This window comes from Litoribacter ruber, assembly GCF_018500185.1.
Classification (GTDB): domain Bacteria; phylum Bacteroidota; class Bacteroidia; order Cytophagales; family Cyclobacteriaceae; genus Litoribacter; species Litoribacter ruber.
Genome location: NZ_JAHBGI010000013.1, coordinates 1 through 57,671, shown reverse-complemented (window position 1 = coordinate 57,671; position 57,671 = coordinate 1). Strand labels below are relative to the sequence as shown.

The window sequence follows — 57,671 nt, the reverse complement described above, 5'->3', positions numbered from 1 at the left end:
CCGTGAAGAGCGCGGAGGGGCCCAAAGATGGGGATAATTGGTAAGGGGTGATAAGTGAAAAGTCTCAAAAAAAAAACCGGAGTCAAAATGACTCCGGTTCGGGTTAATTAAAATACTATTAATTAGCGAAAGCTTGTCCTAGAGCATCCCCTCGATAGATTTTTCAAGTTCTCTGGCATGCTCCAAAAATTCCTTCACATTCATTTCCTTGAAGAAAATTAGGCCATGGCTAGATCTTACTTTGGCTGTTTCGTGTAGATAGAAGTAATTTTTTCCCAATAGCAATTGTATATCATTCAACTGGCTCACCCAGGTTCTTTTGGCTATGGTACTGAATTTACCGTTGTGGGCGTAGCTAGGGAAGGAGGCGTTTACTTGACTGAGATAGCAATTGGCAAAACTATCCTCCATCACGGCCATATCCCCAAGGGAAACCGGCACGATCACATTGCATTCTGCTGGTTCAAATTTGAACCATACGTTTCTATAACCTATGATTTTTAGGTCTTTAAGGTCTTTTTCCTCACTCCACACCCTTACAGCTTCGGCGGTAGCCTGCAGTACTTTATAGTGGGTGTCAGGGCCGCTACCCTCAGGGTCAAGAGTAAGGCTGATTTTGGTAGGCTGGATCTTGCGGAACATCTCCACGATAGGCTCCACATCCCTTTTCTTTTCAGGCTGCTCGGTGAAAATGTCTCCCGTATAGAACCCTAGCCTTAAATGATGGACATTTTTGACCTGCACACCAAAGTGGGCCCAAACCAATTCCTCCTCAAACTCACGGATCATTCCTTTCAGTTTTTGGATCTTGGCCGGATTTTTCTCCCCGTCATAGGAATTACGCAGAATGCTGATCACCTCATTAATGGTTTCGCGAAGCCCTGCCGTGTTTTCTACCTTATAAATTTCCACCAAAGCTCTAACTACCCGGTGACAAAGACCTCGAAGGCTTTCCTCAGGGTCTTCAGATGCCACATTTGTGAGGTATTGATAGACATCCTTGTCGGTTTTGATTTTAAAACCCGATGTGTAGAAGTCTTCATACTTCACCATTTGAATCCTTCCCTCATCCAGCAATTGCTTGGTCTGTGTTAGAGTGTTGATTACAAAGGTGTTGGTAACCGCTGTGAACCCTGATGTTAAAACTGAAAAGTGGGCTTCGTTAGTGTTTTCCTGAAGCTGTGTGGTGATATGAGGGAGAATTCCCAAAGAAATGTCATCATGGTGCGGTCCGGTGTGGAGCAATACTTCATTCTTTTCTTTGGTTGTGCCCCTGTTGATTTTGGCTAAAATGCTATCCATTACCTCTTTAACAGTTTCTTCCGAAACATTCGGGATCATGGAAGTATATTTATCTGCCTTCAAATCTTCCAAAGTCAGCCTGTGTCCATATTTGCCCAGCTTTTTACAGAGATCAATGATGGATTTTTCTGTTTTCTCCTGAGTCCAATCGCCTTGCTTATAATAATTATCGAGACTGTCAGTTAGTTTGCTGGCAGCTCCCTTGGTCATGTAGAACCTGCCGTTTTTCAGCTTTTGGAGTACGGTGGCAGGGTAGAGGTTGGTCATTGGAGTCTCCAATGAGTCTTTTACAATCTGGGCTTTTGCTTCACCTGCGGCGATGATGATTCCCACTGCTTCCGGATTATAAACAATGGTGTCTAGTCCGATGGTAATTACCAGACGGTTTGCAGAGACTTCAATCCCGCCAAGGTCCCCTGCAGCCACTGCCTGGGTTTCAAAATTGGTTTCGGTAAGGCGGGTCGTGCTGAAAAGGTGGGAGCCTCTTGTATTGAAAGCAATGTGGCCATCAGGGCCAATTCCCCCAAGAAAAAAGCCGATTCCGCCTTTATCCCTGATCTTTTGCTCATATTCCCCACACCACTTATCGATGAGGTAGATGGATTCCTGCTGGATTTTTTCAAGCTTGGTGGCCGGTTCCCTGAATCTTAGGGAGAGGTCCACTTTTAAGTCAGGGAAGACCTGATGAAAATTTCTACCTTCCGCCAGTGGAATCTCATCTGAATTGATTAGCAAAGCTTTTTTGGGGTCCAAACCAAAGCCGTCAATATAGAATTTGTTGACATAATGGAAGAAGCTGTTTTTTTGCCGGGAGGAAATAGGATAAAATTCATCAATCTGCACAAAGTGTAGCCCTTCCAGTTTTGGCTTCTTCACCGAAGTCAAACCGTATTTTGAACGTATTTCTTTTCCCTTTTCGGTGTCCCAGTTTTCAAGCAGAAATTGCGTCCACTTGATAAAAAATTCAGGGGTTTTGCCAGTTGGTAAACTGATTACCCCTTCAGGATTGGCTGCAGCCCATTCCAAAAACCTACAGGCTGTCATCAGGCCTAGCTTCGGGAAGTTGTCAACTGTCAAATAAGGGATTAAAGTAGAATTGTGGCCTTGGCCGGCTTCTTTCTGAAAGCTTTTTTCTACTTCTGATAATGGGTAACTACTTGGCATATTGTTTAATGTTTTGGTAAAATGCTTTGTTGGTTGTCAATTCATCAAATCCTCGAAAATCTTATCCACAACCACTGCCACCCCGCCGAGTAAGCCTACTTCCTTACCCAGTTTGTAAAGAACCAGTTCTGACTGTTCCCTTGACTTGGCCATGCTGTATAGATTTAAGGCCTGCTGTATGGGTGTTAAAAGATATTGGTGTGCCTCTGCCACTGACCCTCCTATGATGATCATGTCGGGGTTGAGCAGTTGGATGAGTATGGAAATGCCGCGGCCTAGATCAAGTCCCGCATTGGAAATGATGGTAATGGCCCGCTGGTCTCCGGCCAGGGCAGCTTCCACCACCCAGGAGGGTTCTAGCTGGTTTTTCCTTTCCTTTGCAAGCCTGCTTAGAATGGAGTCTTCGTCGGTCTTGATGGCCTCCTTGGCCATTCTTACAATGGCAGTTCCGGAAGCGACAGCTTCCAGGCAACCTTTTTTGCCGCAGGTGCAGGTGATTTCCCTGGATTCGAAGATGGGGGAGTGGCTAAATTCACCGGCAAACCCAGCTCCGCCCCGGTAAAGTTTTCCGTCAATAATAATCCCCAAACCAATACCCCAGCCTATAAAGATGCCTAGTACATTTTGCTTTTTATCTGAGTGCTGCCCAAACTTGAATTCAGCCAAGGTCATTGCTCTGGCGTCATTTTCAAGATAAACCTTCCTTTCAAATTTCTTTTCCAGCCTCTTCTTAAGGCTTTTCTTTCCAAAATTTAAGTAGCTGTGATTGATTCCTTTTTCTGAATCCACCAGCCCAGGCATGGATATTCCGATGGCAATTATCTTTCGGTCGGGTAAACCGGAATTTTTAATGGTATCTTCAAGAAACTGCTCCAGTGCCTCATATGTCTCCCTTTCATTGTTGAGGTTAAGATTTTGAGATTCTATCTGGGAACATTGTCTATGCGAGCTGTCATAAATAGCCGCCTGGACTTTGTACTTGCTCACATCCACAGAAAGCACGTAGAAGGAGTCGTCGGTCAAGGCATATAGGTCTGGCTTTCTTCCCCCTTGGGATTCACCTTGTCCCTGCTTAATGACCTCTCCGGATTGCTGGAGTGCGGTCAGAAGGGAGTTTACAGTGGGTAAACTTAACCCCAGTTCTCCTCCTATGGAGCTGGCGGTATTGTGCGTATGGGTATAGAGATGCTTGATTATCTTAATCTTGTTAAGGTAATTTTTAATCTCCACCACGCCTTCCTTCTGCTCGAGTACTTTGTCGGGGTTAATCAGGTCCATAGGTCTAATTTGATGCAATTTAATAAATAAACAAATAAGTAAACAATACTTTAATAAAAAAATTAATTAAGTTATTGTTAATGGGTTAAAATTTTACCTTTTGGTAATGGCTAGTCAAATAGGTAAAAAAGATACTAAGATTTACTTATGATAAAAATTATTGCATGCCCATAAATAAAAAAAGCCCCAAGTGGGGCTTTTTGTTTAAATGTTGCTGACTTTAATCAAAATTTTGGAACGGGAGGTCTACTTCCGGTACGTCTAAGTTTACCACCTCGTCATTTTCAAAAATAAGGACTTCATCAAGTCGGCCATTTCGATTGTAATACTTCCATTGCCCCTCTTTTTTGCCATCTTTCATTTCGCCTTCAGAGGCAAGTCTTCCGTTGTCATGATAATATTTCCACGTTCCTTCTGCCTTGCCTGACAGATAAGTACCTTCAGACTCTTTACGGCCATTTACATAGTAGGTCAGGCGGGTGCCGTTTCCATTTTGCAAGGTGCCAGGGTCCAAAGTGGATGTGCCATCATAATTGTTGTATTCACCTACGTTGAGCAACCTTCCGTTTGCCCAGGTTTCTTCCTGGGTCAATTGCTTGTTGTCATAAAACAATCCCCAAACGCCGTCTTCAAAGCCATAAAAATATGAGCCTACAGACTTCAACTGGCCTCCGTCGTAATAGTATACCCATTGGCCGTGTTCGCTACCGAGTTGATATTCCCCTTCAGCGATCAATATCCCAATTTTGTTGAAATACTTCCAAAGACCAGATTTCACATCATTTCTGTATTCACCTATGCTGTAAAGCTCTCCCTCAGGGAAGTAATTTTTCCATAGCCCCACTCTTGAACCGTTTTCAAATTGACCTTCCACGGAGATGTTATTGTTGCTATGGTATTCCACATACTCGCCATGGGGAAGACCCAGCTCGTTGTAGGTTTTTCTTTTGGCCAAATTCCTGTTTGGGTAAAACTCCTCCCAGGTGCCTGTAGGAAGGTCATTTCTATAATTTTCAGTTCGAGCTACCCTTCTGTTTTCGTAATAATAGGTCCATTCACCGGTCCGGTTGCCCTTATTGTCATATTCGGTTTCGGATTCTACCGTTCGTGAGAATGGGAAGTATTTTTTCCAGCTTCCAACTCTTCTTCCCAAGTTAAACTCACCCTCTTCCTGTACATTATTTTCATCATCGTATCTTTTGAAATCTCCGTGGGGCTTATTGTTTTGATAGTTGGCCTCTACCAATATATTGCCATATTGGCTATATTCGCGGTATCTGCCCTCCAGTTTGTCATTTTTAAATGTTTGCACAATAGCCAGTTGCCCGTTTGGGAAGTAAGAGTTCCAGGTCCCTGATTTCTTGCCATTTTCAAACTGCCCTTCCAGCTTTAGCTGTGGGGACCGGCCTTGAGTTTCGTTGATATTATAATATTGCTTATACGGGCCCACCAAGACACTATCTTGGAAAACCGACTCTAGCAATACATTTCCCTTCTGGTCAAATTCCTTGTATTGTCCATTCAACACATTGTTGCGGTAATCAGCCCTCATTTGGGGTTGGCCATTCGAGTGGAATGCCACCCATTCGCCATCCTTTTGACCTTCAACAAATTTTCCCTGCTGGATGACCCTATTGTTGGTGGGATTCATGAATTTCCATAAACCTTCCATTTTCCCCTCGGCCATCACACCGGTGCCCATTATGGTGGAGTCAGAGTTGTATAGGGTTACGGTTTGGGCCTCGGTGGAAATCGCGGGGATTAGGAAGGCAAGGAGGAATAAGACTTTTGCAAAAATATATTTCATGGACAATGAGGTAATTAATTCCTTAGGATGTTACGACAGTCAAAGCTACTAGGTTACTAAATTAACTTATAATCTTTAAAAAGTAGGCTAAATTCGGCAAAATCGCAAAATACGTTCCAATTCTTCTAAAACCTGAGACTTCAAATTTCCCATGGACCCGCTCATTTCTAATTTTTTAGCAAACTGGAGATACCTGAATTTCGAAATGTGTTCTTCACAACTTAGAATTGGGGTAGGAGTTCCAGAAAGCTGTTTGAAAAAGTTTGCATAATCATATGGATTCTTTCCTTTTGGAAGAATAAACCCGTTTTCCAGAAATTTCGCAGCCTTTTTCTTTTCGACTAATTCCTTTCCAAATTTTTCCCCAAAGAATACCAACACAAAAAGCCCATGGCCCCACCAGTTCAATACCCTGATGTTGTGTCCATGGGTTTTGTCAAAATCCCTGAATATGTCCAAAACCTGATAGGGACAATGGCCCAGCTCATTGCCCATACTGACCTTGCATCCCTTGCTTTCGGGATACATGTCTGAAAGTTGGCTTTGTGGAAAATGGTTGGCAATATCCGTGAAGAGATGCTTAAAGGCTGACTTCAGCTCAAAGATCTCTTCATGGATGTCCCTATTCTGTAATAACTGGATGTTCAATTTAGGTTCTCCCATCCTACCAATTGAGAAGTGCGGAGGCCCAAGCAAATCCGCTACCGAAGGCGGCAAGACAAACCAAGTCACCGGATTTCAATTTTCCCTGCTCAAAAGCCTCACTCAGGGCTATTGGAATGGTGGCCGCTGTGGTATTCCCATAATACATAATGTTATTAAAAACCTTGTCATCGGGAAGCTGCAATTTTTCTTGGATGAATTTGCTGATTCTCAAGTTGGCCTGATGGGGGACAAGCAGGTCAATTTCTGATTTGTCTTTTCCATTTGCTTCCAGGGCCTCTTCGATTACCTCCTGGAATTTGACTACGGCATGCTTGAAAACGGCGTTTCCGTTCATCTGCAGCTTGAAGCTTGGGCCCTCCACAATATCCGGTGATAGTCGATTTTCACGGCTGCTACCCGGATCTTTGACATAAAGTTCCTCGCAATAGTCCCCATCGGCGTGGAGATGGGTGGACAAAATCCCATGATCGGAGGTTTCAGTGGCCTGTAACACTGCTGCTCCAGCTCCATCGGCAAAAATCACCGCACTTGACCTTCCCTCATCAGTCTTGTTTAAGGCCGAAGATTGGATCTCAGCTCCTATAATTAAAATATTCTTATACATGCCGGTTTTGATATATTGATCAGCAATGGATAAGGCATATATAAAGCCGGAGCAGGCATTTCGGATGTCCAAAGCACCGATGCCCTGAAGCCCTAGCTCCCGCTGTACCAATACACCATTTCCCGGAGCGAAATAATCCGGTGTGCTGGTGGCAAAAACTATAAAATCTATGTCCTTAGTATCTATACCGGCACGTTCTATTGCCATTTTGGAGGCCTCTACCGACATGCTGGTAACAGTGTCCTTTCCTGGGGTAAACCATCTTCTTTCGTGGATTCCGGTTCTTTCGACGATCCACTCATCATTTGTGTTCATCATTTTGGACAGCTCATCATTGGTGACCACACGGTCAGGCAAATAATGGCCAACGCCAACTATTCGTGATTTTTTCATGGGTTTATAGTCAATTATAAAAATCTTTATTAAAGAATAACAGGTAATCTACTGTTCTGTTTTGGCCAGCTTCTCTTTGATTTTCCAATAGCGGTACAGGCCCGCCACAGACATCCAGCTGGGATTGGCTTTCTCGTATTTATCAAGGGTCTCCTTGCTCAGACCGGATTTTTTCAATTGGTTTTGGGTATAGGTTATGAAAAGAGGTACTACTTCCTGCTGTTCCACCTTTTTCTCATAATATCCCTTTATCCATACAGCCCAATCATCCAGAATAAGTTCGAGTTCTTCAAAATGGGTGTCAATTTCAATCACTTTTCCATAATGCGTAAGGTAAAGGGCAGTAGGTTGGAGGGCTTTTATTCTTTCAATGGATTTCTTCCAATCCTCAATATGGATGTCAGGTGGAGGACAAGGTGGTGTGACCGGCCCCCCGTCAATTTTCACCCCAGCCACATCACCGGTAAATACGGTGTCCCCAAGTTGCCAGGCAATGTGGTGAACTGCGTGCCCGGGAGTAAACCAGGCTGTCAGGGAAGTGGAGCCAATGCTAATGGTTTGCCCATCGGTCATGGAAATTAACTGCGAGGGTGGAATGGCTTTCATTTCACCCCAAAGCTCCTCCATCTGATCCCCATAGATCATCTTGGCTGAATTCCAGAGTTTATCGGGATTTGCCAAATGGGGTGCGCCTTTGGGATGAAGGTAAATCTTGGCACCATGATTCGCAAATTTCCAAGCGGCACCCGCATGGTCAAAATGAATGTGGCTGAGGAAGACATGTTGAATGTCTTCTATCTGATAGCCTATTTTTTCGACCCCAGACTGTAAGGCCTCAAAAGTGCTTTCAGGTCCCGACTCAATCAAAATAGGCCCCTCGCTGGTTTCCACCAGAAAAGCAGCAATAGAGTTGGGGATTTTCTTAAACTGCAGGTCTATGATGTGAACAGTGTCCATTATCCAAAGAGGGTATAGTTGCCAAATTGGTCCATTGGGGAGGTTTTCTTGATCAATGAAGGGCTATCGTTGCTCACCTGGTTGACCATGGGTGAAACTGGGTAACTCATCATTTTGGCTTGGTCATAAGGCTGAAGGCAGCTTTTGAGAGCCTCCAATTCCGTTTGTTTGTCAAGCCATAATTTCTCCGTTTCGGGAGTGAGGATCACAGGCATCCGATCATGTATTTCGGAAACCATGGGGTTGGATTCAGTAGTGATGATCAGAAAGGTGTGCTTGTTTTCCCCATTCTCATTTTCATATTCCTCCCAAATTCCTGCAAAGGCAAAGGCTTTTTCATTTTCCAAAACAAACCTGTAAGGACTCTTGGATTTTTTGCCCAACTGTTTCCATTCGTAGAAACCATCAGCCGGAATGATGCATCTTCTTTTTTGAAATGCTGTCTTAAAAGAGACTTTCTCCGAAATGGTTTCCCCTCGTGCATTAATGAATTTTTGGCTCACAGGCTTGTTTTTGGAAAACTCTGGGGTAATGCCCCAATAAAAATGGGAAAAGCCTTCAGGGCTGTCAGAGGTGATGACCGGCATGAGCTGGGTAGGGGCCACGTTGTACCGGGGATTGAACTCCCCTGGCATCTCGGCCTGAAACCTTTCCTCTAATTCTATCTTTGATTTTGCTAATGAATATCTTCCGCACATGGTGGTGGTTGTTTATTAAAGTTTTTGAAGTTACTCATCCGAACTGATAAATTCAAATGCGCGTTTTTCTGACCAGTAAATTTCCCCCCGGCTTCTTGGGCTAAATCCAACGTGTCCCCCTTGCTCTGGAAACTCCATATAGACTTTTTCGAGCTTTTGTGCCAATTCTTTGGGGTAACAAAGAGGGCTCAAAAAGGGATCGTTGACTGCATTTAAAATTAGGGTGGGGATTTCAATTCCTTCCAAAAAATACAAACTGGAGCACTTTTCATAATAATCGTGGGCATCATCATATCCGTGCAGAGGTCCGGTATAGACATCATCAAAGTCCTTTAAGGTTTTGACCCTTTTGAGTAAACTTATGTCAATATCCGAGGGGTGGGAGGCGGCTTTCCTTATTATTTTATCTTTAAGGGTTCTGAGAAATTTGTTTGAATAGATAAGGTTTTGCCCTTTGGATATCTGGATACAGGAGCTTTCCAAGTGCAAAGGGACAGAGATTGCCACTGCCTTATTTAAAATGGTGACTCTTTGTCTTTCTTCTCCCAGATATTTTAGAATCAAATTTCCTCCCAAGGAGAACCCCACCAGGTTGATCTCTTCATAATTTTTCTGGGCATGGGCAATCACCGTGTCCAGATCGTAAGTGGCGCCGCTGTTATAAAATATGGGCCGCAGGTTTTGCTCCTCACTGCAGCCGCGGAAATTCCAGTTGAGCACATCATACCCTTGGGTGTAAAATTGATGCGCCATGCCTTGCATGTACGGGCGACGACTGTTGCCCTCCAAACCATGGCTGATGATAACCAGTTTTCTGTTCCCTTTTCTGAGCCAATCTAGATCCAGAAAATCACCGTCAGAAGTAGTAATCCGCTCTCTTTCAAAAGGTAGTAGGTTGACCTTGCGGAAAAGGCTGGGCACGATGGTTTGCAAATGCCCGTTGAACAAGAATCTGGGTTTGAGGTAATCTATATTTTCAATAAGAGGCATAAAGGGTAACTTTCTGCGCTGTGGGAAGTTTTGGAGTCATGAAAATACGACTATTAAATTTGAATAAAGACATTTAAGAACTATTTTTGGACTCCTGAATATTGAATTGGAATAAATCAAACTTATGGCCGAAATAATACGAATGCCCAAAATGAGCGACACCATGGAAGAAGGGGTGATCGCAGCATGGTTAAAAAAAGTAGGTGATGAAGTGAAGCCAGGCGATATCCTTGCCGAGGTGGAAACAGATAAAGCTACTATGGAGCTGGAATCCTACGAGGAAGGCACCTTGCTTCATATTGGTGTAGAAGAGAAAGACTCCGTCCCGGTAAATGGCGTGATTGCTATTATAGGAGAAAAGGGCGAGAACATAGATGACCTATTGAAAGAAGCTGGCAATGGCGGCGGCCAGTCAGAAAGTCAGCCTAAAGAAGAGAGCAAAAAAGAGGAGGAGAAAGAAGAATCCTCTTCTGAAGAATCGGAAAGCTCAGATGAAGAAGTGGATACTTCTGACATCAATGCCACCTTGATCACCATGCCTAAGATGAGTGATACCATGCAGGAAGGTACCATTGCCAGCTGGTTGAAAAAAGTAGGTGATGATATCAAATCCGGTGATATTTTGGCTGAAGTGGAAACCGATAAGGCTACCATGGAGCTGGAATCCTATGAAGACGGTACATTACTTTATGTGGGCGTAGAGGAAGGCGATTCAGTAGCCATTGACGGTGTTATTGCTATCATTGGTGAAAAAGGTGCAGACTATGAGAAACTTCTCAAAGCGCATGAAAGCAAGTCCTCTGGCAAAAAAGAAGATAAGCCTGCTAAAAAAGAAGAACCAAAAGCAGAATCCAAAAAGGAAGATAAGCCAGCCGAAAGCAAAAAAGAAGAGTCTAAGCAGGCCACTTCATCCGCTCCTTCTACTACTGAAGGTGGCAGAGTGAAAGCATCTCCTTTGGCCAAGAAAATGGCAGAGGATAAAGGCGTGGATATTTCACTGATAAAAGGAACAGGTGAAAATGGCCGAATCATCCGTAGGGATGTGGAGCAGTTTGACCCAGCCTCCGTACAGCAACCAGCTGCAGCTTCAGCCCAGGCAGGTGCTCCAGCGATCGGACAGGAATCATTTAGAGAGGAGAAAGTCTCTCAAATGAGAAAGACCATCGCCAAGCGCTTGGCAGAAAGCAAATTCTCCGCACCGCACTTCTACCTGACCATGGAAATCAACATGGACAAGGCTATCGAGGCGCGCAAGAGCATGAATGAAATTGCTCCTGTCAAGATCAGCTTCAACGATATGGTAATCAAAGCCGCAGCGGCAGCTTTGAGACAAAACCCTAAAGTGAACTCCTCTTGGTTGGGTGACAAAATCCGATACAATGACCACATCAATATTGGTATGGCAGTAGCGGTGGAAGAAGGATTGTTGGTGCCGGTGATCCGTTTTGCGGACAATAAGTCATTGTCGCAGATTTCACAGGAGGCCAAGTCCCTAGGAGCCAAAGCCAAGAACAAGGAACTTCAGCCAAAGGATTGGGAAGGCAATACCTTTACAGTTTCCAATTTGGGAATGTTCGGTATAGATGAATTTACCGCTATCATCAACCCGCCAGATGCTTGTATCATGGCTGTTGGGGGTATTAAGGAAACCGTAGTAGTGAAAAACGGTGAGATGAAAGTAGGAAATGTCATGAAAGTAACCTTATCCTGTGACCACAGAGTAGTCGATGGTGCAGTAGGATCTGCTTTCCTTCAAACCTTCAAAAACCTACTTGAAGATCCAGTTAGAATCCTGATATAATACTTCGTACATCGTACCTCGTGCTACGTACTTAAAAATAACTTCTGTCAAAAAGTCCTGATCTTTCGGGACTTTTTGCTTTAGTACGCCATTTGATACATTAAGACAAAAGGAATCGATACTTTTAGCAATTCTTAAACACTAGATATGGAAAAGATCAAATCCACCACCGTGGTGGCCATCAAACATAACAATCAGGTAGTAATCGGTGCCGATGGGCAAGCCACTTTGGGTAACACTGTGGCCAAAAGCAGCGTAAACAAAATCCGTAAACTGCAAAACGGTAAAATTGTAACAGGTTTTGCTGGGTCTACCGCCGATGCTTTCACACTTTTGGAGAAATTCGAGGAGAAGCTCGGAGCCTTCGGCAACAATATGAAAAGGGCCGCAGTGGAGCTGGCCAAAGAATGGCGAACTGATAGGATGCTGAGCAAGCTGGAAGCCATGATGATTGTGGCAGACAGTGAGGATATTCTGATCATTTCGGGTACCGGAGACGTGATCGAACCGGATGAATATATAGCAACCATCGGCTCAGGAAGCATGTATGCCCAATCAGCTGCACGCGCACTCAAAAAGTTTGCACCCCAGCTGTCCGCTGAGGACATGGTAAGGGAAAGCTTGGGAATAGCGGCAGACGTCTGCATTTACACTAATCACAACCTCGTGATTGAAAAAGTGCAATAGTATTCTAGAAATTTAATTAGCTCTTAATCGGCTCTAGCAAAAATTGAATGATCAGTTTTTCTAGAGCCTTTTTATTGATGGGTTTGGTAGTGCAGTCATCCAATCCCGCTTCCAGGCACCGCTCCCTTTCATTATTGAGTGCTGAGGCTGTCAAAGCGATGATAGGGACGTTTTCGCCGTTGGGAAGCTTTCTTATTTCCCCAGTTGCCTCATAGCCGTTCAACTCTGGCATTTGAATATCCATTAGCACTAAGTTGATAGGATGGGAGCTGAAAATTTCAACTGCCTCTCTACCATTTTGAGCTTCGTAAACTTTCACTTTTGGCAAGAGTTTTTTGACGATCTTTTTGGTCAAAATCATGTTTACCGGATTGTCTTCCGCCACCAGGACTTTCACATCCAGGCTCTCAAGTACATTCAATTCAGACACCTCAATATCACTTTGAACTGTTATGCTGTCGGGATTCTGTTTGATAGCCCTATCCACACTAACAAAATTAATATCGCAATAAAACCTACTGCCTTCTCCAAGGATGCTTTTAAGTTTTAATTTGGAGCCCATAAGTGCCAATATTTTATTGCTTATGGTAAGTCCAAGGCCCGTACCTCCAAATTTTCGTGTGGTAGAAGTATCTTCCTGGCTGAAAGCCTCGAAGATCTTGCTTTGGTTTTCTTTTGATATTCCGCAGCCTGTGTCCTTCACCGAAATCCTGATTACGCGCTGGTTATTGATTTTTCGAAGCTGCAGAATGGATAACTCTATTTCCCCTTTCTCAGTAAATTTAATAGCATTGCTCAATAAATTGATCAGCACTTGTTTGATTCTCAATTCGTCCGCTAAAACCAAGCTGTCAATATTGGAATCGAAACTGTATTTCAGGGTAATGTTTTTCTGATATGCCTGATAGGCGATCAAATCCTTGCTTACCGCCCCAAGTTTCTTCAAATCCACAGGCTGAATTTCCAGTTCCATTTTGCCAGCTTCTATTTTGGAGAAATCCAAAATGTCGTTGATTATTCCTATCAGAGAGCTTGCAGACTGGTTAATCAAACCCACATACTGCTTCTGTTCAGGATTGAGCGGTGTGCCGGAAAGCAATTCGGAAAAGCCAATTACGCCATTCAGTGGAGTGCGAATTTCATGACTCATCACGGAAATGAAATCCGATTTCGCTTTGTTTGCCTTTTCCGCAATTGCTTTGGCCTTCCTGACTCTCTTCATGCTGAATCCAATAATGATCAACAGAATGAGCACTGTGACGAATAGCAAAATGAATACATTCCGTTTAAAAATCTGCTGGTTAAGCTGCTCCTGTGCCATGAGCTCATTAGTCAAAGCCTCATGATTGATTTCCTTCAGCTTTTGGTCAAAATCGAATTTGGCCTCCAGCCTTCCCATATTCCTGGAGTTGACTTGGCTGGATAAGGAATCGGACCACGCTGCATATAGAGACCGGTATCGATAGGCTTGTTGCCAGTCACCCAAACGCGCCTCAATATCTGCCATGTAGTTGTAAAGAGTAACAATGTGATCCTTAAACTCGTTTTCCAAACTTAACTCCAAGCCTTCACGAAAATATTCCTTAGCCTTTATGTAATTGCCATTCCGTAGATGGATTTTTCCCAATCTAACCATCACGGATGCCCATGACGATTTGGAATTGGGGTTTTGTAAAAAGGCATATGCCTTTTCAAAATAACTTTGGGCCAAGGTAAAATCCCCTTTGGCTAAATATATATCCCCGTAAGTCCTGTAAGCAAATCCTTTGTGGTAATCAATCTGGGTAAAGTTCTCTACCTTGTTAAGGGTATATAATGCACTGTCATATTCCTTGTTCATATAATGGAGATAAGCCATATTGTTTAAAGACCTCACAATTAATAGACTGTCTCCAATTACGACACTTTCTTCATAGGCCTCCTTCATATATTTCAATGCTGCCTGATGATCCTTGCTACCATCACTGTAAATGGCCCCGATATTAAAAGCTGAGCGGACGCTTAATTTGGGGTGGTTGAGCAAATTTGTCTTCTCGTGTGCTTCCAGCGCATACTCCAACGCCTTTCCATAATTGTCCTGTCGGTAGTGTATCCAGCCCAAGTTGATTAGACTTTCTGTTTGGCCGTATTCATAGCTTAATTTTTTTGACTGCTCATAGGCCAGCTCTGAATTTTCCAAAGCCTCTTTGATGTCGCTTTCAATATGCTCAGTTGACCATTTATTAAGACTGTCGATTTTTTCGGTTGAAGGGGAAGAAATCTGGATGTCCTGGTATCTGACACTGAAGGAAAGCAATGGAATTAACATCAGCATTTGAAATCCCACTAAAACCGACTTTTTCATAACTCACTTATTTTTGCATTTGGCATTACAAGTTTATCGTTTTGACTGCATAAATATGTAGATACAGCGAAATACTCTTGTATGGGCCCAAAAACCAACTATAAAATTTCTACAAAATAGAGAATTATTTTAAATTATACCTTTAATCATAAAATGAATTGCCCTTATTCAGGGGGATTTAAAATAAATCCGGTCAGGACTCCAAGCCCTGACCGGAAGGAAAATCAAACGGATGCCTCTTTTTTCTCCACTATGGATACCTCATTTGCCACCACCTCGGTAATCCACTTTTTGGCCCCGTCCTTATCGTTATAGGTCCGGGTCACCAGTTTGCCTTCCACACTTATTTCACTTCCTTTATCAGCTTTTTCTTCCAAGTATTCTGCCTGCTTTCCCCATGCCACCACGTTGTGCCAATTGGTTTCTGTGGCAAATTCGCCTTTGGCGGTTTTGTAGCTTTCATTGGTGGCCAGATTTAACCTGACCATCTTTCTGTTGTTTTCGAATGTTTTCACATCTGGTTTTGATCCCAGTCTTCCGATTAGTTTTACACTGTTCATGGTTATAAATGATAAAAAGTTTGAAATTGATTTATCACCCCGAGAGGCTTGTGACAAAGTTTGGAAGATTCTCGCAGCTTAGGCGGGTAAAAATTGCTTAAATCTGTTTGTAAACGGTTGTAAACGTTTGCGTTACTGTAATTTACTTGCTATATTCAGTTGTTTTTTCAACTATAACCCATTTTTTATGATAGATACCAACACCAAAACCTGCGTAAGCTGTCACAAAGCCCTGAAAGGAAGGGCTGACAAAAAATTCTGTGATGATTATTGTCGCAACCATTACAACAACCAACTCAAGTCGGTGACCAACAACAGTATTAGAAACATCAATTATGCCCTCAAGAAAAACAGGCATATTCTGGAGGAAATTCTTTCAGAGCGGGAAACCTGCAGAGTCAGTCGTGACAAATTACTAGTCGACGGCTTCCATTTTAAATACCATACCCACACCTACGCTAATAAAAAGAACAACCTGTATAAGTTCTGCTATGATTTTGGTTATTTAGACCTTGAGGATGGAAGCTTTTTGATCGTGAAGACTAGAAATTAGACATCTTCCATCCTTTTCTCAAAACTGTTATCATCCTTTTCATCCAGATCCTTTTCAAGGTAGTCCTTGATGTAGAGCTCTCTCAACATGACCTGTATCACCGCTACCAGTGGAGTGGCCATGATTACCCCGAGAGGACCAGCTAGGATGCCAAGAAGGATCAGAGATGCAAGGGTGATGACAGGAGAAATGGATACCGTCTTTTTATAGATGTATGGCACTAAGACATAGCTTTCAAATTGCTGAATGACCAAGAAGAAGATGCCCACCCAAAGGGCTGTCATCGGGCTTACCAGAAATGCAAGCAAAACGGCTGGTATAGAGGCTAGGATAGGACCTATGTTTGGAATAAAATCCATAAGAAAGGCTAAAAAGCCCAGAGCAAAGGGGGCTGGTACCCCAAATAACATCAATCCAATTGCTGTGGCAATACCTATAAACAGCATGGCGATAAACTTGCCTAGAAGCCACGCCTTCAGCGCGAGATAAACTTGGTTCAGCACATCTTCCAGCCGCCTTCGAAATCGTGGGGCAGCCAACACTACCACGCCCTGGACATATAGCTGGGGGCTTGCAGCAAAAAAGATCCCCATAATAAATATGACCAGCAAATCACCAATAACCCCAAAAGTCCCCGCAAAAAAGCTTCTGGCATATTGCATGAGTTTTTCATCTTCAGGAATAAGGTCATCCTTGTTTTCCTCTACTCTTTCAAATAAAGTTTTTCCCAACTCAGTTTCCTTTATAGTGGATTCAATATTTGACCAAGCTTCAGGAAGTTGTTCACGTACCTCTGCCGCTTGGTTGGCCACCGTTGGAATGATCAAAGTAAAGATACCACCCAAGACAATAAGGAAGGTAAATAGGCTAATAGTAAGGCCGGCCCAATCAGGAAGATTGAATTTTCTCTTGAGGAAATTTGTCCCTGCCCGAAGCATGACAGCCATCAATATGGCCGTAAAAATTAAAAGGAAAAACTGGATGGCATAACCAATAAGCCAAAACAACCCGATTAAAAATAAAACGATTATGGCTGCTGATAAAATTTTGTTGTTGAATCTTGAATGTTGGTCCATGAAAGGGAAAAGTAGTTAAGTTTAGGGGTCTGTAATAACAACTGATGTATCTACAAAGAGTTTAATTTTACTCATTTGATAACCGGCACATCATTTTTCCCTTACTATCTTTTTCTACAAAATTCAATGAAAAATTTCTATATTCATATTTATGATTTGAATAAAAGCCATACAACTAATTAAATATGAAAAGAAAATTACTGTTGACAATAGCAGGTCTAGCCCTGTTTCAGGTAGGAACATTTGCCCAAAAAACTTACATACACGCCGGCAAAGTGGTGGATGTGAGAAACAATAGTATGCTCCAGGAGAGAACCATCCTGGTGGAGGATGACAAGATTATTTCCATCACCAGCGGGTACCATTCGGGTGGGGAGGAGGATAAAGTAATCAACCTAACGGAGTATACCGTGATGCCCGGCTTGATGGATATGCATGTGCACATGGAAAGCGAGACCGGTCCTTCACAGTACATAGAAAGGTTTACCAACAACGAGGCGGATATAGCTTTCAATGCTGCGGTATATGCGGAGCGAACTCTTATGGCTGGATTTACAACCGTTAGGGACCTGGGAGGCTCTGGGGTGAATATTTCCCTTCGAAACGCTATCAATGCCAACAAAATAAAAGGTCCCAGAATATACACTTCCGGCAAATCAATCGCTCCCACTGGAGGGCATGCCGATCCAACTAATGGCATGAAAGGATCACTGATGGGGGATCCGGGGCCAGAAGTTGGAGTAATCAATGGAGAGTCAGACGCCAGAAAAGCTGTTCGCCATCAAGTAAAACGAGGAGCCGATCTAATCAAAATCACAGCTACGGGTGGGGTGCTAAGCGTGGCCCGGGATGGTTCAGCACCCCAGTTTCAGCAAGATGAAATAAACGCCGTAATCCAGACAGCCAAGGATTTTGGAATCCATGTAGCCGCACATGCCCATGGGGATGAAGGCATGCAGCGTGCCGTGGAGGGAGGAATCCATTCCATAGAACACGGCACGATGATGACGGAAAAAACTATGGAAATGATGAAAGAAAACGGGACCTGGTATGTTGCTACCATCACCGCGGGCATGTCCGTGGCCGAATATGCCAAAATCCCGGGGTACTATCATCCGGCCGTAAAGGCCAAAGCAGAAGCTATTGGCCCCCAGATACAGGGCACTTTTGAAAAAGCCTATAAAAAAGGAGTAAAAGTGGCTTTTGGGACCGATGCGGGGGTATTTCCTCATGGCGAAAATTACAGAGAATTTATCTATATGACTGAAGTGGGGATGCCCAACCTAGAGGCCATTCAGTCAGCTACCTTGAGGGCAGCTGAACTATTGGGAGAGGAAGATAAAATGGGTGTACTGGAAGAGGGAATGCTTGCCGATATCATAGCCGTGGAGGGGGATCCCGAGCAGGATATAGCAGTGATGGAGAATGTAGTATTTGTGATGAAAGGCGGGGAGGTTTTCAAAAACGGAAAGGAGTAACTGAAGTCAAAACCAGTTTTTCTTTTTGAAATAATACAACATCAGCCCAGCGCTGAGGATGAAAAACACCCATACAATTAAATAACTGTATTCCCATTCCAGTTCCGGCATGTGGGTAAAGTTCATACCGTATACACCAGCAATGAAGGTAAGAGGGATGAAAATGGTGGCTATAATTGTCAGCGTTTTCATCACCTCATTTTGCTTGATACTCAGCTGCGTCATGTATATTTCCACGAGCGTAGTGATGGTTTCCCTTTGCAATTCCAGATTTTCTAGAATCTCGATGGTGTGTTCATAGGTGTCGTTGAGATAGATCTGGTTCTTTTCATTAAGGACCGGGTGGTCTGATTTTTTCCAATCAGAAATGATTTCCCGCATGGGCCAGGTGTTCTTTCGGATCTCCTGGAGAGTTTTTCGGTGGATGTATAAATCCTCCAGTTTCACTTTTTTCCTTGCCTTTATGATTTGATCCTCTAAATCTTCATTGGCTTCACTTACCATTTCCATTACCTTGTAATAATGGTCGGTGATGGCGTTGATCAGGGTGTAGGCAAAATAATCGGAACCTAATTTCCTCATCCGGCCGGTTGGGTTTTCTAATCTGGTCCTGATAGGGTCAAACACATCCTTGTGGTTTTCCTGAAAAGTGATCACATAATTGGGGCCTATCAAAAGGCTGATTTGCTCAATTTCCAGCTCTTCCAAAGCTCGTTTGGTGTAAATCATTTTGGTACTGACGAAAACAAAATCATCAAATTCCTCAAATTTTGGCCGCTGTCCCGTGTCCATGATGTCCTCAATGGTAAGGGAGTGGATGTTTAAAAGATTGCCAAGTTCAGATATCAGCTTATGATCGCCTAGGCCGGAAATGTTAAGCCATATTTTGTGGGGGCCTTTCAGGAGTTCGGTTAATTGCCCGGCACTGGTGAGAAGGTGTTTCTCGAAAAAATTTTCTCCAAACAAATAAAGCTCCATAGGGGAGCTTATTGATTCTATTTGAGCCTCCATATTCATTTAAAGAAGCTTTTTTAGTTTTTCAGGTGTTAGCGGTTTTTCTATAAACCCACTTACACAGTCATATTCCTCAGCTTTTTGCCTGTCCTGAAAATCAATGGAACTGGAAAGCATTACGATTTTGTCCTTTCTGCAGTTGCACGAATCCAAATACTGGCTCAAAAAGTCCCAGCCGTTCATTACGGGCATGTTGATGTCCAAAAGAATGAGAAGCCTTTCTTCCTTGTGCAAAGATTGTATGCAACCCAAAGCCTTCTCGGCTTCCAGGTATTCGGCCACCCTCGGACTAATGTCCAATTTACTAATCAACCTTTTGTTAATCAGGTTATTAATGGGGTCGTCGTCAATTAATACAATTGAATCAAATGAATACATCAATCGTTTTAAGCTTAGTTGGTCTATAGTTTTATCACCAGTAGCAGGTAAGTTACAATTATAAATTTATTATAAAAAAAATATCATATTAAATTCTACTTAGAAATGTACACATGTTGCAGAAGCCAAAAAAGTGTATAAAAAAAAGCGAGGATACCTGCTGATATCCTCGCTCTAATATTGAGAAAGTTGGTATTACATCATACCGCCCATTCCGCCGCCGCCCATTGGAGGCATGGCTGCTCCGCCTTCTTCTTTCACATCAGCTACCACACATTCGGTAGTAAGCAATAGAGCTGCGATAGAAGCTGCGTTTTCCAAAGCCAATCGGGTAACCTTGGTAGGGTCGATAACACCGGCTTCGAAGAGGTCTTCAAACTCATCCGTTCTAGCGTTGTAACCATAGTTTCCTTGGTTTTCTCTGATTCTGTTGATGATCACAGAACCTTCACCGCCAGCGTTGGAAACGATAGTTCTCAATGGAGACTCAATCGCCAGTCTTATGATGTTGATACCCGTATCCTGATCTTCGTTGTCACCTTTCAGTGAATCCAAAGCTGAAGCAGCTCTGATCAAGGCAACACCCCCACCTACTACTACACCTTCTTGTACAGCAGCTCTGGTAGCGTGAAGCGCATCATCCACTCTGTCTTTCTTCTCTTTCATTTCAACTTCAGTAGCCGCACCGATATAAAGGATAGCTACACCGCCAGAAAGTTTGGCAAGCCTTTCCTGAAGTTTCTCTCTGTCATAATCAGAAGTAGTCTTCTCGATCTGAGATTTGATTTCAGAGATTCTGCCTTGGATAGCAGAGGAGTCACCGGCACCGTTTACGATGGTGGTGTTATCTTTGTCAATGTTGATTTTCTCAGCAGTACCAAGATACTCAACAGTTGCGTTTTCAAGCTTGTAACCTCTTTCTTCAGAAATCACGGTACCGCCAGTCAAAATCGCGATGTCTTCCAACATAGCTTTTCTTCTGTCACCGAAACCTGGAGCCTTAACAGCCGCAACTTTCAGCGCACCTCTGATTTTGTTTACCACAAGGGTAGCCAAAGCTTCACCGTCCACATCTTCAGCGATGATCAACAAGGGTCTGCCGGACTGCGCCACTGGCTCCAATACCGGAAGCAATTCCTTCATGGAAGAAATCTTCTTGTCATAGATCAAGATGTATGGGTTCTCCAATTCAGCTTCCATTCTTTCAGTGTTGGTAGTGAAGTATGGAGAAAGGTAACCTCTGTCAAACTGCATACCTTCTACAGTTTTCACTTCAGTTTCGGTACCTTTTGCTTCTTCTACAGTGATCACACCGTCCTTACCAACTTTGTCCATGGCATCGGCGATCATCTTGCCGATTTCCTCGTCATTGTTGGCAGAAACTGTAGCTACTTGCTGGATTTCCTTAGAAGTAGAGATTTCTTTGGAGTTAGCCTTCAATTGGTTCACAACCGCTGCTACAGCTTTGTCGATACCTCTTTTCAGATCCATTGGGTTGGCACCTGCGGCTACGTTTTTGATCCCTACGTTGAAGATAGACTGGGTAAGCACGGTAGCGGTGGTAGTACCGTCACCGGCGTTATCAGCAGTTTTAGAGGCAACCTCTTTCACCAACTGAGCACCCATGTTTTCGATTGGCTCTTCCAATTCGATTTCCTTAGCTACGGAAACACCATCTTTAGTGATAGTAGGAGCGCCAAATTTCTTGTCGATGATTACATTACGACCTTTTGGTCCCAAGGTAACTTTTACTGCGTCAGCAAGAGCATCTACACCTTTTTTCAGTTTGTCTCTCGCGTCGGTATTGAAAAATAATTCTTTAGCCATTTTTGAATGAATTTTTTAAGTTTTCGAACTTGTTTTTGAGGGTAATGAGATTGATTAAAGAATAGCGAAGATGTCCGCTTCTCTCATGATCAAATAATCGCTACCGTCTACAGATAGCTCGGTGCCGGCATATTTTCCGTAAAGCACGGTGTCGCCAACTTGTACAGTCAATGGTTCATCTTTTTTGCCGTTTCCAACTGCTACTACGGTGCCTTTTTGTGGCTTCTCTTTCGCAGTGTCCGGGATGTAAAGTCCAGATGCAGTTTTCTCTTCAGCAGCAGCAGGTTCTACCAGAACTCTGTCCGCAAGTGGTCTGATGTTCACTTTTGACATAGTTATTAATTTTTAAAGGTTAGTTTCTTTTATCCCTCTCATTGCATTTTATGTGCCATGGCCTAAATACTGACATAAAGTCCTTCTTTGCCCAGCAGCCATGTCAGAAGCAAAATTAATTGGCATTATTACTGTCAATTTTTCTAGGGGACAGTGCGATAAACTGTCAGTTTTTTTGTAAATTTTTAAAAATGTTAGCCTATGAAAACTTTGTCAGACAATTGGTTTGCCGAAGGGCTGGTTGATTTTGAGTACAAAAAATACCTGCTGCTCGCCTACCTGCAACATGCCAAAAAAGAATTTGACCATGTCAAGCTTTATCCGGTTTTGGGAGATTTGATCAAGCAGCATCAGACCCTTTCAGCTTTTCAAAAACAAAAATCCAACCTCAACAATGCTTTTCCCAAAAAGCTCACAGGTACGGATATTTCCAAATTAAAGCTCAATTACGAAAAATTAGTAGAAGATGGGGAAATGATGCAGGAACTTGAGCAAATAATTGAGTTTGCCATCCCAAAGCTCAAATCTCATATCGAAAGCGGGAAAGATATTTATAATTTTATCGAGCAGCATCTGGAAATCGAGTCTGTGGGACTCACACCCATTTATCAAAGGGAAGGATATGTGTTGCTGACTCAGGAAAAGGATAGCCAAATTTATATTTACCGCTATGAGGTCAGCCTGTTCCAGTATAGCATGGATAAATTCAGATCAATTTTGTTGAAGTTCGTAAAGCGCGTCAATAGGAGTCTGGTCAATACCATTGAACAAATCAAGCTTGACTTGGCCAGAACCTATCAGGAACTGCCCAACCCTGCCACCTGGCGAATCCACTCCAGGCATCAGGTACCCCTAGACGAAAGCCTAATCCCAATCAGCAAAAGACTGCTGCTCCAGCATATACCATAAAAAAAACACCGGGCTTCATACCCGGTGTTTTTTTCTTAAGTGGCACTTTCTATTTGTATCTGACCCTACTGTTATTAATAATTTCAACATCTATCACTGAAGAGGCCTGTTTTGTCGACGGAAAGGCTCTGTGCAACTCTTTGGCAAACTCTGAGAAACACTGTGTCCCTTTAGTTTCCGAGAATGGGTTTCCTTCTCCTCAAGGATACCCATTCTTCTTCTTCATCAAAGATTTCTCATGAAGCCCTGGGGAAGGAGGGGAGGCGATGACTTTCTCCTCTCCATGTTGCGCCTCAACTTTGGCCAAAGCCTCTTGCTGTCTTCTTAAAGTCCTATTTTTTATGACTTCCGCACCCGGTCTGCCAAACAGTATCTCTCTGGCTTCCTTCGCGTTTTCAGCCTGTCTCAAGTCTTTCCAGATATCTACAAATTCATGGAAAACCAAGGTTACTGGGTTGTAGGTATTCAGCTCCTTAGTGATACCATAAGTCGGTCTTTCTTCCTCAGGCATAAAGGTGCCAAACATCCTGTCCCAAATGATAAAGGTGGAACCGTAATTTTTGTCCAAATATTTTTCATCACTGGCATGGTGCACACGGTGGTGGCTAGGCGTGGTGAAAATGTATTCGATAGGTGCTGGCAGCTTTTTAATATATTCAGTATGGATCCAGAATTGGTAAAGCACGGCAATTTGATGACAGATGAAAAACACAAATGGATCAAAACCCATCATCACCACTGGTACAAAGAATATGAATTTAATATGCTGGGTCCAACTCAAGCGGAAAGATACCGAAAAGTTGTATTTTTTGGAGTTGTGATGGGTCACGTGCGTTGCCCACCAAAAGCGGTTTTCGTGAGAAATCCTATGCGCCCAGTATCTGGCAAAATCAATAGCAATAAAGCAGGCGATGAAAGACCACCAAGTAGCTGGAATTTTCCAAGGTACAACGTTCCAAAAGAAAAGTACAATACCAAAGATGGCTACTTTGATTAGTGCGCTTATACCCACATTGATAAAGCCAATTGTAGAAGCGGCAAGGAAATCTTTTTTGTCATAGGCGTCCTTTTGATTTTTGTAGAGGCTAATTCCCCATTCCAGAAACACTAGGGCAAACATCACAGGAGCTGCCCATAGGATAATATTTGGCCAGTCATGCACGCCTATTTCCTCTAGGGTTAGGTGATTTTCAAACATAAATGATGGTAGTTAGTTTGTAATTGGTTTTTATATAACCCTTAATTTACAAAGAATATTGGCACAATCCAAGCAAAGAAAAATGAAGAGTCTTTGATAAATATATAAAAATGTGCATAAAATATAATAAAAAACTAAATTGGAGTATTCAGATTTGAAGTGACCGCAAAAAAATAAGGCTATTCGAAAATAGCCTTATTGAAAGTTTTGATACGGATTTTATTATTCTCCGCCCTCTTGTGGTTGCTCTTCTGTAGCTGGAGTCTCCTGGGATGGAAGCAATTCCTGCTGCTGGCCTTCTCCACCGAAGGTAGGAGCCACGCCTCTTTGCTGTCTTGCGCTTTCCACATTTGGAGACACAAAGTTGCTGCCTGCGCTGGTGTCATAGAATGCAGTAGAACCTAGTGAAAGCAATAGGATGCCAATGGCCAATACCCATGTGGCTTTCTCCAAAATATTACCAGTTTTGGTAACCCCCATAATCTGAGAAGCACTTCCACCAAATGCCGCTCCAACTCCACCTTTTGAGTTTTGACCCAAAATCACCAAAATCAATAATACGGCAAGGATAAGGGTAATGCTAATAATTATAGTAAACATAATCTATATATTTTAATCTTCTAATTTCTTCATTAAGTCCGCAAAGTAAGCTTTTTTCTGTGGAAATTTCAAAATTAATTTTTGATATATTTCCTTGGCCGCAGCGGTTTTGCCTTGTTGGGTAAGCAATTTGGCATATGACTCGGATACCAGCCTTTCATTTATCTGGGTACTTTTCGTGGACAGATCCTCAAGTTTGTTTACATCCTCATTTTCTCGGATGGCTGCCATCTTGATGGACTTTTTGCTAAACTCCTTGATTATATCACTTTGAGCCAGCTTTTTGGTGTCTTTGATTTCCTTTTTGTCCCTCTTCTTGATGGATTCTAGGATCTCATCTGTCTGCCTTTTTTTCCTTTTGATAGGCTTTTTCTTAGGGGCAGGTTTGGCCTCAGGTTCCGCTTCCGCTTTCATTTCCTTTGGCGTATCCACACTATCTGAAGGAGTTTCCTTTTTGAGTTTCGATAGGTTTTCCTCTAACTGCCTCAAAATATCCACCCGGTTGCTCGGTGGGCCGGGTAGGGGTTCTATGATACTTTTATCTTCATCCTCTTTGGCCGGCTCCAGGTTTACCTCGGGTTTTTCTTCTTCAGTTTTGCTCTTGACCTCCTCCCCGGTAATAAGTCTAGGTTTCTGGGTTTCTTTTTCTGCCTCCTCAGGAGAAGTTACGATTTCAGGTTTTTCCTCCTTCTTATCAGCCTGTTCCTGACTTTCAACAATTTCCGGTTGGTCACCTGAAGGTTCATTCTGGGCCTCCTGCGGGATTATGATCTCCGGCTGATCCTTTACCTCAGGTTCCTCTATCTTCTCAATTACCGGTTCCGTGTAAACTTTTTTGAAGTCAATATCCTGCTCCAGTATTTTCTTGAGCCAAACCCTGTTGGGGCTTAAAGCTGCCGCCCAATGTAGGAATTCCTCATTGGTGGAATCCCGGGCATACTCAATCTTGGCCGCCAGCACCATCGGTATCTGGAAGTAAGGGAAGGATTGGTGCAGCTTTATTAAGTGGTGCAGATCATCCCTTTGAAGCTCGTTGCCTTTCTCAATAAGCGATAAAAATTGACTTGAGTTCACGGTTTACAGTGGTTTAGATTCCAAATTAAACATTTTTTTACCAGTTGGCTACAGTGGCGGTAAAAATATCCTGAATAATGTTTTCGAATATCACCTCGATTAATTCTGTTTCCACCTGTAGCAAGGAGGTGTTTCTTGGGTCATAATCCTGGAAAAAGGAGAAAGTTCGGCTTAAGCTTTCTTCGTCATTTTGCATATTGACAAAGTCCACCTGAACCGCGATACTCAGACGCATCTGGCCTGCCCGGTCTGGAAGGTTGGGGTCTGGGCTACTTACGGTTGCTTGGGGATCAATGCTGTATCGTGTGATTGATCCCTCAAATTGCAGGTCCCCATTGGTCCTGATCAGCTCCAGCTGGGTGTTACGCTGGAAATATTCCTTCAAGGATTCCGTAAACAGCTGGCCCATATTCGCCGGCCCGCCTCCGGCATCGTTGAAGAAGTTTTCTACCGAAAAGGTCCTGGTCACGTCATAATCCAGGGTAGTACCCGTAAAACTGTATTCAATCCGACAAGCCGAGAATAAAAAAATGGGAATGAACAGCGTCAGAAGAGCCTTTTTATTCACTGATATCATACTGCTTAATCTTTCTGTATAAGGTGCGCTCCGAGATGCCAAGATCCTGGGCTGCGTATTTCCTCTTATTGTTGTGTTTCTTTAACGCTCTGATGATTAATTCCTTTTCTTTCTTCTCAATAGAAAGTGAATTGTCATCTTCCTCGTGGATAATGTCCTCTATGGAGCCATCCTCATAATTGTTTGAATAATCCTCCTTTTCTTTACTGGAATTGCTGGAATCCAATACCAACGGGAGGGAGGAAGAAGGGCCTTGGCTACTGTCAAAAGGCTGAGAACTATCCATGTCCTCAAATAAGGTCTGGTGTTTCTTGATGATGTTTTGGTTCAGTCCGCCAGAATGATAGGACTCCAACACCAGCTTTTTAAGCTCTGTCATGTCCTTTTTCATATCAAAAAGAACTTTATATAGAATTTCCCTTTCGGAGAAATCAGCCGATTCAGCACCTGCCGATGAGCCTACATAGGCAGCCGGCAGCCTAGACTGGTCTGTAGGCAGATATTTGGAAAGGGTAATGGCGTCCACGTCCCTTTCGGTCTCCAACAAACTGATCTGCTCAGCAAGGTTTTTCAGCTGACGAATATTTCCAGGAAAAGGAAACTTTATCAGCAACTGCTGGGCTTCGGCATTCAAAGCTATAGGCTTGACTTGGTATTTTTCAGAAAAGTCAGTGGTGAATTTCCTGAAAAGCAAAACCACATCTTCGCCTCGCTCACGCAACGGGGGCACATATATCGGCACCGTGTTGAGACGGTAATACAGGTCTTCCCTGAACTTGCCTTTTTCTACGGCTTTAATCAGGTTAACGTTGGTGGCGGCTATCACCCGCACATTGGTCTTCAGTACTTTAGAGCTTCCGACTTTGATAAACTCACCATTTTCCAAAACCCGCAGCAACCTGGCTTGGGTTCCCAAAGGCATTTCGCCGATTTCATCAAGGAAAATTGAGCCACCATCGGTCACCTCGAAATATCCCTTTCGGGCTTCATGGGCACCGGTAAAGGAGCCTTTTTCATGACCAAAAAGCTCAGAGTCTATAGTGCCTTCCGGGATTGCCCCACAGTTGATGGCAATGAATTTTCCGTGCTTTCTGGTGCTGAGGGAATGGATGATTTTGGAAAATGACTCCTTCCCGCTACCGCTCTCACCGGTGATGAGTACGGTCATGTCCGTAGGAGCAGCCTGCATGGCCACCCGGATGGCATGGTTGAGAAGGGGGCTGTTGCCGATAATTCCGTACCGTTGCTTGACGGATAATATTTCAGAATCTTTAATCATAAGCTTATGCTACAACCTCCCCGAATAAAGTGGCAGGAGTGCAATCGGTGATTTTTACCTTCACATAATCGCCCGGCTTCAAGTCGCCTGCCGGTATGATGACCACCTTGTTGGCAGAGTTTCGGCCCTTCAGTTGCTCCTCAGATCTTTTTGAAGTACCCTCGACGAGGATTTCCTGAATCCGGCCCACATCCATCTGATTTCTCTCAAGACTCAACTTGCTCTGCTTATCAATGATCTCCTGGAGTCTGCGTTTTTTGATTTCCAATGGAATATCGTCCACAAACTTCTTGGCAGCCAGGGTGCCTGGTCTTTCTGAATAATAGAACATGTAAGAAAAATCGTATTTTACAATGTCCATGATGGTCAAGGTATCCTGATGCTCCTCTTCGGTTTCAGTGCAGAAACCTGCTATCATGTCCGATGAAATACCGCATTCATCTCCCAGGATTTCCCTGATCTTGGATACTCTTTCCAAATACCATTCACGGTCGTAGGTTCTGTTCATCAGGTCTAGCACCCTGCTGTTACCACTCTGCACAGGCAGGTGTATGTATTTGCAGATGTTGTCGTACTTTTTCATGGTGTAAAGCACTTCATCCGTAATGTCTTTGGGGTGGGAGGTGGAGAACCTTACCCTAAGTTGAGGGCTGACCTCTGCCACCATTTCTAGTAAATTGGCAAAATTGACAATTTCGGTAACCTCACCTTTTTTATTAAGTCTAGCTTTGTTGTTCTCTTCCGGTGACCATTTGTAGCTGTCCACATTCTGGCCCAGAAGGGTGACTTCTTTATAGCCCTGGGCAAATAGCTGCTCGGCCTCCTGTACGATGGAGTGCGGGTCGCGGCTTCTCTCCCGGCCCCTTGTAAAAGGCACCACACAGAAAGAGCACATATTGTCACAGCCACGCATGATGGAAATAAATGCTGAAATGCCGTTGGAGTTTAGCCTTACAGGAGCAATATCGGCGTAGGTTTCCTCTCTTGAAAGGAAAGTGTTTACCCCTTTGCTTCCCTCTTCTGCTTGGGATACCAAGTTGGGAAGGTCACGGTAGGCATCTGGGCCCACTACCACGTCCACGAGCTTTTCTTCTTCCAGAAGCTTCTCCTTCAGCCTTTCGGCCATGCAGCCCAAGACCCCTATGGTCAATTCCGGCTTTTCCTTTTTGATCGTATTGAACTGGCTCAGGCGCTTTCTGACAGTCTGCTCGGCCTTGTCCCGGATAGAACATGTGTTAAGGAAAATCACATCCGCCAGCTCAAATTCAGAAGTGGTATCATAACCGTTTTCCTTCATAATGGAAGCCACGATCTCACTGTCAGAGAAATTCATTTGGCAACCATAACTTTCAATATAAAGCCTTTTGCTCTTGCCGGTATTCTCGTCTGCTGTGGTCTTAAAATCACAGGCTTGCGCCTCCTCAGCCGAAATGATATCTATATCCTTAATAATATTCTCCATAATAGTCCTTACTTTCAGACTGCGAAATTAAGAAAATACCGACAAAATGACAGTTAAATAGTCATAAATCTTTATTGTCAGAATTCCCCAGGTTTTTCAAAAAACGGGTATGAACTGTCTCAGGACATGGATTTTATGTACTTATTTTAAAAATATTGGATTGTTTGTAAAAACAATTTAGTCCAACAAAGTCTTATTATTAACATCATTGGCCTACAGCATTGTAAGAGTTTGAAAAAAGGAAAGCAAATTTTTATAAAGATATTAAAAATACTAGGATGGTTTTTTGTTGGGGTGATCACCCTGATCGTCATCCTATTATTATTCATAAGAAGCCCATGGGGGCAGAATATCATCGTCAGCAAAGCTACCAATTACCTGGAAGGTGAAATTGGGACTAGGGTGGATATTGGCCGCCTGTTTTTCACCTTCAGGGGCAACCTTTTCATTGAGGATTTCTACATGGAAGACCAGCAGGGCGACACCCTGTTCTACACCCGTTCACTTGAGACTGGCGTGGCCCTATGGCCTCTGATTACCTCCAATGAAATCCACGTGCCCCGTTTGGAATGGGACGGCCTGCGGGCCAATGTCCACCGGGATGAGGAAACCGAACGCTTCAACTTTGACTACATCATTGATGCTTTTACCAGTGAGGAACCACAGACCGAAGAACGGGAAGTGACCGACGAGGAAGGGGAGCCAATGAAAATTGAACTTGGACCTATTCGGTTCAGCGATTTTCACCTCACATATAATGACGGGGTGATGGGCATTGAAAGCTTCTTTACCCTCGGCCAGCTCAACGTGGACATAGAGCGGATGGACATGGAAAAGATGTCCTATTACATTTCAAATGTCGAATTCTTGGACAGTGAGGGCTTTTACAGGCAAACCAAACCATTTGAACCCACCGATGAAGATACCACCGAAGCCGGAGCATTACCATTGTTGATCCTGGACAATTTTCAGGTCAGAAATGTAAAAATGTTCTATGAATCTGAACCAGACGGAATGCTTGCCGATGTGCTTTTGGGTGATGTGAGAGTCAACCTTCCGGAGGCGGACCTGGAAAAGAATAAGATTTTATTGAAGGAGTTTAGGCTGCATGACAGTTTCATCACTTTCAAAACCCGGGATGAAATGGTGGAGGAAACAGAAGCCGATACCACCGAAGAGCCAATCGAGGAAGTCCCGGAATCCACCCCATTTGAATGGCCGGAATGGATAGTGGAAATCGGGGAAGTTTCCCTGAGGGACAACCGGATTCTCTATCAGGCAGGAGATGTGGAGCCACGTGAGGGGTATTTCAATCCCAACGCGGTAGCTATTGATGATTTCAACCTAGTAGTCAGTAACCTGTTTCTCAAAGACCAAGAAGCGGGCTTGCGCTTAGATAGATTTGATTTCGTAGAGAAAAGCGGTTTTCGACTGGATGAGTTTGGGTTGAAAATCAACGTGTCCGAGCGGGCATTTGATTTGGCGAATCTTTCCCTAAAAACCAATAAAAGTACTTTGCAAGGGGATGTGGGCCTTACTTATGCTTCCCTTCAGAACCTGATGGACAATCCCGAAAATTCCGGCATGAGAATCAATATTCCCACCATCCGACTTTTCCTGGATGAAGCTTTTGTGTTTGCTCCAGAATTGAGGCAAAATGAATACTTCGTCGCCGCTGCCCAGCACCCCCTAAGAGGCAACCTGAACGTCACCGGGAACTTAAGCGAGCTCCAAATTCCCTCCTTCGAACTCCAATGGGCCGACCGCACAAGGTTGATTGCAAATGGACTTGTCAGAAACCCTCTCGATGAGGACAAGCTTTTCCTGAATTTTGACAAAATCCTTTTTGAGTCCGAGAGAGAAGAGCTTTTGGCCTTTGTAAACGAGGAGGAAATGGGTGTGAGACTACCCAAAACCATCCGGCTGGAAAGCAATGTGACAGGCAGTCCCTCCGAAATTGAAGCCACTGCAGATCTTATTTTGCCGGATAGCAGGATAAATCTTGATGCCTATTATAAAGACCAAGACCAATTGGTGTACAGGGCCAAGCTGGACGTGATCGACTTGAATCTAGGACAACTGCTGATGGATCCTGAAATGGGCATGCTAAGCTTCTCGCTGGAATCTGAGGGCCAAGGTAGAAGTTTGAATGAACTCGACGCCTATCTGACTTCCGATTTCCGCACCTTCCAGATGTACGGTCAGGACCTATCCGATCTTTCCATCTCTGGAACCATGAAAAACGGTAGGGGAGACCTGGAGCTAGAACTTGAAAATGACCACCTTGATTTTGATTTCACCGGTTGGGTTAACCTAGATTCAGTGTACACCGAAGCTGAAATTATTCTAGACTTGAAAGGAGCTGATTTATATGAATTAGGTATGACCAGCGACATCTTGAGGGCAAGTGGGTACCTCACAGCCACATTTGAAGGGAATTTGGAGGATTATAATGTCACGGCCCGAATTGAGGAAGGCGCAATTTTAAAAGAAAGAAGACTGTATTCCTTGGGTCCATTTGGTCTGACGGCTAGGATTAAGGAAGACTCAACAAGCGTGGACCTAAGCAGCGAAATGCTTTTTACCAAATTGAGATCAAATTCATCACCTGAAGAACTGGTGGCCGGAATCCAGCGGCAGTTTAGAACATACCTTTCCGATTCGGTGTACACAGATACAATCGGGAAACCGGTGGAAATGCGGATGGAAATGGCATTTTGGCAGACGCAATTGCTGAATGAGGTCTTTCTCCCCGGGCTGGAGGAAATGGATTCTCTTTTTCTGGAAGTGGATTTCAATGAAGCAGAAAATATATTTGCCGCCGAAATGCTGCTCCCATATGTCAATTACAGCAATCTGGAAATTGACAGCATAGGCTTTAGGGTCAATGGCGTGGGGGATGACTTGCGTTTCGGCTTTGGATTGGTGGCCCTCGAGACGGGGCCTGTGTCCATGGGTAGGACATATTTTAGCGGGGAGGTGGAAGGAGACCGGCTGTTTATAGATTTCAATTCCTTTGACGGGGAAGAGCGGCTTATCCACCTGGCTACCGATATAGGCTACCGGGGGGATACATTGAGTATCCATATTGATCCTGAAGATTTGGTGTTTAACAAGCGGACTTGGGATATACCCCAGGACAACGAAATCCAGCTTGCCGATCAATTCATAAATTTCAACAATTTCATATGGTCACGGGCCAATCAGCGCATGCATATTACCTGTGGGGTAGAAGGCATTGAGGAGGACCATGTTGGGGTGACATTTGAAAACTTCCAGCTGAGCACGTTCTTGACCCTGTTGAATCCAGATGAACCGCTTGCTAGTGGAGCCCTTAAGGGCAGGCTGGTCGTCAAGGAGCCATTTGGCGCCACGGGGATCCTGGCCGATCTGAACATCAATGAGCTCAGGGCGATGGATGTGCTTTTGGGCAACCTATCCCTGGATGCCAAGTCAGTGGAAGGAGATCAATATGATTTCAACCTTGCCCTCAAAGATGGGGGGATTGATTTGGATCTGGTAGGAGATTATATAGCCGATCCGGAAGGGGCCAGGCTTAATTTAAATTTAGACATCAATGAGGTATTGATGGAAGTCATTACAGGCCTTTCCGGTGATCAATTGTTGAATGGTGAAGGATATTTATCCGGCAACGTTGATGTGCAGGGAACCACCGCCGATCTTGAATACGATGGGGTGCTGAAATTTTCCGGGGCGGCATTCACGGTGGCCGAGCTCAATTCCCGATTCAAATTATCAGAAGAGGATTTGAGGGTGGACAACTCCGGCCTGTATGTAAATAAGTTCACCATTTTGGATGAAAAAGGGGATGCCTTTACCTTGGATGGAGAAGTATTAACCGAAGACATGGCCAACCCAACTTTTGACCTCAGACTTACCGCTTCCAATTTTCAGGTTATAAACTCCACCAGTGATGACAACGAACTCTTTTTCGGCAGAGCCGCAATTGATGCGGATGTCACCATCGGTGGGGACTTGAATCTGCCGGTTATTGATGGAAGGCTAAAAGTAAGGGAGGGAACCAAACTGACCTTTATAGTTCCGGAAACCCAATTGGACTTGGTGGAAAGAGACGGCACGGTAATATTTGTGAACCGCTCCGACCCAGATGATATCATGACCCGAAAAATCCCTGAGGCAGCTACCAACTTCTCAGGGTTCCGGTTGACCTCCATTTTGGGAATCGATAGAAATGCCGAGTTCAATGTAGTCGTTGATGAAAGAAGTGGTGACAATCTCCGAGTGGTGGGAGAGGCAGACCTTAGTTTTGACATCGACCCCAACGGTAGGATGTATCTGTCTGGATCCTATGAAATAATGGAAGGCCATTATGAAATGAGCCTTTACCAATTGGTAAACAGAAGGTTTGAACTTTATGAGGGTTCAAGGATCACCTGGTCAGGTGACCCTATGGATGCTATGCTAGATATAAGTGCCATCTATAGGATTCGTACCTCGCCATCTGAATTGATGTCCTCCCAGCTTACGGGTGCCGATGCGGATATGAGAAACCGCTACAGACAGGAATTGCCGTTTATGGTGTTCTTGAATGTGGAGGGCGAAATGCTAAGACCCGAAATATCTTTTGGCCTTGATATGCCTGAAGAACAGCGCGGAGCCATCGGGGGCAACGTGTACACCCGTGTACAACAGGTCAACCAACAGGAAGATGAATTGAATAGACAGGTGTTCTCCCTCTTGGTTTTAAACCGGTTTTTCCCTGATACAGGTGGGGATGGGACCGGCGGCGGAATGTCTACACTGGCCAGGTCAAGTGTGAGCCAAGTGCTCTCCGGTCAGCTGAACGATCTTGCCGGAAACCTCCTCGGAGGTACCGGTATAGAGCTGGATTTTGATTTGGACAGTTTCCAGGATTATCAGACCGGAGCCCCCCAGGATAGGACCCAGCTTAACGTAAGTGCCCGGAAAAGGATGATGGATGACCGCCTCATCGTCCAGGTAGGTAGCCAGATGGATATCGAAGGCAGCAGCCAGATGGAAGACCAATCCAGCCAAGTGATTGGAAATGTCAGCGTGGAATACTTGCTGACCGAAAATGGGAGATACAGGCTTAGAGGTTTTAGAAGAAACCAATTTGAAAGTATCGTGGATGGCCAACTCATCGTTACCGGCATTTCGGTGATATTCAATAGGGAGTTCAACATGTTTAGAGAGCTTTGGTCGGGAAGTGACCTTTCCAAGCAAGGTGATCCTGTCAACCCGATTTCTAAGAAAGAAGAAGAAAACAGAAACGGCGAGAAGGAAAAAAGAGATAGGGAAAGAAGGGAAAACAACTCCAACAATACACCTAGTAGAACTGAAGAAAATCAAGAAGAAAATGAATAGAAGTTTATTTTTCTATATAGCCATCATGACTTTTTTCCTTCTGGAATCCTGTAACGTGAAAAAGTTTATTCCCGAAGGGGAGTATCTATACACGGGATCTGAGGTAGAATATATAAAAGAAGGGGAGGTGCGAGACTTCAACGAAGTACGGGGAAGGCTCAATTCCTTATTACCCGAGCCGAACAGCACCTTTTTAGGGCAACGGATTGGACTTTGGGCACATTACAAAGGCAGTCAGGAAAAGCCGGGTTTTATTAACCGTTTTCTGAAAAATAGATTGGGGGAAGAGCCCGTTTACCTAAGCGATATAAGTGCCACGAGAACCGAACAGCTTTTGGTCAACCGTATGGAAAATATGGGATACTTCTTTGGCAGGACATCCTCTGAGGTTATCCGCAAAGACCAATTTGCCGAAATTGAATTCAAAGCCTACTTGCCTTCCCCTTACCTGATCGGCAATGTGCAGATCGACCGGGATTCATTGCCTATCGAAAAGGAGATGAAAGCACTCCTCGAGGAAGCTGACATCAAGTCAGGAGACAGATTTGATTTGCAGAAACTTCAGGCCGAAAGAATCAGAATCGACAACGAATTAAAAACCAGAGGATATTACAATTTCAATTCCGACTACCTGATTTTTGAAGCCGATTCAAGTGGGGATGAGGCTAAAAAAATCGACCTTTTTTTAAGGTTAAAAAATGAAGCGCCCTCATCAGGCATCATTCCCTACAGAATCAACGAAATTAAGATTTTCCCTAATTACTCTGTACTTGAAGACGGGGGAAAACTGGATACCACAATAATCAACGACAAAAAGTACATACAGGGCAACAAAGTATTCAAGCCACACCTTTTGGATGAATACATTTTGATCCAGCCTGGTGACACCTACAGCTCAACTCAATCCAGGTTGACTAGGAATAGGCTAAGTGGTATAGGAAATTATAGATATGTAAATGTGCGATTCTCTGAGCTGGATAGCATTGCCGAAGATGGATATGGAAAGCTAGACGGTAACATTTACCTCTCGCCAGTTACCAGAAGGGCACTTAGGGCCGAGCTTCAAGGGCTTTCAAAATCCAACAACTTTGCCGGCCCGGGGCTGCAGGTTTCCCTGCAAAACCGCAACCTCTGGAATGGGGGCGAGGTGCTCAACCTATCGGCCAAGATCGCCTATGAAACCCAAATTGCGGCCGGAGAACGACAGGGGCTAAATTCCTTGGAGCTGGGCTTGAAAGCAGACCTTATTTTTCCCCGAGTCATCTTTCCTATTCCGATCAGTGAAAGATTTTCCTACTCTGTGCCCAAAACAAAAATGTCTTTGGGGGCAGAATACCTGAACAGGGGGGACCTGTATAGGCTCTATAGTTATTTGGCCTCGTATGGCTACTTCTGGAATCAAAACAGGTTTGTCTACCACGAGATCAATCCCATCAGCATCAGCTTTGTAAACATGACCAATGCCTCTCCCGAGTTTGAGGCGATTCTTGATGGGAACCCGTTTTTAAGAAACAGTTTTGAGCAGCAGTTCATCGCCGGTATCAATTATACCTTTAACTATAATCAAATGGTGGATGCCCACCGTACCCACAGCATTTTTGTGGGGACTACCATTGATATTGCCGGAAATGGTTTAAATCTTATCACCCGGACTTTTGGAGAAGATCCATCGACATTTTTTGGGCTTAATTATGCCCAATACGCCCGAGGGGATGTGGATTTCAGATATTACTGGAAAATTGACTCCAATAACACTATTGCTACACGCCTATTCGGCGGATTGGGTATCCCTTATGGGAACTCCGTGTCTCTGCCATTTGTAAAGCAATACTTTGCAGGCGGGCCAAATAGCATTAGGGCCTTTAGGATCAGGTCGCTTGGACCGGGGACTTACAGACCTGAGCAGTTTGACATCGGATCATTTTTCGATCAGGCGGGGGACATCCGCTTGGAAGGTAATATTGAATACCGCTTCCCGATAGTTTCAGTACTGAAAGGGGCCCTCTTCTTGGATGCAGGCAACATTTGGCTTCAAAACGAGAACGAGGCCCTCCCTGGAGGTACATTTTCTTCGCAGTGGTACAAGGAACTGGCGGTGGGTACCGGATTTGGTGCGAGGATAGACATCGATTTCTTTGTGATCCGATTTGATATAGCCACCCCGATAAGACGTCCTTATCTGCCTGAGAATGAACGCTGGGGCAATACTTTTGACATTGGCAGCAGTGAGTGGAGGCGGGAAAACCTCATCTTTAACTTTGCGATCGGCTATCCATTCTAAACAAAAAAAGACCTCAGTTTGAGGTCTTTTTGCATTTTATGCTATGTTTTTTCTAGTCAATCTCGCCTTTGGCTTTGGATAGCGAGTAAACATAGGCCAGCATGGCCGGTGTCACGATACTGAAAACAAGTAGGTTTCCCAGTCCTTTGGCTTTTCTCATGGCCAATGTGGAACCTATAATCATCAATGGTACGCCATATTTGACACCAAATTCAAAATAATTTTTCCCTAGTTTCATAGCTAAGTAAGGTTTATGGTTGTTAAAATAATAACCTTCAAAAATCGGTGTATTCAATCTTTAATTGATAATCCTGGTTTTCTGAGAGGTTAAGGTTTGAAATACCTAAACCCAATAGCCTTACCGGTTGTTTGATCGGGGCCTGATTTAATAATTCTTCAATCATTTCGGCATACTTTTCCTCAGGGATAAAAGAAGTAAGACTCTTACTCCGTGTTTGCACGGTAAAATCATTATATTTTATTTTCAGCGTAATGGTCCGTCCTTTTGCTTCCACCCGTTCGATTCGTCTTTTCAAATCTTGAAGAATCGGCTCCAAAGCCATCCGTATTGGCTCCAGTCCATCCAAGTCTTTCATGAAGGTATTTTCCGCGCTGATGGACTTTCTTATCCTGTCGGGCTTCACCTCGCTGAGGTGGATTCCCCTCACAATGTCATGGTAATGCACCCCAGCTTTCCCAAAGTGCTTGACCAGAAACTGTAGGGAAAACTGTTTGAGATGATGGCCGGTATAAATACCGAATTTCTTCATCTTGTCGGCCGTTTTTTCCCCAACCCCATAAAATTTCTCAATAGGCAGCCGCTCCAAAAAAGACTCGGCTTCGGCGGGCAGGATCACTGCTTGACCATTGGGTTTGTTGAGATCTGAGGCCACCTTGGCCAGGAATTTATTGTAGGAGATGCCAGCGGAGGCATTTAGACCCACCTCCGATTTAATTCTGTCCCTGATTTCCTTAGCGATCAACGTGGCGGAAGGTTTTCCCTTTTTGGCGATGGTGACATCCAAAAAAGCCTCATCCAGGGACAACGGCTCCACCAGGTCGGTATACTCCAAGAAGATGCTCCGGATCTGGGTGGAAATTTCCTTGTACCTCTCAAAACGGGGCTTGATAAAAATAAGGTGGGGACATTTTAATGCCGCGATTTTGCCAGGCATGGCAGATCTTACGCCATACTTGCGCGCCTCATAGCTTGCGGCAGCTACCACTCCCCGGTCGCTTTTCCCGCCCACAGCGAGCGGTTTTCCCCGCAATTCCGGATTATCCATCTGTTCCACCGATGCATAAAAGGCATCCATGTCCACATGAATAATTTTTTTTACATCCATTTTTTATTTAATAAAAACCTTGTATATTTCAAACTCGGTACGAAATTGGTATTGATTGGTAAAATAAATCTTTCAATTAAAACAAATAGTTTTTCCTATTGTTAGTTTTACCTATGGACAATCAAGAAATAATAAACCAACATCTAGTACGGATAGTAGATCTTTTAGGAGAAGTACTCGCCCAAGTAAAGGGGATGGATTATCAGACTTTTGAATCCAATGAACAGGTCAAAGATACCGTTTATGAAAATCTTCAGGAAATCGGACAGGCTGCAGATGAACTTACCCGTCACAATACTTTTCCAGAAGATTTGGAGGTGATCGCAAACCTGAAAAATTTTAACGGTGCCACCTATAACCAAGTTACCGAAACCAACCACCAGATGGTGTTTGGGGTGATACAAAATGACTTTGAAGAAATTATCGACATAATTACCGAACATGAACTTTATCAAAATAGATTATCATGATAGAACCTACAATCAATTTCTCACCAAGTTTTTCTGAAACTTCCTTGTTAGACCAAGTGAAATCTACTTTTTCTTTTGATAAAAAAGATCTACCGTTTTTAATGGATGTCTATGTCGACATCAAAAAAATAATCAGCGAGAGCAGATCCAAATTTGGCTTTACTGTCAAAATCAACATGATCCACAACGAATTCAGAGTGGATGTCATTTCCGAATCTTTTTCTATGGCATGCCTGCAGGCAAGGGAAATTATCAATATCAAACTGAGTAAGGAACTTCGGTTTAAAGAATTTATCAATATTCCCGCTGCCCATTCCAGACAGCCGGAAGTATAATTTCTTTAACTAAAACCTCATATTCATGTATAGACTTTCATTAGCATTATTTAGTGTAATCCTCTTAGCATCCTGTGGAAACGGTGAAAACAGGGAAGGAGAAGGTGGCTTGCAAGAAATTGCCGCACCGCTCCAAGAAAGAACCACCGAACGGTGGTTAGTCTTTGAAGGGGAAATCCCTTGCGTGGACTGCGATAAAATAGAGGTGACCCTCTGGCTGGAAAAGGATAGCATCCAGGAGACAAATGATTATAGAATCAAAACCATTCATAGAAATACCGCCCAAGGGGATATTGAGGAAGAGTTGGAAGGCGTGTATGCTCGACTGACCGGCTATAGAGGAGATTCTGAAGCGGTAGTTTACCAGCTGAACCCTGGGACCGATGCGCCTCGATATTTTTGGCTCCAAGAAAATGGACAGCTGAGAGTGCTGGGTGCCGACAGGGAAAAACTTGTAGAAGATGATGAGGAATCCGGCCTTATCTATGATCTACAACCTAGACGGGAAAATTGATTTATTTCTTCATACTTGTAACGATAAGTTTAATTTTTTAAACCTCGGTTTCCTGAATCGAGGTTTTTTTGTGCTTTATCTCTTCTTAAAATATTCACTACAATTATTCTCCGCAAAGAAGTCTTTGTGCTACTTTTATAACTTTGTTCCCTTAGTTGCCAATTGGCCTTCAGTCTTCGGTCTCCCGTCTCGTCTCTAACCCAATACCTCAATTATCGCCTTAGCCTTTAATAAACACTCTTCATACTCCGCCTCGGCATCCGCATCGAATGTAATAGCACTTCCCACCGCAAAATACAACTGCCCCGCCTTTTCATCAAAGAATATACTCCTAATGATGACATTGAAGTCAAAATCGCCTGATTTTTCCAGATAGCCTACACTTCCAGAATACCAGCCTCTTTTGAAATTCTCATATTTCTCAATCAATTCCATGCATTTGATTTTCGGAGCACCGGTCATGCTACCCATGGGGAAGGTTTTTGAAATAATTTCTGGAAAGGAAATTGGTTCTTTTAGGGTGGATGACACCGTACTGATCATTTGGTGTAAGTTTTTGAAGGTGTAGATACCAAAAAGCTCCTCCACCTCCACAGACCCGGTTTTGGAAACCCTGCTCAAATCATTGCGCATCAGGTCCACAATCATCAGATTTTCCGCTCTTTCCTTTTCTGAATTCAGTAGATCCTCTTTCAGTTTTTGATCCTCAAGGTCATCTTGGCCGCGCTTAGCAGTGCCTTTTATGGGTTGGGCAATTAATTTATAACCCTCTCTTTTGAGAAATCTTTCCGGAGAGGCACCTATCAAATACTGGTCATTCGTTTTTAAAAACGCCGCAAAAGGCATTGGGGATTTGGCGTTGAGCTTTAAAAATAAATCTATTGGGGATAAGCTTTGCACCTCAGCCTGAAAAGCCATGCAATAATTCATTTCATATACATCACCCTCTTCAATATGGTCTTTGATTCGTCCTACATGCTCGAGATATTGTTCCTTTGACGTCAATGCCGTAAGAGAGGTTAGCGCAGTGCCTTTTTGCTCCTGGGTAAAGTTTTTAATTTGCGCCCATATTTGCTCGGGATGCGCAGCATGTATCATAATGGATCCTTCCGTAAATTCAATTTTAAGCGAAGGGCGGAAAAACAGGCTTATGGGATGCTTGAGGATGGCAGGATTCTCACTCTTCAGCTGTTCAAAGCTATTTTTTAAATCATAGGATAAGATGCCTACCAGATCTGCATTTTCTCTTATCTCATCAAAGCTTACAGACTCATCCCCGGCAAATAGCACCTTTTTGAATCCATCATGGGGATATGGAATATTGTTGTTGGTGAAAAATGCCGAATAGGGATGTTTATCGCATGCCCATGTCAGGATCTTTACAAAATCTTTCGGGTTATAATCAGAAATTACTTGTTTGACCATGTCATAAAAATACCACTAAAAAAAGAAAGAGAAGCCTTTTGGCTCCTCTTTCTATGTGGGCAACTTCTAATTAGTTGGCGTTCAATTCAAAACCAACATTCACGGTGTTGTAGATGAATGAATCTTTGGCTTTGTCAGTTACTGAGCTCTCGTCCCCGTAAGCTACTTTCCACTGGGTTCTATCGATGTTGAAACCAGCTTTTGCCGTTACCGAACCATCATTGATGTTCACTCTGGCTGGGAACTTGATGTTTTTGGTGTTGCCTCTCATGGTCAAGTTACCGGAAATCCAGTGGGTAGGATTGTCGATAGCCTGCTCAGAGCTAGACTTTGGAGTGTTGTCAGTTTCATACTCCTCTTCATCCTGAATATCATCAGAAGAAGTAAAAGGCTCCACACCAGTTACTTCAAATACAGCCTCAGGGTGGTTTTCTGTGTCAAAAAAGTCTGGAGACTGAAGGTGTCCATAAAGTTTCTGATAGTTTTCCTCATCACCTCTCAAGTCTTCGATCTCAAGAGCGGTAAGGTCCATTACAAAGCGGCCACCAGTGATGTTGTTGCCATCCACATTCAATTCACCATCCTTGATGGCGATAGTACCATAATGCTTACCTGCTGGCTTGTAGCCTGTCCAAGTTACCTGGCTTGCCTGTGTGTCCACAGTATATGCCATACCTTCACCATTGGCCACCTCTTGGGCATCTCTGGTTTCTACTGTATTTCCCTGATCGCAAGAAGCGAGCATCAATCCGGTGGCCAAAGCCAAACCTGTCATTTTTAAAACTCTCATAATGGGTTGTTTGATTTTATGTACGGGTAAAATTAATGTATATACATGTAAATTCAAAATCGCATCCCAAAGTTCCGTAAATAATATAAAAAAAGTAGTTTTACCTAAAATAAAAAGATAAGCATTCGGTCATCGGTCTCCCGTCTTCCGTCTCAAAAATCACAAAATCATATCAAATACAAAACATGGCATTAATCAAAAGCGTAAGGGGTAAAGCTCCCCAATTTGGAAAAGACTGCTGGTTGGCTGAAAATTCAACCGTAGTAGGGGATGTCATCATGGGCCAACATTGCACCGTGTGGTTCAATGCGGTCGTGCGTGGTGATGTTCATGAAATCCGTATTGGGGATTACACCAATATTCAGGACGGGGCGGTTATCCACTGTACCTATCAAAAAGCCGGAACCTATATTGGAAGCAGGGTGTCCATTGCGCATAATGCAATTGTGCATGGTTGCACCATTCATGACAATGTGTTGATTGGGATGGGTGCGATTGTAATGGATGGGGCAGTGGTCCATAGCGGTGCAGTCATTGCCGCTGGAGCCGTTGTTTTGGCCAACACCATAGTGGAGGCCAACAGCATTTATGCAGGCATGCCTGCCAAAAAAGTCAAAGATACAGGGGACAACATGAAAGAAGTCATCGAAAGAACTTCCAACAATTACCCCATGTACGCCCAGTGGTTCAAGGATGAATAAAAATTAATCCTGGCAGGTTTTGGTGACAGTCTGTTAAACCTGCCAGGATTTCTCGATGTCAGGATATTCTACTCCCTATCCTCCTCAAAAGCCTTCAGGATATCTTCTTCGGTCATCTTCAATCTGGATTTGCAGCTTTTGATCAGATGGCTGGCCTCCTTTACCATAGCCGAAAGCTCGTCTATACTTTTGTTGTCCTGCTCTAGGGATTGCACAATTTCCTCAATTCTGGCCAATGCCTGGTCGTAACTTATATCATTTTCCATGTTCTTCAATATTTGTAATAGTACTTTCTATTTTGTTGGTTAGGGTATAGGTGCTGATTTTATCGCCAGGTTTAAGCGTTGCGAGCTCGATGGACTTCCCGTCTTTTTCGGTTCGCGTGTAACCTCTTTTCATGAAGAACACGGGATCAAGTCTATTCAGGTCTTTTTCCAGCCCTTCTAGCTTGGTAGATTCCTGTTGCAATAAGACCTTTGCCTGTCGCTGAAGTCTGCCTGCCAAATTGTCGATTTCTCGTCGGTTATATTGTATTCTACCCTGGCACTGGCTGTTAATGTGCCGGGCAGCCGAGTCCAAGTATTGATTGGCCGTTTGGATTTGGTTCTTGAAAAGATTGATCAGAATGTGCTCCCTGTCTCTGAGTGTCTGTTTTTCCTTTGTAAGATAAAAGTTGGCGGCCCTTTCGATTTTTTTGAGGTTAAAATTTAGGGTCTCCTCAAATTCCTGGAAACCGGATAGGATAAATTCGGCCACCGCAGTAGGGGTTTTTACCTTGGTATGGGCCACCAAGTCGGCAATACACTCATCGCGCTCATGCCCTATACCGGTCACCACGGGGATTCTCATTTGGGCAATGGCTTTGGCCAACTCGTAATCATCAAAACAATCCATGTCAATCTGGGCGCCACCCCCTCGGATAAGAATAATGAGTTGATACTGCTGGTTTTCCTGCTCTTGTTCTATACTTTTCAAGGCCGCAATGATGGAATCGGGCGCATCATGTCCCTGCATGGTCGCTGGGAATAATTTGTAATGAAGCTTATAGCCATGCCGGTTGTTTTCCACCTGTTGGATAAAATCCCCGTAACCGGCCGCAGTCGCAGAACTGATGATGGCCACTTTTTGGGGGACAGAGGGTAGAGAAAACTGCTTGTTGGTTTCCAATAGACCTGCCTTGGCCAACTTTTCTATGATTTCCTGCTTACGCTTGGCCCTTTCTCCAATGGTGAAATTGGCATCGATATCCCGAATGTTGAGACTTAGCCCGTATAATTCATGGAACTGCACGGTCACTTGAGCCAGCACCTTCATGCCATTCTGAAGGCTCTGTCCAGTCATTTCCCTAAACCGCGCAGCTAATCCCCTATAGGTGAAAGCCCATATATTGGCTCTCATTTTAGCGGTTACCTGGTTGCCCGTTTTTTCTACCAGATCCAAATAGGCATGGCCGCGGGCGCCTTCCTTGAAATCACTGATTTCGGCCACCACCCAGTAGGCAGGTGCAAGGTTTCGATCTAAGGTTTGTTTTACAAGCTGGTTTAGCTCAAAAAGCGTCATGGGGTTTTGCATAACGCAAATTAACAAATGTCTACAACAATACAGGCCCTGAAACACAAAAAAGGAGCTGCTATTGCAACTCCTTTTAATCTCGTTAAACCAATATTTTTTCTATATAATATATTGTTTTAATCAATTACTGTGCCGAGATCTTCTGTCATCTCTTTGCATTCTGTATAGCTGCCTTGTAAAGTCCCTATTGACGTTACTGAGTTGGAGAGCTTGGACTGGAGAAATTACCTCAGTTATCTTTTTGGTGAATGCTTTCTCACTTTGCATAATTTTTTCCTGAATCTGAAACCTCTGCTCGATCAGTTTTTCAGCTTGGCTGTCAGAAATGCTCTCCCCAGCCTGTCGATTGATGCTCATCATTTCCCTCATGTAGCCGGATCTTTCCTCCATATGCTGGTTGTAAAGAGGCCAGAATTTTTCAGCCTGAGTAGGAGTGAGGTTGATCCTGTTGGTGACAAAAGCCACGCGGGCGGCCTCCAGTTTATCCTTGTCGTATTCCCTTTGTGGCCTTTGCGCCCATAGGGTGCTGCTGCTTGTTAGAAGCAATACAATAATCAATATTTTTCTCATCGTTGTTCGGTTTCAATCAAATTAATACCACCAATCCTCGTCCATTTCGTCCATCAAATAGTAGTCGTCCCACTCCATGGCTATCAGGTTGTCCAAAATGTCATCCGGATGGTCGCTGAGCAGGAGAATGTCTTCTGCTTGCCAATAGTCGCTGTTGATCAGGAGTTCGATTTCCTTATCCATTTCGGCTGTGGCGGTAAATGCGGGTTCCTCAGTGCGGAATAGGGTAAACACCACGGTAAAACCTATGATCAATGCCGCGGCTACACCCACAAGGGCCTTCAGGTAGACTTGCTTGCCTTTCTGATTGCGCTTGGCCATGATCTCATCCGGCAACCGGTCGAAATATCCGTCCGGAGTCTTGAAGATATCGTTTTTGGGAAAGTTTTTCATATTCAATTGGTTAGACAGGGCTTTGGGCCAAAGGTTTATTCCGTTGTCAAATCTTGTTCAATTTTTTTTACCGCATGGTGATAGCTGGCCTTTAAGGCACCTACAGAAGTGTCGGTAACTTGCGACATTTCCTCATAGCTCATGTCCTCAAAATACTTCAGGTTGAAAACCAACCGCTGCTTCTCAGGCAGGCCAAGCAGGGACTTTTGCAGTTTCTTTTCCACCTCGCTGCCAGAAATATCGGGGGAGCTTTCCAAGTAGGTGTTCATCACCTGATGGTGGTCCTCAATGGAAAAGAAAAAACGTTTTTTCTTCTTCTCCAAGAAATTCAAGCTTTCATTAGTGGCTATCCTATACAGCCAGGTGAATAAACTTGAATTTCCCTGAAACTTATCCAAGTTCTTAAAGGCCTTTATAAAGGTGTTTTGCGTCAAATCATCGGCATCTTCATGCACAATTACCATTTTTCGAATTATCCCGTACACCCTTCTTTGATAGGTTTCAACAAGCATGCGATAACCTCTCTCTTTGGTAAAAGGGTTTTGGATTAATTCTAAAAGCTCTTGATCTGTTGTGCCAACCATTGAATCTTTAGACAGCGGAAGGGGAGAAGGGTTTAATCGAAACACGAAAAAAAACCTAACAGGGAGACCTGCCAGGCTGTAATGTTTTAGATTTCAAGGATGTAGTCTAACAATCCGGCATTTTTTCCTTTTGGTCTAGTGACCATCAAGGGCAGCTTGTCGTTGAGCTGGATCAGCCTTTCGGCCAAACTTCCAATAAACAAAGCCGTGGCGGCGGTCCTGCCTTTGGCACCTATGATTATCCCATCCACTTTGAGATCCAAGGCCATTTGCAATATGTCTTCCACCGGATCCTCATCCTCATCTTTGGTGTATAGAGGTGTGATTTTGATCCCCTTGGTGTCTATTTTCCTGATAAATTTTTTGTAATTCACCTCAGCATGGTTATGCATGATCTGGGTAAATTCCTGATAGCTTTTACCCGTGAAATGATAACCCGAGGGCACGGTAAATACGTTTTGACAGAATACCTCCACATCCCCGCCGTTTTTCTCGGCTATGAGAACTGCTTCCTCCATGGCGTCTTTGGAGTAGTCCGAAAAGTCACTGGGCACTAGGATACGATCCACTTTGGGCACGCTGCCCTCAGGCACAATAAGAAGCGAGCAGCTAGCCCTTCTAGCCAATCTTTGGGTGACCACACTGGTTCCAGGCAATTGTACCTTTCTTCCCACTATGATCATGTCGGCAGATTTCTCATGCGCCAGTTTCAGTATTTTTTTTGATAGCTGCCCTTCTTTGACCACCAAAGCGATATCTGCAGGCAGATCATGGTCAAAATGCTCATCCACCACATCCTTCATCTGCGATTTTCGCTCAGCCACCATGTTGTCAATAAGGTTAGGAAATTCCTTCAATACCTCCTTAGGAATGTTGAGGTTACGGATCACATTGATAAAATAAACCTTCTCCGTACGGTTGATCGAGGCTACAAAAGAGGCAAACTTGACCAGGGTCTCATCCAGAGGGGACTGATCAAGGCAAACAATCAATTTTTTAATCTGATACATTTCCTAAATAAAATGGGATTGGATTGCAAAAATAAACATCTATTCATAACCCTAGGCTTTTATGTCATTTATTCTTTTGGTTCTTGTATATTTTCTACCTCCTTCGAGTTAAAACTTTCTTATCACAATCCATCATTCCTCATCCATAATTTTAAACACGCTCCTCACTTTCCTTTTGCCAATTTTAACAAAAATATTCACTGCTGGCCCATTTTGATATTATGTTTTCTCAATGCCCTTCTTTAGCCTATATAATTTACCTTAATAGCTGCCTGAAAAATATAAGCGGGTTTATAGCTTTCAGGCAAAAATAGATTTGGAGGAGGAACTAAACAAAGGCAATTCTTATTTGTATATTTGTAAGGAGTTCGGGTCGCCGACATGTTCAAACTTCACAATTTAACAAAATACCGGGTGAAGCCTCTTTTCAAAACCAGGCCTCATTCCGCACCGATTTATCGGTTCGGAACCTCGTTTCCTCGGAAGCAGGATAACAGTGGAAGGTTGCGAAATCTGGGCAGCTCAAATCTTGTCTATAAAAGAGGTTTGTAACACTCTAAGGCCCGAACTCTATTTTTTTTTTGGTACAAAGTACCAGGTACCAAGTACCAAGATACTTCACCATCAGAGGTTGGTTAGTAGCCATTCCCAGCGACTTACCCACTTTGTGCGACTTCTTTATAACTTAGTGATCCTTCGTGACCATTTTCCCTTCGTACCCATTGCGCCTCCGCGAAGTGGGAACTCTGCGAAACCCCGTGACCCATTTCCTTCCGCGTCGTGGAACTACATGCGGCTTAGTGACCAATTGTCTTCGCGATGAAGGGACTCTGTGAAATCTCAGTGCTTAACTCTTTTTAAACTCTGTGACCATTTCCTTCCGCATCGTGGGCTGTATTTCAATAAAGAACTCTAAACCTAATCGTTCCCTCAATTTTCTTCAATGCCTCAATCACCTCATTGGAATACTTCTTATTGATATCCGTGATCACGTACCCGATCTTTTCATTGGTCTTTAAATATTGACCCACGATGTTGATTTCATAATTTGCCAGGGTTTGGTTGATCTTGGCCAAAACCCCTGGGGCATTCTGGTGGATGTGGATCAACCTGTGCGCATCCTTCAAAAACGGCAATTGAATATTAGGGAAATTCACGCTGTTAAACGTGTTACCTGTATTGATGTAATCAATGATTTTATTGGGTACAAATTGGGCAATATTCTGCTGGGCCTCCAAGGTACTGCCACCAATGTGGGGAGTCAGGATGGTATTGGGCAGACCTTTCAAATCAGATTCAAAGGGCTCCTCATTGTTTTTCGGTTCCTGCGGAAATACATCCACTGCCGTGCCTCTTACTTTGCCGCTTTCTACTGCCTTTTTCAAGGCTTTCACATCTACCACATGGCCCCGGCTGAGGTTCAAAAATACCGCTCCCCCTTTCATGAGGTCAAATTCTCTTTCCCCGATCAAATTCTTGTTTTCCGGTCTTCCGTCCACATGCAGGGTTACTATATCTGCCACCTTGAGCAGTTCGTCCAGGCTGTTGAGTTTGGTGGCATTGCTCAAGGCAAGTTTCTCAATGACATCATAATAATAGACATCCAGACCCAGGTTTTCGGCCAAAACCGATAATTGGGCGCCAATGTTTCCATAGCCGATGATGCCCAGTTTTTTGCCTCTGATTTCAAAGCTTCCATTGGCAGACTTATCCCATTTGCCCTCATGCATGAGGCGGGATTTGTCACTGATGTTGCGCATAAGAAAGATAATCTCTGCAATGGCCAGCTCCACTACCGAGCGGGTGTTGCTAAAAGGCGCGTTGAAAACGGCGATTCCCTTCTCTTGGCAAGTATCCAGGTCAATCTGGTTGGTGCCAATGCAAAAGGCCCCAATGGCCATCAGCCGGTTGGCATTTTCCAATACCTTGGAGGTCACATTTGTCTTTGACCTGATGCCAAGAATGGAAACATTCTGGATCTTTTCCGCCAGTTCATCCTCACTCATCGCAGATGAATAGGTTTCTACGTTATAGCCCTCGTGCTGCAACATTTCTATGCCTACGGGGTGCACGTTCTCCAGAAGAAGCACATTTATGCGGCTTTTGGGATAGCTGTATTTCTTGTTCATTTTGTTCACATAAAGAATTTCATCCAAACTCGGGGCAATATGGTCTGCCATGGCCGTAACGGACGGACGGTCCACGTTTTCAGTAAATGCATAAAATCTGTTGGCCAGCCCCGCGGCCTTGATTTCGTAATCCGTATAGCCATCACCGATCACAAAAATATCTCCGGTGAGCTCCAGTTTCTTAATAGTAGCTGCCTTCCCATTGTTTTGGGAAAGGATGTTGTCCCTGTTAAAATCTATGATATTGCCTTTTTCATCATAGACAAACTCATTGGCAAACACATTTTCTTCTTTCAGGCCAAAACTTGTCACCACCGGCACAATGAAGTCCTTAAAACCGTTGGAAATAATAAAAATATCTTCTGCATTTTCAGCAAAAAATTCCTGATTCCGGTCAAATGACTTGCTGACCTTTTTCTTCAATGCCTTAACCAGCTCATCAATTTGCCCTCGATTGGCCTCTAGAATGGAAATCCGCTGCTCTATACTTTCACGCAGGGTCAACCTGCCCTCCATTCCCAAATCGGTTACCTCCTTGATTTTTTCCAGTCTATCATCTCGTTCAGGGTGGTTTTCCAAACTTATTTCCCCCAAAATATCCAGAGCTTCAACTTGGGTAAACGTGCTGTCAAAATCTATGATGAACTTTTTGTTATTCGGCATTATTTGTGAAATTGTTAAAGATTATAACGTGAAATTAATTATTATTCAATTAAATCATAAGCATGCTGGTTAATTTATATTTTTTTGATGCTTTTTAATCCAATTTGGTCTCTGTGCCCTCCGCGATTCTGCGGTTTTTTAAATCTTCGTTCCATCTTCCATGTTTTTCCATAAATTTGTAGCATACAACCAAAAAAAATCATGAAACAAATCATTACTTTTTGCCTGGCCGGAGGATTACTTCTTTCTGCCTGTGACACTGGTAGCAGCGTCAACTCCGATGCCACAACCGAGGAAACCCCTGGAATTGTTGGCAATTATGGGGAGACCGTTGCCGATGAAAATGTTGCCAACGTCCAAACCATGTTTGCTGCTCTGAATGAGTCAGGCAGTTTTGAGGGTAAAGTGGTAGGGGAGATCAAGGAAGTCTGCAAATCCAAAGGCTGCTGGTTGAGCATCGAACTTCCAAATGGAGAACTAATGCGGGTAACTTTCAAGGATTATGGGTTCTTTGTACCCACCGATTCTAAGGGCCATTTGGCCGTCTTGGAGGGCCGTGCTACCAAGACCACCACAAGCAAAGAAACATTGAGACACTACGCCGAAGATGCAGGCAAGTCTGCAGAGGAAGTGGAGGCTATTCAAGGCCCAAAAGAGGAATTTACTTTTGAAGCTGACGGTGTATTGCTAAAAAGTGCCATAGCAAGCTAAGAAAGCAAACCTTTTTTGTATGCTACTGTTAGGTTAATCCTGTGACAAGGAGAATTGAGTTTTGTAAATTAATTAAAAGAATACATATGCCGTTGGCACTGGATAACTTAAGAGTAGGCAGGGTGTACCGCTTTCAAAATATGGGTGAAATCCGAAACCTGCAAGTCATGTCCCGCTTGAGCGGGGAAAACTTCAAGGTCAAAGACCTGGATACCCTGGAAATCTACGAACTGGAAGAACTGCTCCGCTGGGGCAAAGGCAAAGACTACGACCTCGATGAAGTCAGGTAGAATTCTCCTATAGCAACCTTAATAAACCACAGAGGACCAGAGCGCCCAGAGAAAAATTCTTCATTAATTCTCTCTGTACCTCTGGTCCTCTGTGGTTTTTGCTTTTCCTGTGTCACGTCCTAAATTTACTTGACACTTTTTTCTCAAACTTTTAAATTTTTCTCCGCGAAGTGGCCTTTGTGAAACTTCGTGAAAACTTGGTGGCCTTTGTGGCCCATTTACACTGTCTTCCGTCTTCGGTCTTCCGTCTCCTAAAAAATAAACCCTAATCCAAATTCAAACCTATCTCCCTCAAATACCCCATCCGCCAAAGCACTCCGGTTATTTCGGAATTGATAATTTGTCTTTATTACCACATTTCTTCTCGGATTGAAATTTGCCCCAACCGTAATGGTGGTAAGGTCACTTTGGAAGAAGGGTTGACCCATCAGCTCAGGGCTGATCTGAGCATGGGTATCCAGTCGCTCATAACGCACGAATATGGGGAGTTTTAGCTCGCTGGGCTTAATCAGAAAGGAATTTTTATCCCTTGCCTTACTTTTATTTACTCCCAAAAATGGAAGAATATCATAACCTACTTCAGCATAATATCCATATACATTTCTGCCCAACACCTGTCCGGTATTGTCCGGTGAATAGGCTTGTGTAAGTTCAAACAGCCCTTGAGTATTATCAGTGCCACCAATAGCCCCCAAAGCCATGAAAGACCAATTGCCATAGTTATGGCGAACGTATGAGCTCAGGATATGTGTGTTGGATCTGATGCCGTCTTGGCTCATACTGGCAAGAATTCCATTGACGGCCAGTTCGGTGTCTTTCAGGCCTGTGTATTTAAGGCTTGGATTAAATGTGTAGCCATTAAAATTGAACCTCAACGCCTCATCACGCCCTCTTCTGATCCAGGTGGCTCCATTGAGTAGGGTAGGGTCAAGACCCTGATAAATCGAGGCAGACCACTTCAGATCGTTGTTAATTCTACCATAAGTCATGATTCCCAGATCTATCCAGGTGGAGGGAATGATTATTCTTTCCACTTCAGGCCTGTTTACGGTATAGAACATGACAGGTTCATCGCTATTGTTGAGATAACCTATTGTGGCCTGATGAGTCCCCAATCGAAGGTTGAACTTGGGGCTGATAAGGAAGTCGGCGAAGATTTCGGGCATAAACTCAAACTTCCTCTCTCTTCCCCCATCCATCATGTATTCGGCAAATATTTCAGCATACAGGACCAGCCATTTCTTCGGTTTGTAGGCAGCATAGGCCACAAAACGCTGCATGTTGGTCATGTAAAGCTCCAAATCTTCACTTTGGGTGTTTTTGGGACCCAAATAGTTGATGAAATTGGACTCTCCGTATCCGGAAATGGTAAATTTTGAATCGGTGAAATAAATCTTTGAGGCTGCAATGGGCAGACCGGATTGCGTTTCATAGGTCAGGGTGTCGATTACTTTTCTGGTTTCCCTGCCATCTTGGGCATATGCACAAATTGCCATTAGCCCAAACATTAAGCTAAGTGCGATACTTTTAATTTCCATTGGAATAGAAAGAATGGCCTATAACCTAAATCATAGGCATGGAGTTTTCAAGGGCTGCATCTATTGGCCCTTAATTTTTAAGAATTGATTTACTTGGAATGGAAAAAATCAGCCCTGTTTGGGTGGTGGAGAATTGATGTCATTTGCCCAATCCTTATAATTGTTTTGATAAGGGGTGGCTTTTGGGGATTTGACGATGGGCAGAAATTGGTCAAAAGCGATCAACTCTGCGGTATAAAGCAATTTGATATCAGCTATTTTGCGTTTTTCGTGGGGGACCTCCGTATCAGGAATGGTCTCATCATCCATGTCAAAAACGTACTCCAGCATCAACTCGGCAAGGGAGTCAATGGGATCCTGAGATTGCAAAAGCGAAGAATCATGTTCCGAGGCATGATAAAAATTGGCAGACAGGTTCACAAAGTTGACCAATAACATATAGGTCAACACCTTGTACCAAATACCTGCCTTCACCTTCCTAATCATACTGCAAAAGTAATCATTTGTTCTTATTCGTAAATAATCATGCCAATTAGAGAATCATTAAATTTTCATCCGGTCTCCCGTCCCAAAGTTTCACGCAAAGGCCGCCAAGGAATCGCAAAGAGCGCAATGTTTATTTTCTCTGTACCTCCGATTCTCTGTGGTTTTTGCTTTTCCTTTCTTCCGTCTTCAGTCTCCCGTCCCAAAGTTTCACGCAAAGGCCGCCAAGGAATCGCAAAGAGCGCAAAGTTTTTTTTCTCTGTACCTCCGATTCTCTGTGGTTTTTGCTTTTCCTTTCTTCCGTCTTCGGTCTCCCGTCCCAAAGTTTCACGCAAAGGCCGCCAAGGAATTGCACAGATCGCCAAGTTTTTTTTTGTCTGTACCTCTGGTCCTCTGTGGTTTTTGCTTTTCCTTTCTTCCGTCTTCAGTCTCCCGTCCCAAAGTTTCACGCAAAGGCCGCCAAGGAATTGCACAGATCGCCAAGTTTTTTTTTGTCTGTACCTCTGGTCCTCTGTGGTTTTTGCTTTTCCTTTCTTCCGTCTTCAGTCTCCCGTCCCAAAGTTTCACGCAAAGGCCGCCAAGGAATTGCAAAGATCGCAAAGTTTTTTTTTGTCTGTACCTCTGGTCCTCTGTGGTTTTTGCTTTTCCTGTCTTCCGTCTTCGGTCTCCCGTCCCAAAATTTCACGCAAAGGCCGCCAAGGAATCGCAAAGAGCGCCAAGTTTTTTTTGTCTGTACCTCTGGTCCTCTGTGGTTTTTGCTTTTCCTGTCTTCCGTCTTCGGTCTCCCGTCCCAAAATTTCACGCAAAGGCCGCCAAGGAATCGCAAAGAGCGCCAAGTTTTTTTTGTCTGTACCTCTGGTCCTCTGTGGTTTTTGCTTTTCCTTTCTTCCGTCTACGGTCTCCCGTCCCAAAGTTTCACGCAAAGGCCGCCAAGGAATCAAAGATCGCCAAGTTTTTTTTCTGTGCCTCCGATCCTCTGTGGTTTTTGCTTTTCCTGTCTTCCGTCTTCGGTCTCCCGTCCCAAAATTTCACGCAAAGGCCGCCCAGGAATCAAAGATCGCCAAGTTTTTTGTCTGTGCCTCCGATCCTCTGTGGTTTTTGCTTTTCCTGTCTTACGTCTTCGGGCTCCCGTCCCAAAATTTCACGCAAAGGCCGCCCAGGAATCAAAGATCGCCAAGTTTTTTGTCTGTGCCTCCGATCCTCTGTGGTTTTTGCTTGTCCTGTCTTCCGTCTTCGGTCTCCCGTCCCAAAATTTCACGCAAAGGCCGCCAAGGAATCGCAAAGAGCGCCAAGTTTTTTTTTGTCTGTACCTCTGGTCCTCTGAGGTTTTTGCTTTTCCTTTCTACCGTATTCGGTCTCCCGACCCAAAGATTCACGCAAAGGCCGCCAAGGACTCGCAAAGAGCGCCAAGTTTTTTTTTGTCTGTACCTCTGGTCCTCTGTGGTTTTTTATTGTTTCATCTCCGTCTCCCGTCTTCCCTATTCCTTCCCGTGAAACTCCGCCTGCCCGCCGTGGCGGGCGTCCCTTTTCTTTCCCCGAAGCGGTAAACCTTTTCTCCCTCTTCCCTCGGGAATACAGCCGGATTGACTTATCTTTATATCCGAGTATTTACACCCGTATTATATGTCTCAGAATTCACTTGGCAACGCCATGTTGCACGCCAAATGCCCCAAATGCCGGACTGGCAATATGTTCAATGTACCTGTTTACAGTTTCCGCAAACTTTCCGAGGTGAGGCACCATTGCGATCATTGTGGAGCAAACTTACACCCTGAGCCGGATTTCTATTACGGTGCCCTCTATATAAGCTACGCTTTCTCGGTTGCCTTATTTGTCAACGTGATGATTATCCTCAATATTTTCTTCAACGACCCCGATTTGTGGGTATATATTGTAACGGTAGTGGTGGCCAATGTGATATTGCTGCCTTTCATGCAGCGCTACAGTAAAGTGCTCTATCTCTATGGATTGGGCAAATTGAAGTACAACCCAAACCAAAGTTGACAATGGTATAAGATTTGACGCCTAAAGGAAAGGAGTATTTTTTACTTTAAACCTTTCTTATGAAAAAAAGATATTGGATCCCTTTAAGCATCATTTTGTTCATTTTTTTACTTCTTCATTTTGCCTTGGAGCCTATTGCCCTACGTCAAGTAAATCGAGCCCTAGGAAATCTAGAAGGAATGCACGGTAGAGTCAATGATGTAAGTATCCAACTCTACAGAGGTGCATATCAGGTTGACTCTCTTTATATATTTACCGATAAGCAAACCCCGGAAGACATTCCCTTCTTTGCCGTTTCCACCATTGATATTTCCCTGGAGTGGAGCTCCTTGTTTCGTGGGGAGATTGTCGGCGATGTGGGGCTGATCAATCCTGTGCTCAATTATGTTTATGACGGTCAGGAAGTGGATGATGGGGATGAGGCAGATTTGGGAAAAGTTTTGGATGATTTGGTTCCCTTTAGAATCAACACCTTTACGGTGGAAAACGGTGAAATACACTACCTCGATCCCACAGCGAGTCCCAAAGTGGATGTTTTCATTCAAGCCATGGATATCCAAGCGACCAATCTGGGCAACCTACAGGAAACGGATAAAGCCTTACCTTCCTCTGTATCTATCACCGGCACCACCAATGGGGGAGGGGTTCTCACCGGCAACATTGATCTTAATATCTTAAAAGCCCATCCGGATATGGATGCAAATATAGAACTGGAAGGAGTGGATCTGACTGCCCTGAATGATTTTACCGAGGCATATGCCAAGTTTACTTTTAGCGAAGGACAAATGTATGTGGGTACGGAAATCGTGATGAAGGATGGGGTTTTTGAGGGTTACACTAAACCCATTTTTTCAAATGTGAAAATATCCGACCAAAGGGAAGAAGACCAGTCCTTTTGGAGGAGAGCCTGGGAAGGAATTGTAGGGGCGGCATTCGGGCTCTTTGAAAATCCGGAAGAGGAGCAGGTTGCCACCAGGATTCCCTTCGAAGGTGACACTACGGGCACAGATACCAAACTCATCCCCACCATCTTCAACGTCTTCCGCAACGCCTTCATCGAAGCCTTCCAAAAAGACCTAGACCACGAACTTGAATTCGGAGAGTAACTAGGAGAACTCACCGCAAAGTCTACTGTAGCTTGAATTTAACCGCAAAGTGCTCAAAGAAGCGCAAAGATTACTGAGAGATAAGGCGCAGTGGTGCTTACTTCTTCCTCACCCCTGCGCCCCTCACGTATATAACTTACAAACTCCATCCCTCACGGTACTCTCTTTTGACAAACTGATTGGCATCATCAAAATTGGTTACCTTCATGTTGTCACCATCCCAAAGCAGCTTGATGTGTCTTCCTGGATAATTATATCGACCTTCTTGACCTGCAGGCTTACGTATATCATAGCTCCTAATTGCCAAATTGCCCATCAATACTGATTCTGTCAGAGGACCGGCAATAGAGAATGGTGAGCTGAGGTTGTTAAATTCTTCACTTCCATGACCAGCTATACAGGCATTTACCCATTGTTTGTAGTGGCCAGCTTCTCCATCTTCCACTCTCGCAACGGTTTTAGGAACATTTACCTCATCCGTGCGGGAGGTAGGGAGTAATCTAGGATCTCGGCCATAAGTGGAAGCCATCATTTTACCTTTGGTACCTTCGATGATCACCCCGTTGCCACCGTCACCCATGGTTTCATTTGGCTCCAACTCTTCCGGTCTAGTTGGCTGAATACCTCCATCCATCCAGTGGAATTGGATGTCCTGGCCCTTTTCTCCTTTAAAGTTTAAAGTAACATGTGAAGAGGGCGGGCAGCTGTCAGGGAAATACCCCCTCTTAAATTCATCCACGTACACTGAACCTACAGAGCATTCCGCTTCAGTCGGGTAACCTAAATTCAGTACGCGGAAGGGGGACTCCATGATATGGCAGGCCATGTCACCAAGCGCCCCTGTTCCATAATCCCACCAGCCCCGCCAGTTGAAGGGCACAAGTCCATCCACATACTCACGATACGGGGCGGTGCCTAACCATAGATCCCAATCCAACTCATCCGGCACGGGCTTGCTTTCCTGTGGCCAAGGAATGCCCTGAGGCCACACGGGCCGGTCCGTCCAGCAGCGTACCGTATGGGCTTCCCCAATTATACCGGCATTGTACCACTCCATCATTTGCCGCACGCCCTCTCCGGAGGAACCCTGGTTACCCATTTGGGTCACCACCTTGTATTCTTCGGCAGCTTCGGTAAGTTTTCGTGCCTCATAGATGTCATGAGTTAGTGGTTTCTGCACATACACGTGTTTTCCTAGCTGCATGGCAGCCATGGCCTGCACGGCATGGTTATGATCGGGTGTTGAAATGATCACGGCATCTATATTGCCATGTTCCTTTTCCAACATCTCACGATAATCCTTATAATATTTTGCCTTTGGATGTTCCTGACGGGCTTTGGCCGCCCTTCTGTCATCCACATCACACAGGTAGGCGATATTTGCCTTTCCACTTTTGTAAACGCCGGTCACATCGTTGTAACCCATACCGCCCACGCCGATGCCTGCCACATTAAGCATGTCACTGGGAGCGGTATACCCTGGCCCGCCAAGCACATGCCTAGGAACCAAATAAAATCCTGCCACAGCTAGGGCCGATGATTTGAGAAAGTCTCTTCTTGAATTATTTTGCTTAGGTGATTGATCTTTTTTCATCTAAAAAGGTTGGTGTTAAGTTGGCTCGCAAAATTGCTTAAACACCAATTTAGAAAAAATGTATCTACTTTCCTTTCAATCTAGTGAAAATGGAAGACCAAAATGTTGAGTGGTTTTGTCTTGGTTCGAAAGGCTCTTGACTGATCCGTAAGTATATTCATTCATCATTCAACATTCCTCATTCCTCATTCAACATTCCTCATTCAACATTCAACATTCATCATTCCCTCCCGTGGCTGCCCCGCCATACCTTCTAACTTCGTACTTACGATTGGTACCAAGTACTAGGTACCAGGTACCAAGTAAACCGCAGGACAGTGTTATGTGATGCTAGACGGTAGAATTTGAAGGCTTTTTAATAAGTACCGTCCTTACTCCCGCGACCCTCCCTGGTAGCTCCGCTCCTCGGATGGGGCATCAGTGTAACGAGAATAATTCTTCATCATTCACCATTCATCAGTCATCATTCCCTCCCGTGGCTGCCCCGCCAGACCTTCTAACTTCGTACTTACGAGTGGTACCAAGTACTAGGTACCAGGTACCAAGTAAACCGCAGGACAGTGTTATGTGATGCTATACGGTATAATTTGAAGGCTTTTTAATAATTACCGTCCTTACTCCCGCGACCCTCCCTGGTAGCTCCGCTCCTCGGATGGGGCATCAGTGTAACGAGAATAATTCTTCATCATTCACCATTCATCATTCACCATTCATCATTCATCATTCATCATTCATCATTCAACATTCCTCATTCAACATTCATCATTCACCATTCATCACTCATCA

At 44.0% G+C, this 57,671-nt stretch carries 52 protein-coding genes; 15 read left to right on the top strand and 37 right to left on the bottom strand.

The features are described from left to right. Positions 1 to 138 precede the first annotated feature (138 nt). The 8 genes from KIH41_RS15660 to KIH41_RS15625 all read right to left on the bottom strand — a co-directional run bounded on the left by KIH41_RS15660 (position 139) and on the right by KIH41_RS15625 (position 9,859). Complete coding sequence (locus tag KIH41_RS15660; RefSeq protein WP_213945567.1) at positions 139 to 2,466, bottom strand: PIG-L family deacetylase; 2,328 nt, start codon at positions 2,464 to 2,466, stop codon at positions 139 to 141. A gap of 36 nt (positions 2,467 to 2,502) precedes the next feature. Further along, the gene (locus KIH41_RS15655; protein ID WP_214162975.1) at positions 2,503 to 3,744 is read right to left on the bottom strand and encodes an ROK family protein; all 1,242 of its coding nucleotides are present in this window, start codon (positions 3,742 to 3,744) and stop codon (positions 2,503 to 2,505) included. Between the two features lie 220 nt (positions 3,745 to 3,964). Continuing rightward, positions 3,965 to 5,551: a toxin-antitoxin system YwqK family antitoxin gene (locus KIH41_RS15650; protein WP_213945565.1), complete on the bottom strand. Its 1,587-nt coding sequence runs from the start codon at positions 5,549 to 5,551 to the stop codon at positions 3,965 to 3,967. Between the two features lie 87 nt (positions 5,552 to 5,638). Further along, positions 5,639 to 6,214, bottom strand: a complete 576-nt coding sequence (locus KIH41_RS15645) for a hypothetical protein (RefSeq protein WP_213945564.1) — start codon at positions 6,212 to 6,214, stop codon at positions 5,639 to 5,641. Between the two features lies 1 nt (position 6,215). Continuing rightward, positions 6,216 to 7,214 carry a 3-oxoacyl-ACP synthase III family protein gene (locus KIH41_RS15640; protein ID WP_213945563.1) on the bottom strand — a complete coding sequence of 333 codons (999 nt, stop codon included), beginning with the start codon at positions 7,212 to 7,214 and terminating at the stop codon, positions 6,216 to 6,218. A 48-nt stretch (positions 7,215 to 7,262) separates the two neighbouring features. Then, the gene (locus KIH41_RS15635; RefSeq protein WP_214162974.1) at positions 7,263 to 8,171 is read right to left on the bottom strand and encodes an MBL fold metallo-hydrolase; all 909 of its coding nucleotides are present in this window, start codon (positions 8,169 to 8,171) and stop codon (positions 7,263 to 7,265) included. Further along, the gene (locus KIH41_RS15630; protein ID WP_214162973.1) at positions 8,171 to 8,869 is read right to left on the bottom strand and encodes an SOS response-associated peptidase; all 699 of its coding nucleotides are present in this window, start codon (positions 8,867 to 8,869) and stop codon (positions 8,171 to 8,173) included. Before KIH41_RS15630 ends, KIH41_RS15635 begins: the two co-directional genes overlap by 1 nt. Before the next feature lie 30 nt (positions 8,870 to 8,899). Beyond that, positions 8,900 to 9,859, bottom strand: coding sequence for a YheT family hydrolase (locus tag KIH41_RS15625; protein ID WP_213945560.1), 960 nt, complete (start codon positions 9,857 to 9,859; stop codon positions 8,900 to 8,902). Positions 9,860 to 9,983: 124 nt separating this feature from the next. Between KIH41_RS15625 and KIH41_RS15620 the strand changes: the two genes are divergently transcribed. Together KIH41_RS15620 and hslV are read left to right on the top strand one after the other, a co-directional pair. Beyond that, positions 9,984 to 11,660 (top strand): pyruvate dehydrogenase complex dihydrolipoamide acetyltransferase, encoded by a 1,677-nt coding sequence (locus KIH41_RS15620; protein ID WP_214162972.1) that lies wholly within the window; start codon positions 9,984 to 9,986, stop codon positions 11,658 to 11,660. Between the two features lie 147 nt (positions 11,661 to 11,807). Beyond that, the gene (gene hslV, locus KIH41_RS15615; protein WP_213945558.1) at positions 11,808 to 12,347 is read left to right on the top strand and encodes an ATP-dependent protease subunit HslV; all 540 of its coding nucleotides are present in this window, start codon (positions 11,808 to 11,810) and stop codon (positions 12,345 to 12,347) included. Positions 12,348 to 12,363: 16 nt separating this feature from the next. Here hslV and KIH41_RS15610 read toward each other — a convergent pair whose 3' ends face one another. Together KIH41_RS15610 and KIH41_RS15605 are read right to left on the bottom strand one after the other, a co-directional pair. Next, on the bottom strand, positions 12,364 to 14,691 hold the full coding sequence (locus KIH41_RS15610; RefSeq protein WP_214162971.1) for a tetratricopeptide repeat-containing hybrid sensor histidine kinase/response regulator: 2,328 nt from the start codon (positions 14,689 to 14,691) through the stop codon (positions 12,364 to 12,366). Between the two features lie 224 nt (positions 14,692 to 14,915). After that, a complete protein-coding gene (locus KIH41_RS15605; RefSeq protein ID WP_213945556.1) occupies positions 14,916 to 15,251 on the bottom strand; it encodes a single-stranded DNA-binding protein in 336 nt (111 codons plus the stop codon). Positions 15,252 to 15,438: 187 nt separating this feature from the next. On the opposite strand from KIH41_RS15605, the gene KIH41_RS15600 reads away from it, so the two are divergent. Beyond that, positions 15,439 to 15,804: a BTB/POZ domain-containing protein gene (locus tag KIH41_RS15600; RefSeq protein WP_214162970.1), complete on the top strand. Its 366-nt coding sequence runs from the start codon at positions 15,439 to 15,441 to the stop codon at positions 15,802 to 15,804. On the opposite strand, the gene KIH41_RS15595 is transcribed toward KIH41_RS15600, so the two are convergent. Then, positions 15,801 to 16,880 carry an AI-2E family transporter gene (locus KIH41_RS15595; protein ID WP_214162969.1) on the bottom strand — a complete coding sequence of 360 codons (1,080 nt, stop codon included), beginning with the start codon at positions 16,878 to 16,880 and terminating at the stop codon, positions 15,801 to 15,803. The two genes, KIH41_RS15600 and KIH41_RS15595, sit on opposite strands and share 4 nt — an antisense overlap. A 185-nt stretch (positions 16,881 to 17,065) precedes the next feature. On the opposite strand from KIH41_RS15595, the gene KIH41_RS15590 reads away from it, so the two are divergent. Further along, on the top strand, positions 17,066 to 18,358 hold the full coding sequence (locus tag KIH41_RS15590) for a metal-dependent hydrolase family protein (protein ID WP_214162968.1): 1,293 nt from the start codon (positions 17,066 to 17,068) through the stop codon (positions 18,356 to 18,358). Between the two features lie 6 nt (positions 18,359 to 18,364). Here the strand turns inward: KIH41_RS15590 and corA are convergent, their stop codons facing one another. From corA to KIH41_RS15570, 4 genes are all read right to left on the bottom strand, one after another. Beyond that, a complete protein-coding gene (gene corA / locus KIH41_RS15585; RefSeq protein WP_214162967.1) occupies positions 18,365 to 19,336 on the bottom strand; it encodes a magnesium/cobalt transporter CorA in 972 nt (323 codons plus the stop codon). A gap of 39 nt (positions 19,337 to 19,375) precedes the next feature. Continuing rightward, positions 19,376 to 19,750: a response regulator gene (locus tag KIH41_RS15580; protein ID WP_213945551.1), complete on the bottom strand. Its 375-nt coding sequence runs from the start codon at positions 19,748 to 19,750 to the stop codon at positions 19,376 to 19,378. A gap of 195 nt (positions 19,751 to 19,945) precedes the next feature. Continuing rightward, entirely contained in the window at positions 19,946 to 21,577 is a 1,632-nt protein-coding gene (gene groL / locus KIH41_RS15575; protein WP_213945550.1) for a chaperonin GroEL, read from the bottom strand. 54 nt (positions 21,578 to 21,631) lie between these two features. Beyond that, positions 21,632 to 21,910 (bottom strand): co-chaperone GroES, encoded by a 279-nt coding sequence (locus KIH41_RS15570; protein ID WP_143961663.1) that lies wholly within the window; start codon positions 21,908 to 21,910, stop codon positions 21,632 to 21,634. Positions 21,911 to 22,111: 201 nt separating this feature from the next. On the opposite strand from KIH41_RS15570, the gene KIH41_RS15565 reads away from it, so the two are divergent. Further along, positions 22,112 to 22,819, top strand: a complete 708-nt coding sequence (locus KIH41_RS15565) for a hypothetical protein (RefSeq protein ID WP_213945549.1) — start codon at positions 22,112 to 22,114, stop codon at positions 22,817 to 22,819. A 199-nt stretch (positions 22,820 to 23,018) separates the two neighbouring features. Here KIH41_RS15565 and KIH41_RS15560 read toward each other — a convergent pair whose 3' ends face one another. From KIH41_RS15560 to miaB, 6 genes are all read right to left on the bottom strand, one after another. Beyond that, positions 23,019 to 24,017 carry a sterol desaturase family protein gene (locus KIH41_RS15560; protein WP_213945548.1) on the bottom strand — a complete coding sequence of 333 codons (999 nt, stop codon included), beginning with the start codon at positions 24,015 to 24,017 and terminating at the stop codon, positions 23,019 to 23,021. Between the two features lie 222 nt (positions 24,018 to 24,239). Next, complete coding sequence (secG, locus tag KIH41_RS15555; protein ID WP_214162966.1) at positions 24,240 to 24,617, bottom strand: preprotein translocase subunit SecG; 378 nt, start codon at positions 24,615 to 24,617, stop codon at positions 24,240 to 24,242. 12 nt (positions 24,618 to 24,629) lie between these two features. Continuing rightward, positions 24,630 to 25,691 carry a hypothetical protein gene (locus KIH41_RS15550; RefSeq protein ID WP_214162965.1) on the bottom strand — a complete coding sequence of 354 codons (1,062 nt, stop codon included), beginning with the start codon at positions 25,689 to 25,691 and terminating at the stop codon, positions 24,630 to 24,632. A gap of 37 nt (positions 25,692 to 25,728) precedes the next feature. After that, entirely contained in the window at positions 25,729 to 26,268 is a 540-nt protein-coding gene (gene lptE / locus KIH41_RS15545; RefSeq protein WP_213945545.1) for an LPS assembly lipoprotein LptE, read from the bottom strand. Beyond that, positions 26,252 to 27,547, bottom strand: coding sequence for a sigma-54 interaction domain-containing protein (locus KIH41_RS15540; protein ID WP_214162964.1), 1,296 nt, complete (start codon positions 27,545 to 27,547; stop codon positions 26,252 to 26,254). Before KIH41_RS15540 ends, lptE begins: the two co-directional genes overlap by 17 nt. Before the next feature lie 4 nt (positions 27,548 to 27,551). Next, positions 27,552 to 29,009, bottom strand: coding sequence for a tRNA (N6-isopentenyl adenosine(37)-C2)-methylthiotransferase MiaB (gene miaB / locus KIH41_RS15535; protein WP_213945543.1), 1,458 nt, complete (start codon positions 29,007 to 29,009; stop codon positions 27,552 to 27,554). A 231-nt stretch (positions 29,010 to 29,240) separates the two neighbouring features. On the opposite strand from miaB, the gene KIH41_RS15530 reads away from it, so the two are divergent. Then, positions 29,241 to 34,376: a translocation/assembly module TamB domain-containing protein gene (locus KIH41_RS15530; protein WP_246539175.1), complete on the top strand. Its 5,136-nt coding sequence runs from the start codon at positions 29,241 to 29,243 to the stop codon at positions 34,374 to 34,376. After that, positions 34,369 to 36,657: a translocation and assembly module lipoprotein TamL gene (tamL, locus tag KIH41_RS15525; protein WP_246539173.1), complete on the top strand. Its 2,289-nt coding sequence runs from the start codon at positions 34,369 to 34,371 to the stop codon at positions 36,655 to 36,657. Before KIH41_RS15530 ends, tamL begins: the two co-directional genes overlap by 8 nt. A gap of 52 nt (positions 36,658 to 36,709) precedes the next feature. Here tamL and KIH41_RS15520 read toward each other — a convergent pair whose 3' ends face one another. Next, positions 36,710 to 36,895 carry a hypothetical protein gene (locus tag KIH41_RS15520; RefSeq protein ID WP_213945542.1) on the bottom strand — a complete coding sequence of 62 codons (186 nt, stop codon included), beginning with the start codon at positions 36,893 to 36,895 and terminating at the stop codon, positions 36,710 to 36,712. A 37-nt stretch (positions 36,896 to 36,932) separates the two neighbouring features. Then, positions 36,933 to 38,003, bottom strand: a complete 1,071-nt coding sequence (gene dinB, locus KIH41_RS15515; RefSeq protein ID WP_214162963.1) for a DNA polymerase IV — start codon at positions 38,001 to 38,003, stop codon at positions 36,933 to 36,935. Positions 38,004 to 38,116: 113 nt separating this feature from the next. On the opposite strand from dinB, the gene KIH41_RS15510 reads away from it, so the two are divergent. The 3 genes from KIH41_RS15510 to KIH41_RS15500 are packed head-to-tail and all read left to right on the top strand — an operon-like array spanning position 38,117 to position 39,322. Further along, entirely contained in the window at positions 38,117 to 38,473 is a 357-nt protein-coding gene (locus KIH41_RS15510) for a hypothetical protein (protein WP_213945540.1), read from the top strand. After that, on the top strand, positions 38,470 to 38,808 hold the full coding sequence (locus KIH41_RS15505; protein WP_213945539.1) for a hypothetical protein: 339 nt from the start codon (positions 38,470 to 38,472) through the stop codon (positions 38,806 to 38,808). The genes KIH41_RS15510 and KIH41_RS15505 overlap by 4 nt, the downstream gene beginning before the upstream one ends. Positions 38,809 to 38,833: 25 nt before the next feature. After that, complete coding sequence (locus tag KIH41_RS15500) at positions 38,834 to 39,322, top strand: copper resistance protein NlpE N-terminal domain-containing protein (protein ID WP_214162962.1); 489 nt, start codon at positions 38,834 to 38,836, stop codon at positions 39,320 to 39,322. Positions 39,323 to 39,517: 195 nt separating this feature from the next. On the opposite strand, the gene pabB is transcribed toward KIH41_RS15500, so the two are convergent. After that, on the bottom strand, positions 39,518 to 40,747 hold the full coding sequence (pabB, locus tag KIH41_RS15495) for an aminodeoxychorismate synthase component I (RefSeq protein ID WP_213945537.1): 1,230 nt from the start codon (positions 40,745 to 40,747) through the stop codon (positions 39,518 to 39,520). A gap of 70 nt (positions 40,748 to 40,817) precedes the next feature. After that, entirely contained in the window at positions 40,818 to 41,537 is a 720-nt protein-coding gene (locus tag KIH41_RS15490; RefSeq protein WP_213945536.1) for a YceI family protein, read from the bottom strand. Positions 41,538 to 41,722: 185 nt separating this feature from the next. On the opposite strand from KIH41_RS15490, the gene KIH41_RS15485 reads away from it, so the two are divergent. Continuing rightward, complete coding sequence (locus tag KIH41_RS15485; protein WP_213945535.1) at positions 41,723 to 42,238, top strand: gamma carbonic anhydrase family protein; 516 nt, start codon at positions 41,723 to 41,725, stop codon at positions 42,236 to 42,238. 68 nt (positions 42,239 to 42,306) lie between these two features. On the opposite strand, the gene xseB is transcribed toward KIH41_RS15485, so the two are convergent. The 7 genes from xseB to serA all read right to left on the bottom strand — a co-directional run bounded on the left by xseB (position 42,307) and on the right by serA (position 49,159). Further along, positions 42,307 to 42,504 (bottom strand): exodeoxyribonuclease VII small subunit, encoded by a 198-nt coding sequence (gene xseB, locus KIH41_RS15480; protein WP_213945534.1) that lies wholly within the window; start codon positions 42,502 to 42,504, stop codon positions 42,307 to 42,309. After that, complete coding sequence (xseA, locus tag KIH41_RS15475; protein WP_214162961.1) at positions 42,494 to 43,810, bottom strand: exodeoxyribonuclease VII large subunit; 1,317 nt, start codon at positions 43,808 to 43,810, stop codon at positions 42,494 to 42,496. The genes xseB and xseA overlap by 11 nt, the downstream gene beginning before the upstream one ends. 120 nt (positions 43,811 to 43,930) lie before the next feature. Beyond that, positions 43,931 to 44,380 (bottom strand): Spy/CpxP family protein refolding chaperone, encoded by a 450-nt coding sequence (locus KIH41_RS15470; protein WP_214162960.1) that lies wholly within the window; start codon positions 44,378 to 44,380, stop codon positions 43,931 to 43,933. Between the two features lie 21 nt (positions 44,381 to 44,401). Further along, positions 44,402 to 44,773 (bottom strand): hypothetical protein, encoded by a 372-nt coding sequence (locus KIH41_RS15465; protein ID WP_214162959.1) that lies wholly within the window; start codon positions 44,771 to 44,773, stop codon positions 44,402 to 44,404. 35 nt (positions 44,774 to 44,808) lie between these two features. Then, on the bottom strand, positions 44,809 to 45,357 hold the full coding sequence (locus tag KIH41_RS15460; RefSeq protein WP_214162958.1) for an RNA polymerase sigma factor: 549 nt from the start codon (positions 45,355 to 45,357) through the stop codon (positions 44,809 to 44,811). An 86-nt stretch (positions 45,358 to 45,443) separates the two neighbouring features. After that, on the bottom strand, positions 45,444 to 46,367 hold the full coding sequence (locus KIH41_RS15455; protein ID WP_214162957.1) for a universal stress protein: 924 nt from the start codon (positions 46,365 to 46,367) through the stop codon (positions 45,444 to 45,446). Between the two features lie 899 nt (positions 46,368 to 47,266). Next, entirely contained in the window at positions 47,267 to 49,159 is a 1,893-nt protein-coding gene (gene serA / locus KIH41_RS15450; protein ID WP_214162956.1) for a phosphoglycerate dehydrogenase, read from the bottom strand. 201 nt (positions 49,160 to 49,360) lie between these two features. Here serA and KIH41_RS15445 point away from each other — a divergent pair, with 201 nt between their 5' ends. Together KIH41_RS15445 and KIH41_RS15440 are read left to right on the top strand one after the other, a co-directional pair. Further along, positions 49,361 to 49,870 (top strand): DUF4920 domain-containing protein, encoded by a 510-nt coding sequence (locus KIH41_RS15445; protein WP_213945527.1) that lies wholly within the window; start codon positions 49,361 to 49,363, stop codon positions 49,868 to 49,870. An 86-nt stretch (positions 49,871 to 49,956) separates the two neighbouring features. Further along, positions 49,957 to 50,160, top strand: coding sequence for a hypothetical protein (locus KIH41_RS15440; RefSeq protein WP_213945526.1), 204 nt, complete (start codon positions 49,957 to 49,959; stop codon positions 50,158 to 50,160). A gap of 251 nt (positions 50,161 to 50,411) precedes the next feature. Here KIH41_RS15440 and KIH41_RS15435 read toward each other — a convergent pair whose 3' ends face one another. The 4 genes from KIH41_RS15435 to KIH41_RS15420 all read right to left on the bottom strand — a co-directional run bounded on the left by KIH41_RS15435 (position 50,412) and on the right by KIH41_RS15420 (position 53,122). After that, positions 50,412 to 51,656, bottom strand: coding sequence for a hypothetical protein (locus KIH41_RS15435; RefSeq protein WP_214162955.1), 1,245 nt, complete (start codon positions 51,654 to 51,656; stop codon positions 50,412 to 50,414). A gap of 150 nt (positions 51,657 to 51,806) precedes the next feature. Next, positions 51,807 to 52,184, bottom strand: coding sequence for a hypothetical protein (locus KIH41_RS18160; protein ID WP_246539171.1), 378 nt, complete (start codon positions 52,182 to 52,184; stop codon positions 51,807 to 51,809). A 65-nt stretch (positions 52,185 to 52,249) separates the two neighbouring features. Continuing rightward, entirely contained in the window at positions 52,250 to 52,654 is a 405-nt protein-coding gene (locus KIH41_RS15425; protein ID WP_214162954.1) for a hypothetical protein, read from the bottom strand. Positions 52,655 to 52,744: 90 nt separating this feature from the next. After that, positions 52,745 to 53,122 (bottom strand): hypothetical protein, encoded by a 378-nt coding sequence (locus KIH41_RS15420; RefSeq protein WP_214162953.1) that lies wholly within the window; start codon positions 53,120 to 53,122, stop codon positions 52,745 to 52,747. A 682-nt stretch (positions 53,123 to 53,804) separates the two neighbouring features. Between KIH41_RS15420 and KIH41_RS15415 the strand changes: the two genes are divergently transcribed. Together KIH41_RS15415 and KIH41_RS15410 are read left to right on the top strand one after the other, a co-directional pair. Further along, on the top strand, positions 53,805 to 54,185 hold the full coding sequence (locus tag KIH41_RS15415; RefSeq protein ID WP_213945524.1) for a DUF983 domain-containing protein: 381 nt from the start codon (positions 53,805 to 53,807) through the stop codon (positions 54,183 to 54,185). 59 nt (positions 54,186 to 54,244) lie between these two features. Continuing rightward, a complete protein-coding gene (locus KIH41_RS15410; RefSeq protein ID WP_213945523.1) occupies positions 54,245 to 55,291 on the top strand; it encodes a DUF748 domain-containing protein in 1,047 nt (348 codons plus the stop codon). A gap of 136 nt (positions 55,292 to 55,427) precedes the next feature. Here KIH41_RS15410 and KIH41_RS15405 read toward each other — a convergent pair whose 3' ends face one another. Beyond that, complete coding sequence (locus KIH41_RS15405) at positions 55,428 to 56,885, bottom strand: Gfo/Idh/MocA family protein (protein ID WP_214162952.1); 1,458 nt, start codon at positions 56,883 to 56,885, stop codon at positions 55,428 to 55,430. Positions 56,886 to 57,671: the final 786 nt, after the last annotated feature.

Coding starts and splice junctions, on each gene's coding strand:
- groL (WP_213945550.1), bottom strand. CDS start 21,577: ATGGCTAAAGAATTATTTTTCAATACCGACGCGAGAGACAAACTGAAA.
- lptE (WP_213945545.1), bottom strand. CDS start 26,268: ATGATATCAGTGAATAAAAAGGCTCTTCTGACGCTGTTCATTCCCATT.
- xseA (WP_214162961.1), bottom strand. CDS start 43,810: ATGCAAAACCCCATGACGCTTTTTGAGCTAAACCAGCTTGTAAAACAA.
- KIH41_RS15635 (WP_214162974.1), bottom strand. CDS start 8,171: ATGGACACTGTTCACATCATAGACCTGCAGTTTAAGAAAATCCCCAAC.
- pabB (WP_213945537.1), bottom strand. CDS start 40,747: ATGGTCAAACAAGTAATTTCTGATTATAACCCGAAAGATTTTGTAAAG.
- KIH41_RS15605 (WP_213945556.1), bottom strand. CDS start 15,251: ATGAACAGTGTAAAACTAATCGGAAGACTGGGATCAAAACCAGATGTG.
- KIH41_RS15610 (WP_214162971.1), bottom strand. CDS start 14,691: ATGAAAAAGTCGGTTTTAGTGGGATTTCAAATGCTGATGTTAATTCCA.
- KIH41_RS15440 (WP_213945526.1), top strand. CDS start 49,957: ATGCCGTTGGCACTGGATAACTTAAGAGTAGGCAGGGTGTACCGCTTT.
- KIH41_RS15500 (WP_214162962.1), top strand. CDS start 38,834: ATGTATAGACTTTCATTAGCATTATTTAGTGTAATCCTCTTAGCATCC.
- KIH41_RS15435 (WP_214162955.1), bottom strand. CDS start 51,656: ATGGCAATTTGTGCATATGCCCAAGATGGCAGGGAAACCAGAAAAGTA.
- KIH41_RS15590 (WP_214162968.1), top strand. CDS start 17,066: ATGAAAAGAAAATTACTGTTGACAATAGCAGGTCTAGCCCTGTTTCAG.
- KIH41_RS15570 (WP_143961663.1), bottom strand. CDS start 21,910: ATGTCAAAAGTGAACATCAGACCACTTGCGGACAGAGTTCTGGTAGAA.
- KIH41_RS15410 (WP_213945523.1), top strand. CDS start 54,245: ATGAAAAAAAGATATTGGATCCCTTTAAGCATCATTTTGTTCATTTTT.
- KIH41_RS15565 (WP_213945549.1), top strand. CDS start 22,112: ATGAAAACTTTGTCAGACAATTGGTTTGCCGAAGGGCTGGTTGATTTT.
- KIH41_RS15560 (WP_213945548.1), bottom strand. CDS start 24,017: ATGTTTGAAAATCACCTAACCCTAGAGGAAATAGGCGTGCATGACTGG.
- KIH41_RS15520 (WP_213945542.1), bottom strand. CDS start 36,895: ATGAAACTAGGGAAAAATTATTTTGAATTTGGTGTCAAATATGGCGTA.
- KIH41_RS15445 (WP_213945527.1), top strand. CDS start 49,361: ATGAAACAAATCATTACTTTTTGCCTGGCCGGAGGATTACTTCTTTCT.
- KIH41_RS15630 (WP_214162973.1), bottom strand. CDS start 8,869: ATGTGCGGAAGATATTCATTAGCAAAATCAAAGATAGAATTAGAGGAA.
- serA (WP_214162956.1), bottom strand. CDS start 49,159: ATGCCGAATAACAAAAAGTTCATCATAGATTTTGACAGCACGTTTACC.
- KIH41_RS15505 (WP_213945539.1), top strand. CDS start 38,470: ATGATAGAACCTACAATCAATTTCTCACCAAGTTTTTCTGAAACTTCC.
- KIH41_RS15655 (WP_214162975.1), bottom strand. CDS start 3,744: ATGGACCTGATTAACCCCGACAAAGTACTCGAGCAGAAGGAAGGCGTG.
- secG (WP_214162966.1), bottom strand. CDS start 24,617: ATGTTTACTATAATTATTAGCATTACCCTTATCCTTGCCGTATTATTG.
- KIH41_RS15660 (WP_213945567.1), bottom strand. CDS start 2,466: ATGCCAAGTAGTTACCCATTATCAGAAGTAGAAAAAAGCTTTCAGAAA.
- KIH41_RS15405 (WP_214162952.1), bottom strand. CDS start 56,885: ATGAAAAAAGATCAATCACCTAAGCAAAATAATTCAAGAAGAGACTTT.
- KIH41_RS15580 (WP_213945551.1), bottom strand. CDS start 19,750: ATGTATTCATTTGATTCAATTGTATTAATTGACGACGACCCCATTAAT.
- KIH41_RS15485 (WP_213945535.1), top strand. CDS start 41,723: ATGGCATTAATCAAAAGCGTAAGGGGTAAAGCTCCCCAATTTGGAAAA.
- tamL (WP_246539173.1), top strand. CDS start 34,369: ATGAATAGAAGTTTATTTTTCTATATAGCCATCATGACTTTTTTCCTT.
- KIH41_RS15465 (WP_214162959.1), bottom strand. CDS start 44,773: ATGAAAAACTTTCCCAAAAACGATATCTTCAAGACTCCGGACGGATAT.
- hslV (WP_213945558.1), top strand. CDS start 11,808: ATGGAAAAGATCAAATCCACCACCGTGGTGGCCATCAAACATAACAAT.
- miaB (WP_213945543.1), bottom strand. CDS start 29,009: ATGGAGAATATTATTAAGGATATAGATATCATTTCGGCTGAGGAGGCG.
- KIH41_RS15470 (WP_214162960.1), bottom strand. CDS start 44,380: ATGAGAAAAATATTGATTATTGTATTGCTTCTAACAAGCAGCAGCACC.
- KIH41_RS15540 (WP_214162964.1), bottom strand. CDS start 27,547: ATGATTAAAGATTCTGAAATATTATCCGTCAAGCAACGGTACGGAATT.
- xseB (WP_213945534.1), bottom strand. CDS start 42,504: ATGGAAAATGATATAAGTTACGACCAGGCATTGGCCAGAATTGAGGAA.
- KIH41_RS15600 (WP_214162970.1), top strand. CDS start 15,439: ATGATAGATACCAACACCAAAACCTGCGTAAGCTGTCACAAAGCCCTG.
- KIH41_RS15510 (WP_213945540.1), top strand. CDS start 38,117: ATGGACAATCAAGAAATAATAAACCAACATCTAGTACGGATAGTAGAT.
- corA (WP_214162967.1), bottom strand. CDS start 19,336: ATGGAGCTTTATTTGTTTGGAGAAAATTTTTTCGAGAAACACCTTCTC.
- KIH41_RS18160 (WP_246539171.1), bottom strand. CDS start 52,184: ATGATTAGGAAGGTGAAGGCAGGTATTTGGTACAAGGTGTTGACCTAT.
- KIH41_RS15625 (WP_213945560.1), bottom strand. CDS start 9,859: ATGCCTCTTATTGAAAATATAGATTACCTCAAACCCAGATTCTTGTTC.
- KIH41_RS15415 (WP_213945524.1), top strand. CDS start 53,805: ATGTCTCAGAATTCACTTGGCAACGCCATGTTGCACGCCAAATGCCCC.
- KIH41_RS15650 (WP_213945565.1), bottom strand. CDS start 5,551: ATGAAATATATTTTTGCAAAAGTCTTATTCCTCCTTGCCTTCCTAATC.
- KIH41_RS15490 (WP_213945536.1), bottom strand. CDS start 41,537: ATGAGAGTTTTAAAAATGACAGGTTTGGCTTTGGCCACCGGATTGATG.
- dinB (WP_214162963.1), bottom strand. CDS start 38,003: ATGGATGTAAAAAAAATTATTCATGTGGACATGGATGCCTTTTATGCA.
- KIH41_RS15455 (WP_214162957.1), bottom strand. CDS start 46,367: ATGTATCAGATTAAAAAATTGATTGTTTGCCTTGATCAGTCCCCTCTG.
- KIH41_RS15460 (WP_214162958.1), bottom strand. CDS start 45,357: ATGGTTGGCACAACAGATCAAGAGCTTTTAGAATTAATCCAAAACCCT.
- KIH41_RS15595 (WP_214162969.1), bottom strand. CDS start 16,880: ATGGACCAACATTCAAGATTCAACAACAAAATTTTATCAGCAGCCATA.
- KIH41_RS15640 (WP_213945563.1), bottom strand. CDS start 7,214: ATGAAAAAATCACGAATAGTTGGCGTTGGCCATTATTTGCCTGACCGT.
- KIH41_RS15620 (WP_214162972.1), top strand. CDS start 9,984: ATGGCCGAAATAATACGAATGCCCAAAATGAGCGACACCATGGAAGAA.
- KIH41_RS15645 (WP_213945564.1), bottom strand. CDS start 6,214: ATGGGAGAACCTAAATTGAACATCCAGTTATTACAGAATAGGGACATC.